The 56,285-nt window shown below is 41.7% G+C and carries 64 protein-coding genes and 1 tRNA gene (1 of these 65 running past the window's edge); 22 read left to right on the forward strand and 43 right to left on the reverse strand.

The features are described from left to right. Positions 1-157: helix-turn-helix domain-containing protein (locus tag EDX97_RS11190; protein ID WP_128521241.1), on the reverse strand; the 157-nt coding region annotated here is incomplete at its 3' end. A 166-nt stretch (positions 158-323) separates the two neighbouring features. Between EDX97_RS11190 and EDX97_RS11195 the strand changes: the two genes are divergently transcribed. The 10 genes from EDX97_RS11195 to EDX97_RS11235 all read left to right on the forward strand — a co-directional run bounded on the left by EDX97_RS11195 (position 324) and on the right by EDX97_RS11235 (position 7,827). Continuing rightward, positions 324-399: transfer RNA gene (locus EDX97_RS11195), tRNA-Lys, on the forward strand. Between the two features lie 205 nt (positions 400-604). Further along, on the forward strand, positions 605-1,159 hold the full coding sequence (gene infC / locus EDX97_RS11200; protein WP_128521242.1) for a translation initiation factor IF-3: 555 nt from the start codon (positions 605-607) through the stop codon (positions 1,157-1,159). Positions 1,160-1,172: 13 nt separating this feature from the next. Then, positions 1,173-1,367 (forward strand): 50S ribosomal protein L35, encoded by a 195-nt coding sequence (rpmI, locus tag EDX97_RS11205; protein ID WP_128521243.1) that lies wholly within the window; start codon positions 1,173-1,175, stop codon positions 1,365-1,367. Positions 1,368-1,391: 24 nt separating this feature from the next. Next, a complete protein-coding gene (gene rplT / locus EDX97_RS11210; protein ID WP_128521244.1) occupies positions 1,392-1,748 on the forward strand; it encodes a 50S ribosomal protein L20 in 357 nt (118 codons plus the stop codon). Between the two features lie 154 nt (positions 1,749-1,902). Then, entirely contained in the window at positions 1,903-2,112 is a 210-nt protein-coding gene (locus EDX97_RS11215) for a FeoA family protein (protein WP_128521245.1), read from the forward strand. A gap of 12 nt (positions 2,113-2,124) precedes the next feature. Further along, positions 2,125-2,343, forward strand: a complete 219-nt coding sequence (locus tag EDX97_RS11220) for a FeoA family protein (RefSeq protein WP_128521246.1) — start codon at positions 2,125-2,127, stop codon at positions 2,341-2,343. Positions 2,344-2,357: 14 nt separating this feature from the next. After that, positions 2,358-4,475, forward strand: coding sequence for a ferrous iron transport protein B (gene feoB, locus EDX97_RS11225; RefSeq protein WP_128521247.1), 2,118 nt, complete (start codon positions 2,358-2,360; stop codon positions 4,473-4,475). 17 nt (positions 4,476-4,492) lie between these two features. After that, on the forward strand, positions 4,493-4,630 hold the full coding sequence (locus EDX97_RS11775; protein ID WP_173447038.1) for a hypothetical protein: 138 nt from the start codon (positions 4,493-4,495) through the stop codon (positions 4,628-4,630). A 43-nt stretch (positions 4,631-4,673) separates the two neighbouring features. Continuing rightward, on the forward strand, positions 4,674-5,879 hold the full coding sequence (locus EDX97_RS11230) for an aminopeptidase (RefSeq protein WP_128521248.1): 1,206 nt from the start codon (positions 4,674-4,676) through the stop codon (positions 5,877-5,879). Positions 5,880-5,925: 46 nt separating this feature from the next. Further along, positions 5,926-7,827 (forward strand): DUF2812 domain-containing protein, encoded by a 1,902-nt coding sequence (locus EDX97_RS11235; RefSeq protein ID WP_128521249.1) that lies wholly within the window; start codon positions 5,926-5,928, stop codon positions 7,825-7,827. A 5-nt stretch (positions 7,828-7,832) separates the two neighbouring features. Here the strand turns inward: EDX97_RS11235 and EDX97_RS11240 are convergent, their stop codons facing one another. From EDX97_RS11240 to deoC, 4 genes are read right to left on the reverse strand one after another with little or no spacing between them, the layout of a single operon-like run. Continuing rightward, positions 7,833-8,249 carry a C-GCAxxG-C-C family (seleno)protein gene (locus tag EDX97_RS11240; RefSeq protein ID WP_128521250.1) on the reverse strand — a complete coding sequence of 139 codons (417 nt, stop codon included), beginning with the start codon at positions 8,247-8,249 and terminating at the stop codon, positions 7,833-7,835. Beyond that, positions 8,246-9,118, reverse strand: coding sequence for an SDR family oxidoreductase (locus EDX97_RS11245; protein WP_128521251.1), 873 nt, complete (start codon positions 9,116-9,118; stop codon positions 8,246-8,248). Before EDX97_RS11245 ends, EDX97_RS11240 begins: the two co-directional genes overlap by 4 nt. Before the next feature lie 4 nt (positions 9,119-9,122). Next, complete coding sequence (locus tag EDX97_RS11250) at positions 9,123-10,043, reverse strand: type I phosphomannose isomerase catalytic subunit (RefSeq protein WP_128521252.1); 921 nt, start codon at positions 10,041-10,043, stop codon at positions 9,123-9,125. After that, a complete protein-coding gene (deoC, locus tag EDX97_RS11255) occupies positions 10,040-10,723 on the reverse strand; it encodes a deoxyribose-phosphate aldolase (protein WP_128521253.1) in 684 nt (227 codons plus the stop codon). Before deoC ends, EDX97_RS11250 begins: the two co-directional genes overlap by 4 nt. A gap of 47 nt (positions 10,724-10,770) precedes the next feature. On the opposite strand from deoC, the gene EDX97_RS11260 reads away from it, so the two are divergent. The 10 genes from EDX97_RS11260 to EDX97_RS11780 all read left to right on the forward strand — a co-directional run bounded on the left by EDX97_RS11260 (position 10,771) and on the right by EDX97_RS11780 (position 19,537). Next, positions 10,771-11,361 (forward strand): GNAT family N-acetyltransferase, encoded by a 591-nt coding sequence (locus EDX97_RS11260; protein ID WP_128521254.1) that lies wholly within the window; start codon positions 10,771-10,773, stop codon positions 11,359-11,361. A gap of 115 nt (positions 11,362-11,476) precedes the next feature. Further along, positions 11,477-11,926, forward strand: coding sequence for a MarR family winged helix-turn-helix transcriptional regulator (locus EDX97_RS11265; protein ID WP_128521255.1), 450 nt, complete (start codon positions 11,477-11,479; stop codon positions 11,924-11,926). Between the two features lie 108 nt (positions 11,927-12,034). Then, positions 12,035-13,957, forward strand: a complete 1,923-nt coding sequence (htpG, locus tag EDX97_RS11270) for a molecular chaperone HtpG (protein ID WP_128521256.1) — start codon at positions 12,035-12,037, stop codon at positions 13,955-13,957. Between the two features lie 63 nt (positions 13,958-14,020). Continuing rightward, the gene (rlmD, locus tag EDX97_RS11275; RefSeq protein WP_245978064.1) at positions 14,021-15,109 is read left to right on the forward strand and encodes a 23S rRNA (uracil(1939)-C(5))-methyltransferase RlmD; all 1,089 of its coding nucleotides are present in this window, start codon (positions 14,021-14,023) and stop codon (positions 15,107-15,109) included. A gap of 248 nt (positions 15,110-15,357) precedes the next feature. Beyond that, the gene (locus EDX97_RS11280; RefSeq protein ID WP_128521258.1) at positions 15,358-16,044 is read left to right on the forward strand and encodes a hypothetical protein; all 687 of its coding nucleotides are present in this window, start codon (positions 15,358-15,360) and stop codon (positions 16,042-16,044) included. After that, the gene (locus tag EDX97_RS11285; protein WP_128521259.1) at positions 16,025-16,759 is read left to right on the forward strand and encodes a class I SAM-dependent methyltransferase; all 735 of its coding nucleotides are present in this window, start codon (positions 16,025-16,027) and stop codon (positions 16,757-16,759) included. Before EDX97_RS11280 ends, EDX97_RS11285 begins: the two co-directional genes overlap by 20 nt. 32 nt (positions 16,760-16,791) lie before the next feature. Further along, complete coding sequence (locus EDX97_RS11290; RefSeq protein WP_001255866.1) at positions 16,792-17,700, forward strand: aminoglycoside nucleotidyltransferase ANT(6)-Ia; 909 nt, start codon at positions 16,792-16,794, stop codon at positions 17,698-17,700. After that, the gene (gene sat4, locus EDX97_RS11295; protein WP_000627290.1) at positions 17,697-18,239 is read left to right on the forward strand and encodes a streptothricin N-acetyltransferase Sat4; all 543 of its coding nucleotides are present in this window, start codon (positions 17,697-17,699) and stop codon (positions 18,237-18,239) included. The genes EDX97_RS11290 and sat4 overlap by 4 nt, the downstream gene beginning before the upstream one ends. 92 nt (positions 18,240-18,331) lie before the next feature. Then, the gene (gene aph(3')-IIIa / locus EDX97_RS11300; protein WP_001096887.1) at positions 18,332-19,126 is read left to right on the forward strand and encodes an aminoglycoside O-phosphotransferase APH(3')-IIIa; all 795 of its coding nucleotides are present in this window, start codon (positions 18,332-18,334) and stop codon (positions 19,124-19,126) included. A 162-nt stretch (positions 19,127-19,288) separates the two neighbouring features. Beyond that, a complete protein-coding gene (locus EDX97_RS11780) occupies positions 19,289-19,537 on the forward strand; it encodes a hypothetical protein (RefSeq protein WP_128521260.1) in 249 nt (82 codons plus the stop codon). Between the two features lie 53 nt (positions 19,538-19,590). On the opposite strand, the gene EDX97_RS11310 is transcribed toward EDX97_RS11780, so the two are convergent. From EDX97_RS11310 to EDX97_RS11490, 38 genes are all read right to left on the reverse strand, one after another. Further along, positions 19,591-21,156, reverse strand: coding sequence for a recombinase family protein (locus tag EDX97_RS11310; protein WP_128521261.1), 1,566 nt, complete (start codon positions 21,154-21,156; stop codon positions 19,591-19,593). After that, positions 21,156-21,572 carry a serine integrase family protein gene (locus EDX97_RS11315; RefSeq protein ID WP_128521262.1) on the reverse strand — a complete coding sequence of 139 codons (417 nt, stop codon included), beginning with the start codon at positions 21,570-21,572 and terminating at the stop codon, positions 21,156-21,158. The genes EDX97_RS11310 and EDX97_RS11315 overlap by 1 nt, the downstream gene beginning before the upstream one ends. Next, a complete protein-coding gene (locus EDX97_RS11320; RefSeq protein WP_128521263.1) occupies positions 21,572-23,131 on the reverse strand; it encodes a recombinase family protein in 1,560 nt (519 codons plus the stop codon). Before EDX97_RS11320 ends, EDX97_RS11315 begins: the two co-directional genes overlap by 1 nt. A 53-nt stretch (positions 23,132-23,184) precedes the next feature. Then, on the reverse strand, positions 23,185-23,427 hold the full coding sequence (locus EDX97_RS11325; protein ID WP_245978066.1) for an SHOCT domain-containing protein: 243 nt from the start codon (positions 23,425-23,427) through the stop codon (positions 23,185-23,187). 227 nt (positions 23,428-23,654) lie between these two features. Further along, positions 23,655-24,599: an SPOR domain-containing protein gene (locus tag EDX97_RS11330; protein ID WP_128521264.1), complete on the reverse strand. Its 945-nt coding sequence runs from the start codon at positions 24,597-24,599 to the stop codon at positions 23,655-23,657. 2 nt (positions 24,600-24,601) lie between these two features. Beyond that, positions 24,602-25,015, reverse strand: a complete 414-nt coding sequence (locus EDX97_RS11335) for a phage holin family protein (protein WP_128521265.1) — start codon at positions 25,013-25,015, stop codon at positions 24,602-24,604. 72 nt (positions 25,016-25,087) lie between these two features. Further along, entirely contained in the window at positions 25,088-26,944 is a 1,857-nt protein-coding gene (locus EDX97_RS11340; protein WP_128521266.1) for a DUF859 family phage minor structural protein, read from the reverse strand. Positions 26,945-26,966: 22 nt separating this feature from the next. Beyond that, a complete protein-coding gene (locus EDX97_RS11345) occupies positions 26,967-27,524 on the reverse strand; it encodes a hypothetical protein (protein ID WP_008978756.1) in 558 nt (185 codons plus the stop codon). Positions 27,525-27,539: 15 nt separating this feature from the next. Then, positions 27,540-29,354, reverse strand: coding sequence for an autotransporter outer membrane beta-barrel domain-containing protein (locus tag EDX97_RS11350; protein ID WP_128521267.1), 1,815 nt, complete (start codon positions 29,352-29,354; stop codon positions 27,540-27,542). Positions 29,355-29,365: 11 nt separating this feature from the next. Continuing rightward, positions 29,366-30,823 carry a phage tail protein gene (locus EDX97_RS11355; protein ID WP_128521268.1) on the reverse strand — a complete coding sequence of 486 codons (1,458 nt, stop codon included), beginning with the start codon at positions 30,821-30,823 and terminating at the stop codon, positions 29,366-29,368. Continuing rightward, positions 30,820-31,470 (reverse strand): hypothetical protein, encoded by a 651-nt coding sequence (locus EDX97_RS11360; RefSeq protein WP_128521269.1) that lies wholly within the window; start codon positions 31,468-31,470, stop codon positions 30,820-30,822. Before EDX97_RS11360 ends, EDX97_RS11355 begins: the two co-directional genes overlap by 4 nt. Further along, entirely contained in the window at positions 31,467-34,652 is a 3,186-nt protein-coding gene (locus EDX97_RS11365; protein WP_128521270.1) for a phage tail tape measure protein, read from the reverse strand. The genes EDX97_RS11360 and EDX97_RS11365 overlap by 4 nt, the downstream gene beginning before the upstream one ends. A 15-nt stretch (positions 34,653-34,667) precedes the next feature. Beyond that, positions 34,668-34,832: a hypothetical protein gene (locus EDX97_RS11785; protein ID WP_008978751.1), complete on the reverse strand. Its 165-nt coding sequence runs from the start codon at positions 34,830-34,832 to the stop codon at positions 34,668-34,670. Next, complete coding sequence (locus EDX97_RS11370; protein WP_128521271.1) at positions 34,829-35,203, reverse strand: hypothetical protein; 375 nt, start codon at positions 35,201-35,203, stop codon at positions 34,829-34,831. The genes EDX97_RS11785 and EDX97_RS11370 overlap by 4 nt, the downstream gene beginning before the upstream one ends. Before the next feature lie 11 nt (positions 35,204-35,214). Continuing rightward, entirely contained in the window at positions 35,215-35,790 is a 576-nt protein-coding gene (locus tag EDX97_RS11375; RefSeq protein ID WP_008978749.1) for a major tail protein, read from the reverse strand. A gap of 3 nt (positions 35,791-35,793) precedes the next feature. Next, positions 35,794-36,111, reverse strand: a complete 318-nt coding sequence (locus EDX97_RS11380; RefSeq protein WP_128521272.1) for a hypothetical protein — start codon at positions 36,109-36,111, stop codon at positions 35,794-35,796. Then, a complete protein-coding gene (locus tag EDX97_RS11385) occupies positions 36,104-36,526 on the reverse strand; it encodes an HK97 gp10 family phage protein (protein WP_245978068.1) in 423 nt (140 codons plus the stop codon). Before EDX97_RS11385 ends, EDX97_RS11380 begins: the two co-directional genes overlap by 8 nt. Next, positions 36,490-36,822: a phage head closure protein gene (locus EDX97_RS11390; protein WP_128521273.1), complete on the reverse strand. Its 333-nt coding sequence runs from the start codon at positions 36,820-36,822 to the stop codon at positions 36,490-36,492. Before EDX97_RS11390 ends, EDX97_RS11385 begins: the two co-directional genes overlap by 37 nt. After that, positions 36,822-37,097 carry a head-tail connector protein gene (locus EDX97_RS11395; protein ID WP_128521274.1) on the reverse strand — a complete coding sequence of 92 codons (276 nt, stop codon included), beginning with the start codon at positions 37,095-37,097 and terminating at the stop codon, positions 36,822-36,824. The genes EDX97_RS11390 and EDX97_RS11395 overlap by 1 nt, the downstream gene beginning before the upstream one ends. A 67-nt stretch (positions 37,098-37,164) precedes the next feature. Further along, positions 37,165-38,346 (reverse strand): phage major capsid protein, encoded by a 1,182-nt coding sequence (locus EDX97_RS11400; protein ID WP_008978744.1) that lies wholly within the window; start codon positions 38,344-38,346, stop codon positions 37,165-37,167. 15 nt (positions 38,347-38,361) lie between these two features. Further along, positions 38,362-39,117 (reverse strand): head maturation protease, ClpP-related, encoded by a 756-nt coding sequence (locus tag EDX97_RS11405; RefSeq protein ID WP_128521275.1) that lies wholly within the window; start codon positions 39,115-39,117, stop codon positions 38,362-38,364. Then, positions 39,002-40,372 (reverse strand): phage portal protein, encoded by a 1,371-nt coding sequence (locus EDX97_RS11410; RefSeq protein ID WP_128521276.1) that lies wholly within the window; start codon positions 40,370-40,372, stop codon positions 39,002-39,004. The genes EDX97_RS11405 and EDX97_RS11410 overlap by 116 nt, the downstream gene beginning before the upstream one ends. A gap of 18 nt (positions 40,373-40,390) precedes the next feature. Then, entirely contained in the window at positions 40,391-41,992 is a 1,602-nt protein-coding gene (locus tag EDX97_RS11415; protein WP_183164353.1) for a terminase large subunit, read from the reverse strand. Positions 41,993-42,098: 106 nt separating this feature from the next. After that, the gene (locus EDX97_RS11420) at positions 42,099-42,341 is read right to left on the reverse strand and encodes a DUF7678 domain-containing protein (protein WP_008978740.1); all 243 of its coding nucleotides are present in this window, start codon (positions 42,339-42,341) and stop codon (positions 42,099-42,101) included. Positions 42,342-42,354: 13 nt separating this feature from the next. After that, positions 42,355-42,717: a DUF7698 family protein gene (locus EDX97_RS11425; protein WP_128521277.1), complete on the reverse strand. Its 363-nt coding sequence runs from the start codon at positions 42,715-42,717 to the stop codon at positions 42,355-42,357. Positions 42,718-42,839: 122 nt separating this feature from the next. Continuing rightward, positions 42,840-43,058: a DUF4314 domain-containing protein gene (locus EDX97_RS11430; protein ID WP_042670387.1), complete on the reverse strand. Its 219-nt coding sequence runs from the start codon at positions 43,056-43,058 to the stop codon at positions 42,840-42,842. Next, positions 43,045-43,479 (reverse strand): hypothetical protein, encoded by a 435-nt coding sequence (locus EDX97_RS11435; protein WP_020991014.1) that lies wholly within the window; start codon positions 43,477-43,479, stop codon positions 43,045-43,047. The genes EDX97_RS11430 and EDX97_RS11435 overlap by 14 nt, the downstream gene beginning before the upstream one ends. 109 nt (positions 43,480-43,588) lie before the next feature. Beyond that, a complete protein-coding gene (locus tag EDX97_RS11440; protein WP_128521278.1) occupies positions 43,589-44,836 on the reverse strand; it encodes a site-specific DNA-methyltransferase in 1,248 nt (415 codons plus the stop codon). 11 nt (positions 44,837-44,847) lie between these two features. Further along, a complete protein-coding gene (locus EDX97_RS11445) occupies positions 44,848-45,630 on the reverse strand; it encodes an S-adenosylmethionine synthetase N-terminal domain-containing protein (RefSeq protein WP_128521279.1) in 783 nt (260 codons plus the stop codon). A 2-nt stretch (positions 45,631-45,632) separates the two neighbouring features. Next, positions 45,633-46,187 carry a P27 family phage terminase small subunit gene (locus EDX97_RS11450; RefSeq protein WP_128521280.1) on the reverse strand — a complete coding sequence of 185 codons (555 nt, stop codon included), beginning with the start codon at positions 46,185-46,187 and terminating at the stop codon, positions 45,633-45,635. 111 nt (positions 46,188-46,298) lie between these two features. Then, positions 46,299-46,658 carry an HNH endonuclease gene (locus EDX97_RS11455; RefSeq protein ID WP_128521281.1) on the reverse strand — a complete coding sequence of 120 codons (360 nt, stop codon included), beginning with the start codon at positions 46,656-46,658 and terminating at the stop codon, positions 46,299-46,301. A 121-nt stretch (positions 46,659-46,779) separates the two neighbouring features. Continuing rightward, positions 46,780-47,199, reverse strand: coding sequence for a DUF1492 domain-containing protein (locus EDX97_RS11460; RefSeq protein ID WP_128521282.1), 420 nt, complete (start codon positions 47,197-47,199; stop codon positions 46,780-46,782). 47 nt (positions 47,200-47,246) lie between these two features. Further along, complete coding sequence (locus tag EDX97_RS11465; RefSeq protein ID WP_128521283.1) at positions 47,247-48,590, reverse strand: DEAD/DEAH box helicase; 1,344 nt, start codon at positions 48,588-48,590, stop codon at positions 47,247-47,249. Further along, on the reverse strand, positions 48,571-48,852 hold the full coding sequence (locus EDX97_RS11470; RefSeq protein ID WP_128521284.1) for a VRR-NUC domain-containing protein: 282 nt from the start codon (positions 48,850-48,852) through the stop codon (positions 48,571-48,573). Before EDX97_RS11470 ends, EDX97_RS11465 begins: the two co-directional genes overlap by 20 nt. A 140-nt stretch (positions 48,853-48,992) precedes the next feature. Further along, positions 48,993-51,266, reverse strand: coding sequence for a phage/plasmid primase, P4 family (locus tag EDX97_RS11475; RefSeq protein ID WP_128521285.1), 2,274 nt, complete (start codon positions 51,264-51,266; stop codon positions 48,993-48,995). After that, positions 51,266-51,598: a hypothetical protein gene (locus EDX97_RS11480; protein ID WP_128521286.1), complete on the reverse strand. Its 333-nt coding sequence runs from the start codon at positions 51,596-51,598 to the stop codon at positions 51,266-51,268. Before EDX97_RS11480 ends, EDX97_RS11475 begins: the two co-directional genes overlap by 1 nt. Before the next feature lie 4 nt (positions 51,599-51,602). Continuing rightward, the gene (locus EDX97_RS11485) at positions 51,603-51,935 is read right to left on the reverse strand and encodes a DUF7768 domain-containing protein (RefSeq protein WP_243163667.1); all 333 of its coding nucleotides are present in this window, start codon (positions 51,933-51,935) and stop codon (positions 51,603-51,605) included. A gap of 88 nt (positions 51,936-52,023) precedes the next feature. Further along, entirely contained in the window at positions 52,024-52,692 is a 669-nt protein-coding gene (locus EDX97_RS11490) for a DNA polymerase family A protein (RefSeq protein ID WP_245978069.1), read from the reverse strand. On the opposite strand from EDX97_RS11490, the gene EDX97_RS11495 reads away from it, so the two are divergent. Further along, a complete protein-coding gene (locus tag EDX97_RS11495) occupies positions 52,651-53,493 on the forward strand; it encodes a hypothetical protein (protein WP_221175953.1) in 843 nt (280 codons plus the stop codon). The two genes, EDX97_RS11490 and EDX97_RS11495, sit on opposite strands and share 42 nt — an antisense overlap. 16 nt (positions 53,494-53,509) lie before the next feature. Next, positions 53,510-56,285 carry the 5' portion of an AAA family ATPase gene (locus EDX97_RS11500; RefSeq protein ID WP_128521288.1) on the forward strand. It continues 59 nt past the right edge of the window, so 2,776 of the gene's 2,835 nt are visible here — the first part of the coding sequence; the start codon lies at positions 53,510-53,512; the stop codon falls past the right edge of the window.

Raw genomic sequence — 56,285 nt, forward strand, 5'->3', positions numbered from 1 at the left:
GGGAATCTCGTTCATTTGTTTGGTTTCGTTTCAATTCTCTGGAAATCGTACTCGGACTTCTTCCAAGTTGCTTCGCTATTTCACGAATCGATACGTCAGAAGAAGCAAGTAAAGATATGACTGTTCTCTCATTTATGCTAAGATGGTTGTAGTTCATGGGATTCTCCTTGATAAATGTTTGTTTTGTCACTCACATCTTATCACTTGGGTCCATGGACTTTTTTTATTCTTATAGGCTGTTGCACTTATTATGATAATTTATCAAAACGAAAAAAAATTTGCATGAAGCGAGAAATCATGTTAATATACCTAAGCAATCACATGGATCCTTAGCTCAGCTGGCAGAGCAACTGACTCTTAATCAGTGGGTCTGGGGTTCGAATCCCCAAGGATCCACCATTGCGAATAAGCTCGAATTTCGAGCTTTTTTTCTTTACATGGGGTTGGTTCTTGTGGTATTATCTTCAAGTAAGAAATGGAAAGATAGAAGGTACCTCTTCTCACCTGATGTATTTGGATACATGGGTTTAAGCCAATTCAAGAAATTGCTTAAGTTAGAATGGGTACGTTTATCGTACCCATTTTTTTATGAAATAGAAGGTAGGTGTCGGATATCCGTAATCGTAAAGTAGCCCCAAATAATGTGAATCATGATTTATTTAATGACAAGATTCCATTCAAAGAAGTTCGTGTCATTGGTGCTGATGGTGAACAATTGGGCGTCATGTCTAAAAGAAAAGCACAAAGTATTGCAACGAGTCAAAATTTAGATTTGTTATGTGTGGCGCCAAAAGCTAAGCCGCCTGTTTGCAAGATATTGGACTATGGTCGATATCATTTTGAGCAACAGAAAAAGGAAAAAGAAGCAAAACGTAAACAACATGTTGTGGAAATTAAATCATTGCGTTTATCACCAGTCGTGGAAGAGCATGATTTTCAAACGAAGTTACGTCATGCGAGAAAATGGCTTGAAGCGGGGATGAAAGTAAAGATTGATATGCGATTCCGCGGAAGAATGATTACGCGTCAGGAAACTGGACGTAATACCATGGATAAATTCATGGAGGCGTGTTCGGATATTACCAACGTAGAAAAGCGTCCTAAGTTGGAAGGAAATACAATGTCAGTCACTTTATCGCCTAAGAAGACGCAGAAGTAAGGAGGAGCAAATTATGCCTAAGATGAAAACTCATAGAGGACTTGCCAAACGAGTAAAGAAGACAGGTTCAGGAAAATTAAAGAGATCACATGCCTATACATCTCACCGTTTCCACGGTAAAACAAAGAAACAAAGACGTCATTTAGCAAAACCTACAACGGTACATGCTACTGACTACAAACGTATTAAAAATATGTTACAAAAGTAATTTTAAATAGAGGAGGACAATAGAATGGCTAGAGTTAAAGGTGGAACTGTTACTCGTGCTCGTAGAAAGCGCGTATTGAAACTTGCCAAAGGATATTTTGGTTCAAAGCATACATTATACAAAACAGCAAATGAACAAGTAATGCATTCTTTCAAATATGCATTTAACGATCGTCGTAAGTTAAAAGGAAACATGCGTAAGATCTGGATTGCTCGTATCAATGCAGCTGCTCGTATGAATGGTTTATCTTATTCTCGTTTAATGCATGGTTTGAAATTAGCCAATATCGAAATCAATCGTAAGATGTTAAGCGAAATGGCTATCCATGATGCAGAAAGCTTCACAAAGATTTGTGAAGAAGCAAAAGCTGCTTTAAACTAAGGAATTGACACTCACAAGTTTGTGAGTGTTTTTTTTATGAATGAGATTAGAAACAAGTAATGAAATTAGTTGTGTCTAAAAAGGGTTTGACTAACTATTAAAGTTATAATACACAAACTATGTTAGAAATAGAGAACATCTATGGAGGTGGAGTATGCCATTATCACTTGCCGATATGAATACGGTATATGTAGTCAAGCGTGTTACGGGAAATGATCAAATTCGTAAGCATCTAGCTACTTTAGGATTTGTTGAAGGAGCCGAGGTACAAGTCGTACAAAGTATTGATGGAAATTTGATTGTCGAAGTAAAAAATGTTCGTGTTGCCATAGATGAATCACTTGCACGTCGAGTGATGGTCTAGGAAGGGAGATATATGACATTAAATAAAGTACCAGTAGGATCTACTGTAACAGTCAAAAAGATCACCGGAAAAGGAGCAACGAAGCGTCGCATCATGGATATGGGTATCGTTAAAGGTGTAGAAATTTATGTACGTAAAGTGGCTCCACTTGGTGATCCAATTGAGTTAACCATTCGTGGATATGAATTATCAATTCGTAAATCCGAAGCCGAATGGATCGAAGTAGAATAGGAAGGGAATAGATTATGAAGATAGCTTTAGCAGGTAACCCAAATAGTGGGAAGACAACCCTGTTTAATGATTTAACGGGAAGCAGTCAGTATGTAGGTAACTGGCCTGGTGTAACGGTTGAAAAAAAGGAAGGTAGACTTCGTGATCATGAAGATGTGACCATTCAAGATTTACCTGGTATTTATTCATTATCACCATATAGTATGGAAGAAGTTGTTGCTCGACAATATCTTGTGAATGAACGACCCGATGCATTGATCAATATTGTGGATGGAACAAATATTGAGCGTAACTTATATCTAACCACACAATTATTGGAATTGGATATTCCTATGGTTTTAGCCATTAATATGATTGATTTGGTCAAGAAAAATGGCGATGTAATCGATATAAAAGCATTGGAAAAAGAACTGGGATGTAAAGTAATGCCTTTGTCAGCTTTACATAGTGAAGGATCGATGGAAGTCGCTGAAGCAGCGATACAACTTGCGAAAATGCGTCCTTCCATCAAAAATCCTCATGTATTTACCGGATCGGTAGAACATGCAATTGCGCATATTGAAGAATCGATTGAACCAACGGTTGGTCATGCAGGTCTTCGTTGGGCAGCCGTCAAAGTCTTCGAACGTGATGAAAGAGCGATTCAAGAAATGCACTTGGATTCTTCTGTTTTGGATCATGTAGAAGGACACATTGTTGATTGTGAAAAAGAGATGGACGATGATGCAGAAAGTATCATTACGGGTCAACGATATGATTATATTGCCAAGGTTATTCAAACTTGTGTAAAGAAAAAACGTCAAAAAGGGGAATTGAGCGTTTCCGATAAGATTGATAAGATCGTAACCAATCGTATCTTAGCTTTGCCTATCTTTGCCATCATCATGTGGTTTGTTTATTACATTTCTGTTACTACATTAGGTACATGGATGACAGACTGGACAAACGATGTTTTGTTTGGTGATATTGTACCAAATGCAGTAACTAACTTTTTAACTTCGATTGGTGTAGCTGCTTGGCTACAACACTTGATTGTTGATGGTATTATCGGTGGTGTTGGAACTGTATTGGGATTCGTACCACAAATCTTATTGATCTTCTTCTTCCTAGCTATTTTGGAAGATTGTGGATATATGTCACGTATTGCCTTCGTTATGGACCGTATCTTCCGTCGTTTCGGTTTATCCGGTAAAAGTTTCATTCCTATGTTGATTGGTTCCGGATGTGGTGTTCCAGCTATCATGGCTACTCGTACGATTGAAAATGAAAAAGATCGTCGTATGACCATTATGTTGTGTACATTTATTCCTTGTTCCGCAAAGACTGAAATCATTGGTATGGTAAGTAGTGTCTTCTTCCGTGGTAATCCATACATTGCCGTTGGTATGTTGTTCTTATCTTGGGCCATCATTATTTGTTCAGGTATTGCTTTGAAGAAAACCGCACGATTTGCGGGTGATACAGCTCCATTCGTTATGGAATTGCCTGCTTATCACTGGCCACAACCAAAAACAGTTTTGTTGCGTGTCGTAGATCGTGGTAAACACTTTATTGTTAAAGCCGGAACGATTATCTTTGCGGTATCCGTTATCGTTTGGTTCTTGATGTCGTATAGTTGGTCTCTACAATACTTGGATCCAGAATCAATGGATTTGTCGCGTTCCATCTTGCGTAGCATTGGCCAGTTTATTTCACCAATCTTTGCGCCTCTTGGATTTGGTAACTGGGAAGGTGGCGTATCTGTCTTGGTTGCTTTATCTGCGAAAGAATTGGCAGCAAGTACGATCGTCGTATTGGCTGGAGGCCAAGCAAAAGTAGCTGGTTTGTTTACTGCTATGGGTGCTTTCAGTTACATGTTGTTGAACTTGTTCAATCCTCCATGCATCGCTGCTATGAGTACAATGATGCGTGAAATGGGATCAAAAGCCTGGGGTTGGTATTGTATTTGTTTCCAACTTGTCTTAGGATGGGTTGTTGCTTTAATTGGTTATCAATTGGGTAACTGGTTATTCTTTGGTGGACAATTTGGATTCTGGACAGGTGTAGCTCTTGTTTTATTAGCTATTTGCATTTACTTAGTTGTTCGTCCTGAACCAAAACCAAAAGAAAATACCGCTGTTGAAAACGCGTAGTTAAGGAGGAATATTAAATGTCAACGATTATTGTTGCAGCTATTCTTGGTATTCTCGTTTACTTAGCAATTCGTCATGTAAAAAACACCGGACCTGGATGTTGTGATACCCACGATTCCAGCACTTCGGGTTCTTGTCCAAATTGCAAAAAATAAAGAAAGCGTGCCTAAGCGCGCTTTTTTCATGTAAGATAGAAGTATGTTAGAAAACTACGCAAAATGTTTAATTCAAGTCGGTTTACATGTAAAACCAAACCAAGTCGTTGTGATCCAAGCCCCGGTGGAAGTCTATCCCTTTGTTCAATTACTATCTAAAGAAGCTTATTTGACAGGCGCTCGTGATGTGATCGTTCGTTATAGTGATGAGATTCTTTCACATGATCGATATTTATATGCCAAAGATATTGATAAGGTTCCTTCCCATGTAGTGGATTTTTATAATCAGACAGCCCAAGAAGAGGCATGTTACTTATTTTTGGTTGGTGATGATTCCAATTTAATGAAGGATGTGGATCCAAAAAAGATCACAAACTATCGAAAAGCCTTTCGAAAAGCGACGGCTTTTTATCGGGATCAATTGGATTTTATGCATTGTCAATGGTGTATCGCAGCAGTTGCGACCAAAGCCTGGTCAAAACAGATTTATGGCCATGAAGATACACATCGTTTATGGCAGGATATTTTTCAAGTATGTTATATCGATAACCAGGATCCTGTTGTGACATGGGAAAAACGAAAAGAACAATTTGAAAAACGAGTTTCTTGGATCAATCAATTGGATATTCATACGTTACATTATTCAAATGCATTGGGAACGAATCTTTTGGTAGAATTGCCTGAACAGTATCAATTTAGTGGTGGTAGCAGTACCCTTGTGGATGGTACTTCTTATTTTGCTAATTTACCAACTGAAGAGATCTTTGCAGCACCATTGAAAAAGGGAATCCAAGGAAAGTTGGTTGCTTCAATGCCGTTATCCTATCAAGGCACATTGATCAAAGATTTTTGGTTTCAATTTAAAGATGGTAAAGTGATTGATTTTGATGCGAAAGAAGGAAAATCAGTTTTATCTGAAATTTTAGCAACGGATGAAGGATCAACTTATATTGGTGAAATCGCTTTGGTACCATATGATTCACCGATTTCGAATCTACATCAAACGTTCTATGAAACCTTAATTGATGAAAATGCTTCTTGTCATTTTGCCCTTGGACAATCGTATCCGGAATGTATTGAAAATGGATTATCCATGACAAAGGAAGAATTAGCCCATCATGGATTGAATCAATCCAGTATTCATGTGGATTTTATGGTAGGAACAAAAGATCTACAAATTGATGCAACAACGCGGAAAGGAAAAAAAATTTCCATCTTTCAGAAGGGAAACTTTCCATGGTTTGACTAACTAGGTATTAATTAGTAAAATAATAAAGTCAAGAAGGTGACGTAGTATGGCCGAAGAATCAAAACAAAAAAATAAAAAAAGTGCCCTCGAAGAATTAAAGCGAATTCAAGAAGCGGATCATGCGGCGGGCATTCATTATAATGAACCAGAATTGAAGCATTTTGATGCCCAAAGTGTGTTTAATGTAGATGATAAAAAAACAGAGAAAAAGCCGGAACGAAAGAGTGCATTCCATCTTGGAAAACGAGCAAATCGCAACAAAACGACGCGAGTACAAGTGCATTCACAAGCTTTTGAAAATACTTCTATGGAAATTGAAGATGTGACTTTGGCACCAAGAGAAAAGCCAAGACGTCATCAAGCACCTATGAATCCAGCAGAAGAAGTCAGAGCGCGTCAGGTCCAACAGATGAAGGAATCGTTGGCACATGAAAAAGATGTAGCGGATGAAAAAGTCAAGGTTTGGAAGCCGAAAGAAAAACGGGATGAGGAATTAGAATCTACACCTGTTGATCAGGCAGAGCCAGTAAAAGAAGTAGAACCAGTACCTGTTGTTGAACCAGAGGCAGCACCTGTTCAGGAAGAAGCTGAACCGGCACCGGTAGAAGAACCAGAACCAACAACACAAATCGAAGAAGCACATCCAGAAAGTGAAGAAGTTTCTGAAAAACCAGAAGAAGTGGCACAACCACAAGAAATAGAAGAAGCTTCTGAAGATGAATTGATCGAAGAATTGGCTGTGGTTGATAAAACCGAAGAGGAAGAAGAAAAACCAGTCAATGTGGATGAAAAAGAAATTGAATCGTTGATTCAGAAATCGGAAGCCACACCAGATCATGATGATATAAAATTAGTAAAAGTCGAAGAAGAAAAACCAAAGAAACCACAAAAGGAAAAATTAGAAATTTCTTTGGATGAAGTCCTTCAAGTTGTGGATGCATCCAAATCGAAAAATGTAGATATTGATACATCCAATGGAAAAGTCATGGACTTAGATGAAGATGATGATATTGATGTAGTCGATGTTGAGGATACAGATGATGCAACGAAAGACGAAGTGGAAGATGAAATGGATATTCCGGTCATGGATATGGATGAAGAAGAAAATCAACCGGAACCATCCGAAAAAACTAGCGAAGATACAGAAGAAAGAAAAATGCCGGAAGAGATTGATCCAAGTCAAGCGGCTATATCAGTGGAACCAGAAGATGAAGACATTGAAGTAGTAGATTTGGACGATGAGGAAGTATACGAAGAAGAAGACTTGGAGCCAGAAGCCATTCCAGAAGGAGATCTCTACGAAGAAAAGAAACGTTTCTTATTATCTGAATATGTCAAAGAAGAAGATTATTTAGAACGGCAATCGCAGCGTGGATATCATTATGTTCGTCGCGATGGAAAACGATTTGTGTTCGTTAAAGGGGATCCAAAAGATTATTACTATCTTTTGAATTACTATGAAAACGAGCCATCGGCACAAATGAAATCACAATGGAAACGCGATGGTTGGAAATTATTATCGGTATCGCCATCCAAAGATAAGAAAGCGGCTGGTTGGTTTGTATTACGAAATGAAGAACAACCAGGTGAATATCGCAAGACCATTGATAATGAACAAGAAAAATATGAATTCTTCCGAAAGTATCGAAATTCGGTTCGTTCTACATTGTTCTTTATCTTTATCTGTATGGCATGTTGCGTTGTCACAGGCGTTCTACAAGTCATGGCACAAGGTTTCTTATTTGGTATCGCCTGTTGTGTAGTTCTCTTTATCGTTGCTTTGATCGCATTTATTACCTATTCACGCATGCTTCGTGGAGCTACGAAACAAGCCAATTTGTTGAATGCTCGTTTACGTTTGCGTAAAAGAGAAGATGCCATCGATGAAGATAAACAAGAATCGGATGAACAATTAGATTCCGAATGGGAAAAAGTTGAAGAGGAGTAGAAAATTTACTCCTCTTCTTTTTTTATTTCTTCTAATGTTTTTTCTAATGCTTGACCTGCCATTAAACAAGTAGGCAAACAACGTTTCGCAGTGGTATTGTATTTTGGTTTCAATTCCACACATTGCGTAGCTCCTAAGATTTGTTTGAAATTTCTTTGATAGGCTTGAATCAAAGGACGAATGGTATCCAATTCTTCATGGGCTTTGTTGTGAATGACCATCTTGGATAGAGCAGCAATGCATCCGACCATGGCACCACATGTACTACCAACAAACATACCGCCACCAAAACCAGCCATCATTTTCATATCGGCTTCTGAAATTTGTAAATCATAGTATTCATTGGCTGCATGCAACAGGGTTTCGGCACAATTATAGTTTTGATTGACATAATATTTTTCAATAACTTCTGATAATGTCATACTAACCACCCGAAGTCCGTCAAGACTTCTTTTACATTCTCTTCAAACGTACCAAAATGAATGCCATGGGATTCTAATTTTGATGCATCCAATCGATAATCACGGAAACGATCACTGTACCGTTGGGTATTTGGCAAAATATATGTTTCAATGGCTTCTGGTGTAGCTCCTAGTTGTTGGGCGACATATACAGCTGCTTCATAGGTTGTCATTGTATTTTGTGCAGCCACATGATAGGTATCTGGTTCTAGTTGGGTAATTTGCTCAAATTGATCGGCTAAATGTTTCGCATAGGTCATGCAGCGTTTTTCGTTACAAGTAAATTTTGTTGGCGTTTGCGTCAACAAGGCATGCATGACATTTTTAATAATGGATGGACTGGCTTTGATACCATCACTGGACAATCCCATTTGCCAAGAATATCGCAAAATGATGGATTTGGACCATTGTGCATGAATGAGATCTTCACATTCGTTTTTATTTTGTCCATAAATGGTCACGGCTTTGGTGGGTTCTTCTTCTTTGAAAGGCCCATGTTCTTCTTTGCCGTTAAAACATTGTTCCGAACTCGAAAAAATCAATAAAGCATCTTTTTCTTTACATGCATCAATGATTTTTTGCGTAGATTCGACATTGATCGTATGAGCCAATTCGGGGTGTTCATTACACCAAGCCGTTGTGGCATTCGCAGCTGTATGGAAACAAATATCAAAAGATTGGCTTTTTAAAAAGGTAGCAACAGCATCTGGGTCCGATAAATCAGCGTCTTTTCGTGTCATGCGGATCCAATTGAATTTGTCTTGATTGGTTTTGAATATCAAAGATGCCAAATAGCCATTGGCACCAGTGACTAAAATGGTTTTTTTCATTGTATCATCCTTTCTTTGGACGACTTACCAATACATGACCAGTATGTAAAGTCAGTTCTTCGGCACTATAAGGCACAAATAAACTGTCATAGGCTGGTAATGTTTGGGTGTCTTCCTTCCATGTGTATAGTATATCAGAATCCGTTACATTCGTAATGATACAGAAGGCAGGTCCACACATGATCTTTTGATTGTTTGTCACATAGATATCATCAACGATAAAAGGATCTTCACACAATCGACAAGATGTGTCGTGTACAGGAATAAAGCCAATGGTATTTTCAAAATGAGCAACGTTAAAACTATCTTCGATTTGTAGTGGGCGTTTCTTTCCTTGTGTATCTACTCGATCATAATCATAGAAACGATAGGTCGTGTCACTGTTTGTACCAATTTCTAATGCCAAAATACCACTGCCCAAAGCATGTAACGTGCCATTGGGAATGATGAAGTAATCTCCTGTATGTACAGGCCATTGTTTTAAATACGGTTTGATTTCACCAGAAAGTAATTCCTTTTTAATGATGTTCGCATCGGTTGTCGTGGTACCACCAACCAGTGTAGCTCCAGGTTTCGCATCCAGAATGTACCAGGTTTCAAATTTTCCATTGTCATGTGCATGGGTTTGCGCATAAGCATCATCAGGATGAACTTGAATACTGAGATTGTCTTTGGCATCTAAGTAGACACATTGAATAAAATCGGTCGTATTCAATCCAGGTCCTAAAAGGTCTTTGGGATTGGCTTTGATCAAATCTTTTAAATACGGTTGATTTTCTAGGTTTTGAATGGTAGATGGTACATGATCATGAATGGATACATCCCAAAAGGTGCCGATGGGAATGTCATAGCCACGCTTTTTGGCAAGCAAATCATTAGCCCAGATGGATCGGGTGGGATAGCCTTTACAAAGCAGGGGCTTCATTGTTCGGCTTCCTCAAATTCTTTTAGGATTTGTACAGCTGAAGAGGTGCCAATTCTAGATGCACCTGCTTCAATCATCGCTTTACAAGTTTCCCAGGAACGAATGCCACCGGCAGCTTTTACTTTGACAGTACTACCCTTAACAGTTTTTGCCATGAGAGCGACATCTTCTACAGTTGCACCACCTGTACCAAATCCAGTCGATGTTTTGATATAGTCTGGTTTTACGATCGTTGCGATTTCAGCGAGTTTTTTGATTTCTGCTTTTTCTAAATAACAATTTTCAAAAATGACTTTGATGAGCACATCATGCTTTCGACAAAGGTGGACCATCTCTTCCATTTCTTCTTGGATATATGTCCAATCATGCATTTTGGCACGGCCAATATTGATAACATAATCAATTTCATCAGCGCCATCATCAATCGCATTTTGGCATTCATTTAGTTTTGATTTTCGACTGGTTTGACCAAGTGGAAAACTAATGGCAGCACCGACATGAACATCGGTACCAGCTAGTTCTTGTTTACAGAAGGTGACCCATTCGGGATTGATGGCGACCATGGCTGTATTCATTTCTTTGGCTTCATTACATAATTTGCGAAGGTCATCTTCGGTGGCATAGGCTTTTAAAAAGGTGTGATCAAAATATTTTGCGAGTGATTGTTTTGTGAGTTTCATAATAAAAATCCTCCTAATTCCATGATATACTAAATTTGGTGATAAAAATGACAATTGTCGATCAAAATGTAGAATATCGACCTTTATTGATGATCATTGGACGAAAAGTCTGCACACATGAAGTGCCATTGGATCCTGCCTATCAATATGTGGCATATCAACCTGCCTTTGAAACTGCATGGGCCCAACTGCAATATGATTTGGGTGTCTTTGATACATTAGATAAAGCGAAACAAACGATTCATGAAATGGCTTCAAAACCAATGTTTAAGGAAAATTTCCTTTTTGTTTGTGATCAAAATGGTCATTTGGTTGGTAGTGCTGGCTTATGGCCAGGACATCATTATGGTATGGAACGTTTGCGGATTCATTATGTGGCTGTATCACAAGCTCATCAACATCATAAAATTGGGTCGAGCATGGTTTCTAAATTGGTCATGAAATATGATGCGACACCAGGAAAATATCCATTATATCTAGCTACGCAAACCAATAGTTATGGTGCAATCGCAATGTATTCTCATTTGGGATTTACTGCGTATTTGGGTGCTTATGAAGGGTGTACTAAGAAACAATCGGAAGCAAATTGGACATTGGCCACACAAATCTTGCGTGAAAAGAGTGCATCCTCATTCTAGTATAATGAATTTTATTGTTTGATTCAGTGAATAGAATAGGAAAGAAAATGATCTTCTTATTTGGGAAACCAATGCATTGGGGGTGTTTTAATTTGGAAAGTATGAGGAAAAACAAATGGAAAATACGGAAGTAGAGCGGAAAGCTTTTGAAACGATCAAATTATATTTTGAGTTGCAAGATACATATTTTTTTCAAAGTTTAAGACGAATGAAACATATGACGTTACGAGATTATATGATCTTTCATTATATCTATGCAGAAAATCCGATGCATCAAGTACAACCATCAAAATTGGCTACTTATTTGGAAATTAGTCCATCCGCTGTGAGTCAATTGATTGCGAATTATGAAAAACGAAATTGGGTAAAACGGGTACATTCCGACACGGATCGTCGTAATGTATATATCAGTTTGACCGATGAAGCTCATGAACTTGTGAAGAAGCATTTTCCATTGGAAGAAGATTTGATTCGAAAAGCCATTTGCGATTGTTCGCCTGAAGATCTATCTGCCTTTGTGCGTGTTCTTTCAAGGATCAATCAACAAATACCTATTGACGAGTAAAGAGTGGATATTCCACTCCTTTTTTTATCACTCATTCCTTGACAGTGCTAATAATACGTTGTATGATTAGCAGGTAGATGCAAGGAGTGCTAAAAAGGAGTGGTGAGTATGCCAAGAAAAAAACAGTTTAAATCAGAATCAAAACGTCTTTTGGATTTGATGATCAATTCGATTTACACACATAAAGAAATCTTTTTACGTGAGTTGATTTCCAATGCGAGTGATGCGATCGATAAATATTATTTTAAACATGCGGGTCATGTGGATGCGTCAAAATTTGAGATTCGCTTAGATCCAGATAAAGAAAATCGTACATTGACCATTTCCGATAATGGAATTGGTATGGATGCCGATGAATTGGAAGAAAACTTGGGTACGATCGCAAAATCGGGTTCTTTGGCTTTTAAAGAACAGATGGAAAAGAAAGAAGACAATACCGATGCCGATGTAGATATCATTGGTCAATTTGGTGTTGGTTTTTATTCGGCCTTTATGGTTGCAAAATCGGTAACGGTCGTTTCGAAAAAGGATGGAGCAGATACCGCTTATAAATGGGTCAGCCAAGGAGATGATGGATACTACATTACCGAAAGTGATAAGGAAGAACGAGGCACAACCATCATTTTAGCTTTAAAAGAAGATACCGATGATGAAGATTATTCTCAATATTTGGAAACATATACATTGGAAAATCTAGTCAAGAAGTATTCGGATTATATTCGTTATCCAATCAAGATGGAAGTGGAGACACAAAAGGTCAAAGAGGAAACGAAAGATCAAGAAAAGCCGGAATATGAAACGGTTGTAGAAGATAAAACATTGAATTCGATGATTCCTTTGTGGAAGCGTCAAAAATCGCAGATCAAAAGGGAGGAATATGATCAATTTTATAAGGATCATTTCCAAGATTTCCAAGATCCACAACGGGTCATTCATTTTAGTGTAGAGGGAAATGTCAGCTTTACAGCTTTGTTGTATATACCAGGTCGTGTACCGATGGGCTTCTATCAACAAGATTATAAAAAAGGTTTACAACTGTATAGTCGTGGCGTATTCATCATGGATCATGCGGAAGAATTATTACCAGATTATTTACGCTTTGTGAAAGGATTGGTTGACAGTCAAGATCTTTCTTTGAATATTTCTCGTGAAATGTTGCAACATGATAATCAATTGAAATTGATTGCCAAACGAATTGAGAAAAAAGTTTTATCGGAATTGAATACAATGATGACCAAAGAACGTGAGGAATATGAAAAGTTCTGGAATAACTTTGGTTTGAATATTAAGTTTGGTGTGTACAACAATTGGGGCATGGACAAAGATAAGCTTGAAAACTTATTGATGTTCTATACCAGTCATGAGCAAAAATTAGCAACTTTGAATGAATACGTTGATCGCATGAAGGAAGATCAGAAATCGATTTATTATGTTTCTGGTTCGGATATGACTTTGATTGATAAAATGCCAATTGTACAGACATTGAAAAAGAAGGGATATGAAGTCATTTATTTGTTGGATGATGTTGATGAATTCGTCATGCAGACGTTACAGAACTTCCGTGAAAAAACATTTAAGAATGCGAGTCAAGGTGATCTGGATCTGGATTCGGAAGATGAAAAGAAGGAATTGGAACAAACGACAAAAGACAATCAAGAATTGTTGGATTTCATGAAAGAAAGTCTGAAAGATAAAGTAGTAGACGTCAAAGTATCCAATAAATTGAGTGAAGATCCGGTTTGTTTGAGTGCCGGTGAAGGTGTTTCTTTTGAAATGGAAAAAGTGTTTGCGAATGCTCCAGAGGGCAGTGGCCCAATGGGCGGCATGAAGGCCGAACGTATTTTGGAATTAAATCCAAACCATCCCATCTTTACCACGTTAAAACATTTATATGAAACGGATAAAGATAAGGTCAAAGAAGTTGCTGATGTTTTATTTGATCAAGCCTCGTTGATTGAAGGATTCCCAATTGATGATCCAATTGCTTATAGTCGTAAGATTTGTGAATTGTTGGTAGATTCGAATCAATAAATGAAGACAGTCGATGCAAATCGACTGTTTTTTTGTTAGAGTTATATAGAAATGGAGAATACTATGAATCTAGAACAAAAACAAGCTATGGTCGAAGAATTGATCAATAAAAATCATTTGCCTATTAAAGTAGGCCCCATCCATTCGGCAGCCTTAGATAAACATTATCGCAATAAAGTGATTGTAGCCTTTGCGAAACATAAAGGTCGGGTGTATGCAGGTCAATATGCACCTCATAGTCATCGTGTGATCAAAGATGGTGGCAAATCGTTACAACCAAAGATCATTAATGATATCATTGATACCATTACCGAATTGGTCCAATCCATGAAAATCTATTTATACAATGAACAAACAGGAACCGGTGTATTGCGGCATGTTTTGATTCGTTGGGGGCATGCCACCAATGAAGTGATGGTCGTTTTTGTGACCGGAACCAATATGTTTCCTTCTCGAAAGAATATGGTCCATGCACTCAGAAATAAACATCCAGAAATTAAAACGATTCTGCAAGAGGTCAATGGACGGAAAACAAGTGTAGTCATGGAAAATAAGCCCATGGTTTTATATGGAAAAGGAACGATTGATGATATCTTATGTGGAAAACGAATTACGATTCCAGCCACAGCTTTTTATCAAATTCATTCCCAACAATGTGAAGTTTTGTATGGATTAGCCAAAGAAAAATTACAATTAACAGGAAAAGAAACAATATTGGATACGTATTGTGGCTTGGGTACAATTGGTTTATCCTTAGCGGATGCTTGTAAAAGCGTGATGGGAGTCGAAATCAATAAAGAGGCTATTCATTATGCTAAGATCAATGCAAGACAAAACCATATCAAAAATATGCAATTTGTGGATATGGATGCTACCGCATTTATGATGGAAGCCAAACGCTATCATCATCCGTATGATGTGATTGTATTGGATCCACCAAGAGCAGGTACGACACAGCAATTTATTTATGCCTCTACTTCTTTAGCACCAAAGAAGATCTTATATATTTCTTGTGATCCAAGAACATTAGTACGAGATTTGAAACAATTTAGACGAGCTGGATATGTCACAGATCGATTAGATCTTGTTGATATGTTTCCAAGAACCGAACATGTGGAGACGGTAGTATTGATGTCACGAATCACCCCATAAGCAGCGAAAAAGTGCCGTATTTCCGGGCTTTTCCGGCATTTGACTATCAGAGGACAACGGCGGATACAGCTTCGAAATTAACTCCGTGGGAATATATCAACGCCAATATTCGGTAGGGTCGAGTAGCCGGTTTGGATGTCATGAAATTGAGTTAGTGATATGGATGTTTTGCGATAGGGTTGCGGCAGTGATTTGGATAACACAGGGTTGAGGCTGCGATTTAGATGTGGGAGGAAAAATTAGTTAGGATGCTTTTTGATTTAAGGACATGTGATTCCGCATACAGATTTGTTCTGGATTGTCTGAATGTGACGCCAGATGAGTTTATAACAGAATTCACGATAGAAAGTGAAGGCGATTTTGAACTTTTTTGGGAGAGAAACATCCAAAGAATACAGAACATCGATATTTCTCAACTTAGGATATTAGCTTTTCATGTTCTGGGTTCGTTGGACTGTTGTGAAGAAATTAAAAAGAACGGCCTTTGGAATCTTCAAATGGTACTGAGTGGAGATACTATATTATCAAGGATTCTGAAAGAACACGGCATCCGTTTTGATATCACAAATAAGTTACTTTATGCGGGGTCAAAAAAATATGATATAGATTATGAACATTATAGGGGCAGGCAATTTTTGACCGGAAATGAGGAAGTGCTTGATAGAATCGCGCATAGAGTATTTTATGATTATTGTGTTAATGGATTCCTTGTTAACGACAATGTTTTTAACTATGGCACGCGAATTCATGAAAGGCCAGAGTTCCTGATGTCATTAAGTGATCTTCTACCCGATGCGCAAAAAATTGAACAGTACTGGGAGACACATGCTGAGAGCTACAGGGTAGACTTTTTCGTTAAAGAAGTGAAAAAAATTGCAACGGAGATAAATAACTTTTTAAACGAGGGGAATTCAGATGAAAGAAAACAAATATGATGATAATATATTTTTTCAAAAATACAGTCAAATGAGTCGCTCACAGCAGGGACTAGCCGGTGCAGGAGAATGGGAAACATTGAGAAAGCTGCTGCCGGATTTTAAAGATAAGCGTGTGCTTGATTTAGGATGCGGCTATGGATGGCACTGTATTTATGCGATGGAACACGGTGCTTCTTCTGTTGTAGGTGTTGATATTTCTCATAAAATGCTCGAGGTAGCCAAAGAAAAAACACATTTTCCACAGGTTGAATATAAATGCTGTGCTATAGAAGATGTGGATTTCCCAGAGGAGAGCTTTGATGTAATACTAAGTTCGCTTGCGTTTCATTATGTAGCAGACTATGAGAATTTAATAAAAAAGATATATAGGATGCTGAAGGCTGGTGGCAATTTAGTTTTTACAGTTGAACATCCTGTTTTTACTGCTCATGGAACACAAGACTGGTATTATAACGAAAAAGGAGAAATACTGCATTTCCCGGTGGACAATTATTATTATGAGGGCAAACGGACAGCTATGTTTTTGGAAGAAAAGGTTACAAAATATCATAGAACACTGACCACATATCTAAATACACTGCTTTCAAATAGTTTTATAATAAATCAGATTGTGGAGCCACAGCCGCCAGAGAACATGATGGATATTCCGGGGATGGCGGATGAAATGCGACGCCCAATGATGCTGATTGTATCGGCAAAAAAGAAGATGTAATAATATAGAAAAAATAAACGAGGAGTATGTAAATGAGATCAGAAAAAGAAATGATGGATTTAGTACTTTCTTTAGCAGAACAGGATGAACGTATTCGAATTGTGACCCTTGAGGGGTCACGCGCAAATATTAATATACCTAAAGATGAATTTCAGGATTATGATATTACATATTTTGTAAGTGATATAGAACCGTTTATATCTAATGATGACTGGCTTAATCAATTTGGGAATATAATAATGATGCAAAAGCCGGAGGATATGGAATTATTCCCACCTGAAGAAAAGGGATTTTCCTATCTTATGCTATTTGATGATTACAATAAAATTGATCTTACCTTATTGCCCTTGGAAGAGTTAGATAATTACCTAAAGGGCGATAAATTAATAAAGGTTCTAATTGATAAAGATTGTAGAATTAAAAGGGACATAGTTCCGACTGATATAGATTATCATGTAAGAAAGCCAAGCGCAAGGGAGTATGATGATTGCTGCAATGAATTTTGGAATGTAACACCTTATGTTATTAAAGGATTGTGCCGTAAGGAAATTTTATTTGCTATTGATCATTTTAATCAGATTGTTCGCCATGAGCTGCTGAGAATGATATCATGGAAGGTCGGCATCGAAACAGGCTTTAAATTAAGTGTAGGCAAGAACTATAAGTTTATTGAAAGGTATATATCCGAGGATTTGTGGGAGAAACTTTTGTCCACCTACCGGATGGATTCCTATGAAAACATATGGGAAGCATTATTTCTATGCCATCAATTGTTCAGGGCGGTATCCGGTGAGGTGGCGGAAAGGCTTCATTATGCCTATCCGGAGTATGATAGGAATATAACAAAATATACCAGGGACATGTATAAAAAATACACTGGTAAAACCGGCTGCCTGGATAGCACATATGCCGCTGATATAGAAGAGAGGCGGGAACAGTGATTACAGAAATGAAAGCAGGGCACCTGAAAGATATCGATAAACCCAGCGAACCATTTGAGGTGATAGGTAAGATTATACCGAGGTATGAAAACGAGAATTGGACCTTTACAGAATTACTCTATGAAGCGCCATATTTAAAAAGCTACCAAGACGAAGAGGATGAAGAGGATGAGGAGGCAGATTGCCTTGAATATATTGACAATACTGATAAGATAATATATCTTTACTACCAAGACGATAAATGCGTCGGAAAAGTTAAACTGCGAAAAAATTGGAACCGGTACGCTTATATAGAAGATATCGCCGTATGTAAGGATTTCAGGGGGCAAGGCATAGGCAGCGCGCTTATCAATATATCTATAGAATGGGCAAAGCATAAAAACTTGCATGGACTAATGCTTGAAACCCAGGACAATAACCTTATAGCTTGTAAATTCTATCATAATTGTGGTTTCAAAATCGGCTCCGTCGATACTATGTTATACGCCAACTTTGAAAACAACTTTGAAAAAGCTGTTTTCTGGTATTTAAGGTTTTAGAATGCAAGGAACAGTGAATTGGAGTTCGTCTTGTTATAATTAGCTTCTTGGGGTATCTTTAAATACTGTAGAAAAGAGGAAGGAAATAATAAATGGCTAAAATGAGAATATCACCGGAATTGAAAAAACTGATCGAAAAATACCGCTGCGTAAAAGATACGGAAGGAATGTCTCCTGCTAAGGTATATAAGCTGGTGGGAGAAAATGAAAACCTATATTTAAAAATGACGGACAGCCGGTATAAAGGGACCACCTATGATGTGGAACGGGAAAAGGACATGATGCTATGGCTGGAAGGAAAGCTGCCTGTTCCAAAGGTCCTGCACTTTGAACGGCATGATGGCTGGAGCAATCTGCTCATGAGTGAGGCCGATGGCGTCCTTTGCTCGGAAGAGTATGAAGATGAACAAAGCCCTGAAAAGATTATCGAGCTGTATGCGGAGTGCATCAGGCTCTTTCACTCCATCGACATATCGGATTGTCCCTATACGAATAGCTTAGACAGCCGCTTAGCCGAATTGGATTACTTACTGAATAACGATCTGGCCGATGTGGATTGCGAAAACTGGGAAGAAGACACTCCATTTAAAGATCCGCGCGAGCTGTATGATTTTTTAAAGACGGAAAAGCCCGAAGAGGAACTTGTCTTTTCCCACGGCGACCTGGGAGACAGCAACATCTTTGTGAAAGATGGCAAAGTAAGTGGCTTTATTGATCTTGGGAGAAGCGGCAGGGCGGACAAGTGGTATGACATTGCCTTCTGCGTCCGATCGATCAGGGAGGATATCGGGGAAGAACAGTATGTCGAGCTATTTTTTGACTTACTGGGGATCAAGCCTGATTGGGAGAAAATAAAATATTATATTTTACTGGATGAATTGTTTTAGTACCTAGATTTAGATGTCTAAAAAGCTTTAACTACAAGCTTTTTAGACATCTAATCTTTTCTGAAGTACATCCGCAACTGTCCATACTCTGATGTTTTATATCTTTTCTAAAAGTTCGCTAGTCATAATTCTCTTCAGTATAATGTTGACCGTTTTGCGAACGTGAGAAATGATGGTAAAATATGCTTTGCTCATAACGGACAGATTGGTGGGTTTAAAAGCCAAAGTGTTATAGATAAGGTTTCACAATATGGTTGTGGGCTTCAAATTGTAAATACTAAAATAAAAATCGGCGAGCTTGATTGTAATAGCCTTTTATATCTTGATGCACCTGATGTTGCAAATTATATGTACAATTTGATTGAGTATGCACTCTTAAGAGAAGAAGTTAGAACAGACAGTAGAAATTAAAACAACCCTCCCGGCTAATCATGGTCGAGAGGGTTTCGTGTATCTTGGGGGCCTTATCCTTCAATATCAATTGTAAGTCCGGACTTGAGCTCCACTGTGAAGTGGTCCTCGAATACGGTAATCTGTTTGAGCCAGCGTTTTACCAAGGCTTCGTCGAACTCGGTGAGGGTGGCATCTTGGTCTTTGATGTAATCCTGCAATTCATTGATGCGTCCAATCTGTGCATCTCTGGCAGCAGTATCGACGGTGTTTTGCTGACGCTGTTCACGGAGCTTGAAAATTTCATCGGCAATCTCATCGTAGGCTTCCTTGTTATTGGCCTTTTTGAGCAGTTCCTTCTGAAGCTCCTGCAAGCGTTCGTCAATGCCATCAGCGGTTGTTTGCTGCGCTTCCCGGATGACCTTGGCGATGTTTTGCTGCAGCTGTGCTTGGTACGTAGACTTATCTCCAAGGAGCTTGTTTATCGCCTGAACTACTACATCTTCTAATATCGTCTCATTGACGGTTCTGGCATGGCATTCAAGGCCGGGTTCCAGTCTGCTGATGCAGCGCCAGACGATAGATTTGCAGCCTCGGTTGTTCCAGTGAATTCTGCGGAACATCTCACCGCAGTCTCCGCAAACTACAATCTGAGCGAAGCAGTGGTTGCAGCTGTAGGAGCGCTTCTTGCCATTGGCACTGGTTTTGACAACGCGCCTGCGTACCAGTTCCTCCTGTACCTGCAGGTAGATGTCCTTTGGAATGATGGCTTCGTGGTTTCCTTCAACGTAGTATTGCGGAACGATGCCATTGTTCTTGACTCTGGTTTTGTTTAAGAAGTCTGTGGTGTAGGTCTTTTGTAGAAGGGCATCACCGATGTATTTCTCATTGGTGAGGATTTTCTTTACTGTGCTGGCCCACCACTTGGTTTTGCCTGCACCAGTCAGAATACCATCTTTTTCAAGTCCGGCAGCAATTTTATCCATTGAGGAGCCTTCAAGGTACTCTCGGTAGATGCGCTTTACAACTTCAGCCTGTTCCGGGTCGATGATAAGGTTCCCATCAGCGTCTTTGGTATATCCCAGAAAGTGATTGTGATTGACCTGCACTTGGCCATTTTGGTAGCGGAACTGAAGTCCCAACTTTACGTTCTGGCTAAGGGATTGTGATTCCTGTTGGGCCAGCGATGCCATAATTGTAATCAGGACCTCGCCCTTGGCATCCATTGTGTTGATGGCTTCCTTTTCGAAGAATACCGGGATGTTCTTTTCTTTAAGCTGCCGGATGTATTTCAGGCAGTCCAGTGTATTTCTGGCAAATCGGCTGATGGACTTTGTAATAATCATATCGATGTTTCCAGCTTCACATTCCTCAATCATGCGGTTGAATTCATCACGGTTCTTGGTGTTAGTGCCGGAGATACCATCATCCGCATAAATGCCCGCAAATTCCCATTCCGGGTTCTTTTGAATAAATTCTGTGTAGTGCTCAACCTGAGCTTCATAACTTGTAGCCTGCTCATCGCTGTCGGTACTAACGCGACAGTATGCTGCGACTCTAAGCTTTGGCTTTTCATTATCCCGCATTCTGGCAGTGTTTCCGACTTGCCTTTTTGCAGGAATAACCATAACATTTCCCATCAAATAACCTCGCTTTCTATCAGACTGTACAAGTATTCTGCTTGCCTGATTTCATTGTCATAGTTTTGCGTAATGTCACCTAAGCGAAATGCAGTAGGTGGCTTTTTGGTGATTGGTGCTTGGTACTTATCATCGCGTCCAAGGTGAGCGGAGCGTTTGGCAATTTCAGCTTCTGCTGCATCGAATGTTTCTTTATTGATGATGGCAGGATAGAAGTCATCGCCAAGATAGTGCTTGTTGCGCATGATTCGTTTTGCACCGGCGTGGAAGAGGTCAAGGCCAGCTTCCTTTGCTGCATTGGTAAGTGAGAGCCCATTTAAATAATTCTTGTAAATGGCTCGTACCTGTGCAGCAGCTTCCTCGTCAATGACCGCCTTGCCATCCACGATTTTGTATCCGAGTGGTGTATGTCCCATTAAATCATCTCCTTCAGCGTCAGACCGCATTTCATCACAAAGCCGATTTCATTTCTGGAATAGACTTCAATGTGGTCGACGAATATTTCAAATAAGTTCTCATCGTATTCCTTCAGCATATCTTCGTGCTCACAGAAGTGAAGCAAGCGTTCTGTCTCATAAATCCTTGTGCTGGAGCCGGACATAAATTGATTAAGGACTTCAATATCCTGACGGTAGCCATCGGCCTGAGATAGCAGTGCATTGTTTTCCTGCGTGTAAAGAATCTGGTCAATATAGCCTTGTCCCATCAGCTTATGCAAGGTTTCTCGTTGCTCGGCATTCTGTTCCAGTAAGCTTTCCAGCTGCTGGATACGGAGAATGTTGGCGTCGTTTGAATTGTGCTTGCTGGCTTGAAGATAAGGTTTCAACACGAGGTTGTGACCGTAGATTAGCTTATTAAGAACTGTGGCAAAGGCGACCTTGATATCCTCATCTCTGATGAAGAGCATGGAACATTTATTTGTATCTTCTATGTGGGTATTGCAGCACCAAGCAGCGTATTTACCATAGGTGCTTGAGTGGATTCTTCTGCGAAAGGTATTCCCACACTCGTGGCAGATAATCTTTCCAGAAAATGCGTAGCGCTGTTGGTATTTGGGATTTCCCTTATCAATACCTTTTTCTGCAGCACGCTGTTCAATCAGGGCGGCAGCTGCTTCAAAGTCCTCATGGCTAATAATTGCTTCATGGTGGTTGGCCATATAATACTGGTCCAGAACACCATCATTGGTATGGCGATTAAAGTTGTCGTCGGTGTAGGTCTTTTGGAAGATGCAATCTCCAGTGTATTTCTCGTTTGCGATAATGCCTCGGATGGTTGCCGGAGACCAGTGATTGCCTTTGCGTGCCGGGATATGCTCAGCATTAAGTTCTTTTGCGATAGCGTCAGTACCTTTGCCACCAAGCAAGGACGAAAAGATGCGCTTCACAACCTTGGCTTCTTCCGGGATGATTTCTAGAATTCCATCGGTGACACTGTAGCCATAAGGAACACATCCTAGCTTGTAGGTTCCGTTTTCAAATCGCTTCTTGATGGACCATTTATTGTTTTCAGCAATGGATGCTGATTCTCCCTCAGCCATTGAGCTTAAGATGGAAAGGAATAATTCACTCTCCATTGAGCCGGTGTTGATATTTTCCTTTTCGAAGAATACGGGAATGTTCAGGTTTAGAAGCGTTCTAACAAGCTCCAAACAATCTGTAGTATTTCTGGAAAAGCGGCTGATGGATTTGGTAATCACGAAGTCAATTTTCTTTGCCTTACAGTCTGCAATCATCTGCATGAGCATTGGTCGTTTATCTGCCTTGGTACCGGTGATGCCTTCATCAAAGTAAAGGCCGGCAAACTCCCAATCTTCACGAGATTGAATGTAGCTTTCATAGTGGCTTTTCTGTGTTTCCAAGCTTTCCAGCTGGGCATCAGATGCGGTCGATACTCGGCAGTAGGCTGCAACGCGTATCTTCTTTTTGACAGCTTTTGAAGGATGGTTATTTTCAATTTTTGTGACCTTCTTCATGGTAGTTCACCTCCTTTGTCAGTGTATATACATCACTCTAAACACTGTAATTATCAAGTAATTTTGGGCATAATCTCGGCCAAGAATGGGGAGAATGTGTCGCGGTTTATCTGCGTTAATTTGTTGAATTCCGACAAGGAAATAAGTCCATCAGAGAGCATCTTTTCTGCCACTTTCTGTGCCATGAAGTAATCATAATCCTGCTGAATATCTTTATTCGTGATAGGCTTTGGCGAAGCCTTTAGATGTTCTGCAATATCCGTCATTTGCAATACGGTTTTTGTTTCTGCCTGCATAAGGGCACCTCCAGTTCTAAAAAGTTCTTCACTTTCCACTGGAGATGAGGAGCCATTTTGAGCGGATAAATTTTTTAAATGACAAGGTGTATCAAGGTGTATATATAAACTTTCCTATAGGCAATAAAAATATAGATATATAAAAGTTAGGAAAATACCATTGATACACCTTGCAGGCAAAAAGAAAAAGGGCCTACAAGGACGTAAATCCTCATAGACCCTGATGGTTATCCAAGTAATGCATTGACTCTTGCCTGTACGGCCTCGTAATCATATCCGGCAGCAGTAAGGCGGTCCTTTCTGTCGGCACCATTGCCCCAGTCACCACGGATGACCTCACGCGCGATTTCATCAATGGATTTCTTTGTCGGAGCAGAAGATGCAGCAGTTCCTGACTTGGTTGTGACGAATGCATCAAAACTAGCACTCTTAAGTTTTGCCATCATGCTATCGGCATTGGCTTTCTGGCGGTATGCACCGACCTGTATCTTATACATTCCATCAACCTGAACCATATAAGTATCAAAGCCTGCTGCCTTCACGCGATTAAGCTGTGCTTCGGCATTGGCCTTATTCTTATAAGCACCGACCTGCACACGGTAAAGATTGTCTGCAGTAGGAGAAGTGCTGCCACCAAGATTTGCAGTAACCTTTGTAGCCAAGTCTCCAAGACGAGCATAGAGCCAGTTTCCGGGACAGGATTTATTGGAAAACCATCTGTGCACGGTGATAATCATTTCATCTGCAGCAGGATTGTAATTTAAGGACTTGTCCTTATCAGCAAACCATAAGAGTTTCTTCTTGCCATAACGCTTGCAGATGTCAGTGCAAAGATTGATGAGTGAAGCATAGACTTTGTCATTCATTGCGTATGGTTCTGTTGTATCAGATGCGCATTCGATGGTGATAGCACGCTGGTCGTTAGCATTAGAAGAAGAGCACCAAGAACGGTTCTTTTCCTCGACGCAAAGAGAGATGCGTCCATCCGTGCCAATACCATAATTGCAGCTGGCTTCCCTTGATGGGCTGGTAAAGCAGCCACAGATGCTTTCGCAGGAAAGCTGACCTACAACGCAGTGTGGCGTAATACGGTCAATGCTGTGCGTTCTCTGCCCGGAATGGTTTGGGCTAAGCTGTGTGTAAGAGATTAAAGAGCTGTTTGTATATCCCATATTTATTCATCCTCACTTTCTGAGCGGTCATGTAACTGCTCTAATACGATTTTGATTTTCTCCGGAACTGGTAGTCCGAGATGTGCTGCATTTTCCAAAAGGGATACACCTTCATTGGAAATGTAGAAGAAGATGACAGCGGTACGAAGAATGCTTCCGGTACCGATAACCTGTACATCCAGAATGTTGGCAATACCCACCAGTAAGAAGATGAGTACCTTGCGGCAGATGCCTTTGAATCCGACTTCGCTGGATAAGGTGTGGTCGGCAATGGCACACATGACACCTGTGATGTAGTCGATAACGACAAAGGCTAAGAGCGCATAAAGCAGGCCATCACAGCCGCCTAAGAAGTAGCCGAGCCAGCCTCCGATGCCAGCAAATAGAACTTGAATTGTGTTCCAAAATTCCTTCATGATAAATTCCTCCGTTTCTAAAAATTTGTATGAAAAAAGCACCTCCGAAGAGATGCTTGATTCCAAATTGATTTATGCGGTACGTTTCCACATGTATACAACAAGGTAAGGTGGCATGTTGTTATGAGCAGAACCACTACCTTTCGCAGAAGTTAAATATGCCCATTCATTTCCTTCTGCAGTGTTTGTTTGGTTTATCCACCACATTTCCATAGTGGATGTTTGGCCGGTATCTTTAAGAGCTTGGCTAGCAGTAACGCCTTTACCAAATACACCAATAAAGTCAGATTTCATTTCACCGTTATTTGTCATGTTGTTAAAAAATGGCGTATCGTGTGCATGGCTGGGCATTTCAGCAACCGATAATTTATGAGTTGCTGCACCACCAGTTGCTCCTGACGAGTATGTTGAACCAGCACCCAATAAAAATCTGTCTTTTAATTGTGTCCACGAACCGCCGAACAACGTGGCTGGGCTAGTCGAATTCACGCTTAGATAGATGCTGCCAATAGGATAGATATAATCGATTAGCTTCTTTCCATGTACTTCAAGTTCCCATGAATCCGCTATTTCAAGAGTTTTGTCTTTTTCTGACACTTTACCAATTGCGATACCTTTTCCCCCAGCTTTAAAGTCCATCAAAACTGAGGCGGTTGAAACCATATCGATAATAGTGACAGTAGTGAAGGCATCAGTGATGGTATATTTGACATCATAGGAGCTTTCTGTTGAAATTGCGCCGCCACCAAAAGTGAATGCTGTTCCAGAAGAAAAGCTCTTATTGGCATTAGTCCATGAAGTTGCTGAGGATTTTTTGTAGTACGTTGCACAGGTTATCGTATTTTTACTACTGCATGTAGCGTAGCTAAATGAGATAAGTCCTCGGATATACGTGCCATCATCATTTATGACACCGGCGCTGGTTGCTCTTTGTGATATATAACTTGAAAAGGATGGTGCAGAATATGCAACAACACTTATGCTGACGGTTTTTGCATCGGATACTCGTCCTCTGGAATCTGTAACTTTCGCAGTAAAAGTGATTGTTCCAGAAGCTGCAAGTAAACCCGTTGTAAAGCTGGACGCAGTACTTGAATATCCGCCACCGCTGATTGAGTAGGAAGATATCGTTGAACCATATGCACCAGCTGCACCATTAATAGTTACGGTTGCTTTTGATTTGTTTTGAACATAGATGGCCCATGCTGTCGGAACATCACCATCAACACGTGTAGCAGTAACACTTGTCATCGTGGGCTTTACCGAAGCTGGTACTGTCAAGGTTAGAGTGCATGTCTTGGAGCCAATCTTAGTAGAACCATTGTATGTATCACAGGTGATAGTGCAGGTTCCTGATACTGCATTTGGAATCTGATTTGCAAGTGTAAGAGCAGGCGTCCACGAAACGGATGTTGACGTTGTCTTTGAAACGATAGTTCCTGTGGTGCTTCCAAAGGAATATGTCAAAGTATGTGTAAATGACGACGATGCCCTTGTAATAGTAATCGTTGAGGCAGAGTTTAAATTTGTATTGGTAGCAGATACGGTTGATGCTCTTGGAATCGTATCAAGGGTATGTGTACCACTGGCAGTAACGCTGACTGCGTAAGTGTAAACACCTGCTTCAATACTCAAACTAAAAGACTTTGTTCCGTCTGCGTTATGTGTGATTTTAGTTGTACCTGATGCTACAGACGTACCATTGTATAACTGTATTCTTGTATCTGTTGAAGTTGAATAAACGGTTGTTCCGTTAATGACAGCCTTAAAGCCACCAGTCATAACCCAGCCGCTGGCAGAACCTGCACCAGTAATAGACCAAGATAATGTAGACTGATTGTTTTCTACACTTTGACTTGATAATGACCAAGATAATTTCACGGAACGACCGTGACTTTCATTTGTTGTTATGCTTCCGCTTTTAGCCATGAATCATTCCTCCCATTCCTCCTTAAGATGCAGGGTCTCGCCATTTGATGGAGAGATTGCCATTTGCTCTTGGAATAAAGTCAAACCAGCCTCTGGTCTCATTTCCAAGAGATAATTTGTTTCGTATTTCTGCATTGGTAATAACCAAGCTGTTATTTGAGATAAAAGCGATTTTCTGGCCGTTTTCCTTGAAGGCAAGCTCCTCATTGGATAGCTCGGCAGTGAAGGCATTTCCAACTCTGCCAAGCTCAATAAGGGCACCTTTGAAACGGATGTATTCTTCTAATAGCTGTTGGTTGTAAGCTACGTTTCCTTTTATCTCATCAGTAATAGCAGTAAAGTCCATGCGGATTTCGCTGCTGTTTTGAGTAATGCTAGACTGGAAATCTTTCTGAATGGTTTCTAACTGAGTCTTTTCAATGTAGGTATCATGAACGGTACTGGTAATTTCATCTGCAGTTTTCGCAATTTCTGAGTAGCAGTCATGCACCTGAATCTTCAGGATTTCTACATCATCTAAAGCATCCTCATAAGCCACCACGCTTTGGAAGGTGTGCTGGCATGAAGTTAATAGCGCCATTCATTACACCTCCCATCAGTTAGAAACATCACACTGTAAAGTAAGCAAGCTATCAATATCAGCTGCGGAAAGATAGATAACTTTTCCGGTCTTTGTGAATGTAACTTCCTTGCCGTCCTTATCCTGTGCGTACCAAGTGTAAGTAAGGCTTTGCTTTTCTGTGGCGTTGGCCCATGCAGAACCACTATATTTCATAAGCGTTACGGACTTAGCGCTATGGTCAATCTTGTACCAGAAATCACCGGACTTCGGACTTGAAGGTGCAGTTTCACTGATGATGCCAAGAAGGGCATCTACTTCCTGCTGGTTAGTTCTGACGATGATATATGGAACAAGACCGCCAAGATTGTTCTTAACAGTAAATCCACCGATGGAAAGCATCTCCGATACATAGGGGTCAGATTTATCTTCCACGGTGATAACATCAACATAGTTCTTGCTGGAATATGTCATCGTGCAGCGGTAAGACTGGATGTTGATAATATCTGCACCTGAGACTTCCAAGGTGGAACCAGTAGCACCGCTGATATTTGTCCATGTACCATTCACATATTTTGCCCACTGATAGGTACCAGTTGTGATAGCGGTAGTGCCGTTATATGCAGAGGTTGCCAGAGTAAGCTTTCCGGATTGATTCTGTACGATGGTTCCATTAGGTGCGTATACAGAGAAAACAACTGCTGAAGTACCATTGCTTCCTGCTTTGGATTTCGTCCAAGTAAACACCTTAGTGGCTGTCTTTCCTGAAATAGTAAATGTCAAAGTGATATTACCTGTAAGTACCGCAGTTCCACCAAGGTCAGAAGATGCTGCAACGGATAATTCAATCAAGCCTGCAGCTGTAGCAGTCGCAGCTGTATTTGTTTTAAGTGTGATACCTGTAGGAAAGGTTCCAACAGCACAAGTACAAGTTGTCTGTGTGATACCAACATATCCGGTAAACGGAATAGAGATAGTTGATGCAGCAGATGTTTTACCGGCTGATGTACAAGCGATAGACTGCGTTTCGTTTCCTAAAACAATGGAGATACCGCCGCTTCCTGCAGAACCTGTAGCACCTTTATCACCCTTGGCACCGTCATAAATCTTTGTGATGGTTACAGTATCAAATACATCAGAATCACTTGTCACAAGCTTGATTTGAGCCACATTATCTACGAATACTGCATGCGTAGGTTTAACCATCAGAGTTCCGCCGGTGATGCTCGTGTTATCAGATGTGGTAGGATAATCTGCCCAGTTTCCAGAGCTGTTCTTATACTGCCATTTGCTAATAGTCACACCCTGAACCTGCGCGGTAAGCGTGGCCTGAGAAGCACCTACTAAGGTCGAAGAGGTGTCGTACTTGAATACATAGGTATCAGCAGTTACATAAGCAAGTCTTGCGTTTGTTGCATTTTTTACCAAGGTATAAGTAATATCAGCAGAGATATTGACGGTGTTCTTTGTTTCAGAATCGTAGTAGCTGATATAGCAGATGTAAGTAATCATGCCGGAATCAGAAGCAGCTAGCTTGTTTGTATTAACTGTAAGAACACCCTTGTTGACAGATTCTCCAGATGTAAGTGATGTCTCAGCAGCAACGCCATCTTTACGCTTCCATGAGATTGTTACACCGGTAGCGGTCAAAGAGATGTTTGTCTGGTCAAGAAAGATAACCGGAGTCAATACAAGATTAGTCGTGGCCCAGCTAGGTGCATATTCATGTGGTAGTGTATTCGGGTCTTCACTCTGCGTCTTAGGAAGATTTGAAGTAATATATGCCGACAGCTTTCTTTGGTCAGTAATATCCACAAAGGTCTGCTGGCTGGATGTCAAAATTGTAGCCATGAAATAACCTCCTATAAAATGATTTCACAATAGAAGGAAGCATTATCCTGAACATCCTCTGTTGTGATTATGATTGTTTTTATGCCGCGATGAGCTTTATCCCACTCAGCATCAGCAGCCTCATCAGAGGACTTTCTATGCCATATAAAGCTTTCTGCTTCAAGGGAATCGGTGATATCTTTATCCCAAGAGAATACCTTGCAGTGCATTCGGCTTTTCTGGCCTTTATCCTTGAAAATGCTGACACCATCAACCACAAGCTCTGTGTGATACATTTTCTGTGAATTGATGGTATCGACTTTTCCGGATATAGATTCTATTTTTGAAGTTTGCCCAAGAATGTCATCTTCAAGGGCAGCGATATTTTTATTCTGTTTTGCAGAAGCAGCAGTAAGTGTTACACCGCTTGCTCCAATGGTGATGGTGTTACCAGAAGGATTTAAGTAATCTCTGGTTCGGCTGACACAAAGATAAGTACCATGAATGCCATGTGGCTTTGATATGCATTCCACATACATACGGGCACGAATATCACCAATATCAGCACCGGTATCTGATTCATCCACGATTGTTAGTTCTATGCTGGTGATGCCTTTAACCAAATCTGATAATCTGGCTTTTGCTTTTCTAAGCAGATTTCCGGGAAGCGTTACATCATCCCAGATTTCAGAAGTCCAAATCCAGCCGATTTCTTTGATTGCTTTTTCATCACAAACGTAGTTCTTTCCATCGTTGACAGAGGTGATATCGATACGTTCATCTGTTTCTGTCTCGGTTCCTTCTTCGTCAGTTTCTTTCTTTTTCGCACCAAGAGGGATAAGCGCAGTCACACGCTCGGTATGGTCTTTTGTAATTTTGACATTCAAAAGATTTTTACCGAATTCAACGGTCTGCACTGATTTGGTAGTGAAGTCTTCAAGGTAATCCAGATACTTACCATTTGTTGTGTAGCGCACCTGAAGATAACCGCCATGCGTATTTATCAGCTTGTTTTTGATGGCATCCATTGTGCAGGAATATTCGGAATTGCTGTAGGAAATATAATCGTTATCATCTTTGACCGTTACATTTCCAAGAGTGAAGCGTTTCTGTTCCTCCACATTTTTGTTATGGATAGAAATGAAGTATTCCAGCAATCCTTTGAGCGTTCCTTTATATGAAAAAGGTGGCTGGATTGTATCTTTTAGATAAGCAAGGCAGGATTCACAAGTCCAAGAATGGGTATTGTAAAAATCACTGCCATCATCTAAGGCACGGCCTTCAAATACGACATCATTACCTTTTTTGCAGACAATCACTGAGGCCATTGGTTTAATAGAAGTCAGGTAGGGATGATTAAACGGAGCGGATAGCTTAAGACTATCGATATTTTCTGCATCTTCCTGAATTTGCGCTTCTGTAATTGCTAACTTTGAAAGATTCGGATGATAAAAAAGAGAACCGTCCACATATACTTTGAATAAACTCATAGGCGGCCCTCCCTATATCTGAATGTAGTTGTTCCAGTGCTGTTTACCTTCACAGAGTTGTTTCCATAGGCAAGTTGCAGTTCAGGGATTTCCCAAGTGCCTGCGCTGATTGTTTTGGAAAAAGAATCTGTACCGATTTTCCATTCAAGGGTAGTTTCAGCAGTTGTGGTGATTGTAGGCACAACAGGCATAAAATCATTTGTTAGCGAAACGGTTTTAGTTCCGGCTACCTGAACAACGGTTTCGTCGGTGTGATAACGGTAAGCATCACCATCAGTGCAGTTAAGAGTGAGCTGTCCTTTGTTGGAAATAGGGTCATACACTGGAGAGGCTTCAATGGTTCCGATACAGTAGAGTGTTGGTTCTTCAGAACAGATTACTTGTACAAGTATTCCAGCAAAGTGATTTATTATCTCAGTCACTCTGTTATTGAAATCGCTTCGTGTTCCAAGCATTGACAAAACTATAGTAAAGGCCCTTGGCTGGAATGATACCGAGCCAAGAGCCTCTGTGAATCTGATTGGAGAATTGCGACCGGGAACAACGACGGTTTCACTCTGAGATTGTGGTGTTGGAAAGTCGATACTTTCTCTAAGCCAGCCCATCTGAAAAAGTGAGATGTTATTGATTAATATATCTGGTCTCATAGTGCAAGCCTCCTTGATAATTTCTGTTGTTTTCCAAGGCCATTATCAATTGCAGGAAGAAGGTGACCAACAAGGGTTCCATCTTCCAAGTAAATGCCCTTAGAACTGTTGTCTGCGATGATTGCAAGATATCTTTCCATGCCAGCAGTATTCATTTTGCTATCAAGCATTGCTTCAAGCTGTTTATAGAATCCGCTCAGTGGCAGGATTGCTTCTTGTCCTGCTTCACCGCCAGCCATCAGTGAGCTACCATTCATACCAAAGATAGTAGGGCGATTCATGATACCACCGTTTTTGTACCAGTCGATTGAAAGATGAGGTACGCTTGGCGGTGCGATAGAAAGAGAGCCTGTTACCTTGAAGTGCGGTAATTTGATGTGAGGTAAAGAAATCTTCATTCCGGAGAAGAAGCCCTTAATCGCATCAACAACAGATTTTACTTTGTTCTTTGCAGCTTCAATTGGTGTTGTGATAGCCGACTTGATACCGTTCCATACAGAAGTGGCAGTGGATTTGATTCCGTTAAACACAGAAGATACCGTGCTTTTTACAGAATTGAATACTGTGGATACTTTGCTCTTAATACCGTCAACGACAGTAGTGATAGCTGTTTTGATGCCATTCCATACGGTAGTAGCAACACTCTTTATAGCGTTGAATACTGTGGTGACGACGGTTTTTACTGCATTTACAACAGTTGTTACGTGCGTCTTGATTGCATTCCAAACGGTTGTGAAAACTGTTTTTATGGCGTTAAGCACTGTACCGATAACAGTAGATATCGCATTGATTGCTCCGGATACTTTTTCTTTGATAGCATCCCAGACTGCAATAATAATTTCTTTACAGTTCTCCCATATGAATCTAAATGGAAGGGTGATGATATTAAAGGATGCTTCCAGAATTGCTGCAATAAACATAATGGCGGTTTGAACCGTATTTTTGATGCCTTCCCACAGACCGGTGAAGAATTCGACGATTCCAGTCCATAGATTTACAAAGAAATCTCTGATACCAGTCCATACTTCATTCCAGCTTGTACCGAACCAACCAAGTACAACATCAGCAACATTACGAATGATATTCATATAGTTGGTAAATGTATTCTTGATAAAGTCCCATACAGAGCCGAATATTTCTTTGACACCTTCCCATACCTGAGACCAGTTACCGGTGAATATACCGATAAAGACGTTAAGTAATCCGGTGATAACACCAAGAACGCCTTCAAGGATATTTGCAATCTGTGTGAACACGCCCTCAAAAAGAGGTGCTAAGAAATTGCATAATCCTTCCCAGATGGCAGATACTACTTCGCTGAAGTTCTCGAAATCAAAGCCAAGTGCACTAAGTCTATCAGTAATACCCTGTGCGAATCCTGCAAAGATACCTTTGATACGCTCCCAGATGGCAGTAATCTTATTTCGGAATTCCTCATTGGTATTCCAAAGATGAACGAAAGCTCCAACCAAAACAGCAATAGCAGCAACGACTGCAATTACAACTGGATTGATACTCATGATTGCTGTACCGACTTTGCTCATCACTCCAGATAAACCGCCAGCCTTCGATACCAGACTTGTAATTTTCAGTCCAAACTTACTGAAGGCCTGCATCGCGACACCGACTTTTGATATCACGGTTCCTAGAATCACTAGCGCTGGCCCAAGCGCTGCAACAAATAATCCAATCTTTACAATGACTTGTTTTGTGCCATCATCCAGATTATTTAGCCAAGTTACAAATCCTTGAATCTTAGAAACGATATTTTTCACCATCGGCATCAGAGCTTCACCAATTGAGATAGCAAGACCCTCTAATGCAGATTTCAAGATTGTAAGCTGACCGGATAAATTATCAAGCTGTGTATCAGCCATCTGCTGGGCAGCACCGGCGCTGTTTGTAATGGAATTTTGTAAGCTATCCCATGTCTCACCTGTATTTGCAAGAAGGGCATTTACTGATGAGAGGTCGGTCTTGTTGAAGATGGAACTGATGATATTTGTTTTCTCCGCAGAAGTCATGCCTTCCATGCTGGTATTTAAGTCACCAAGGATATCGTTCAAAGAACGCATATTTCCCTGTGAGTCATAAACATCAACACCGAGCTGTTCCATGCAGGCAGCAGCTTTGTCAGTAGGATTCTGCAATGAAAGAATGACGTTACGAAGATGAGTACCACCTTCAGCGCCCTTGATACCATTGTTTGCAAGGATACCTAGAGCAGTATTTAATTCAGCTGTACCGCCTTTGATGGATTTTGCAGTCGCACCAATTGTAAGAATACCTTCGCCTAACTGTGATACAGAGGTGTTGGTGCTAGATGCAGTTTTAGCCATCTGGTCAACCATTGTATCTGCCTCAGATGTTTCCATTCCAAGAGCAGACATGGCATCAGTGACCATATCCGATGCGGAAGCAAGGTCGATATTACCGGCAGCGGCTAAGTTAAGTACTGTTGGCAATGTATCGACCATTTCTTGCGTATCATAACCAGCAAGGGCCAGATAGTTCAGTGCTTCGGCACATTCACTTGCAGAGAAGGCCGTCTCAGAACCCATCTGCTTCGCAAGGTCAGAAAGGGCCTCCATAGTATTGACACTTTCACCATTGACATTGGACATGGAATCTTTGGTGATTCCCATTGTCGCCTGCACCTGACTCATTGAGCTTTCAAAGTCAGCAGCGGTTTTTACAGAAGCGATGCCCATGCCGGTTACTGCGGCAGATACAACAGATACCTTCTTACCAACATTTGTAATACCATTACCGACAGTTTCAAGCTTGGAACCTACATCACCAATTTTTGTAAGGGTAGCATTGGTTGTTGATGCCTGCTGTTCTAATCGTTTTAATTCAGCCTCGGTCTCGACGATTTCTCTTTGGAGAGCATCATACTGCTCCTGTGTTATTTCGCCTTTTTGTAGCTGTTCATTTGCCTGTTCAGCAGCAGTCTTAAGTGTGGCTAGCTTTTCTTTGGTTTCTCCAATTGCCTGTGTCAGTAATTTTTGCTTTTGAGAAAGCAGTTCTGTATTATGAGGGTCAAGTTTAAGCAGCTTTTCTACATCTCGTAGGGCAGATTGCGTATTCTTAATTTGACCGTTTACACCTTTTAAGGCGGTTTGTAGTTTAGTGGTATCGCCGCCAATTTCAACGGTAATACCTTTGATTCTATTTGCCATTGGCGGTTACCTCCTTTAGAATTTGTCAAAATCCTCCTGCGTTGCAAGATTGTCATAAGTAGCTCCGTCATTGCCTTTTTCCGTCCAGATATCCATCACCATACCGATGGTAAGAAGGTCAAGCTCAGCAATGGAGATACCTATTTCTACGCAGCGCAGAAGGAAGAGTGCGGTTGTCATTTCGCGATTACTGCGTTTAAGTTTTTTTTAGACTCCACGTCTGTAATCAGATTTGTACCCCAGAGTTCAAGAATTTCTGGAAGCACCTCATAGATAGAGAACATTTCAAACTGGTCAAGCCAATCATCGATATCCTCTGGAATGTTGTGGTCAGCATGATAAGCCATGATGTAGGCCACATTTTCAAATATCTCCAAGTCCTCGATGGCAAAAGAAGAACCTGCCTCGCTGTTACCTTTATAAGAGGATTCCAGTTTAGACAGGTCTTTGAAGATGTCTCTTTTGAACTTTGCACGATAGAGTCTTGGGATAGTAGCAGAAGAGCGGAAGGCGACTTCTTTATCGCCGACCTTGATAGTTTTACTAAGCATACGATTCCTCCTTAACCGGCAGTGGTAGGCTCAACAGGAATATAGACCTGCTTGTACCAATCGTTATAAGTTGCTTCGCTAGTGGAATCACCAGTTCTACTCTTAACAAGGCCATCTTCACGAGGGTCAGCAGTAAGAGAAAGCTTTTCTGTTCCCGGCTCGATAGTATCTTCCTTGGTTTCAGACTCGATAGAAGGACGAGAAGCTGTGCAGTTATAAAGAACATGACGGATGCAGCGAACATCGCCATCAAATTCAAATAACAGTGCAAATTTTTCCATCTCAGTAACCTTAGAGCTTTCGATAAGAACACCATTCTTGTCTAAGGTTTCCTTCAAGATATCTGTGCGGAACCATTCAGGAATCAATGCGATTTCAAGGTCACCGCTATAACCATTGTTTGCAGTAGAACGGAAATATACGATACCGTCTGCATAGAACGGACTGGAATCACCCTCAGCATCAAGACTGATACTTACTGCACCCGGAATAGGCTGAGGTGTAGCGTAGGTGTACTTACCGTCTTCTGTTTTTGTAAGCTTTGCAGCATGAACATTTTTAAGATTGTATTTTACTTTATTGCCCATGATTTATACCTCCATTTCAAATGTATATAGGACTTCATAGAGCTTTTCGCTCTCAATCCAGACTTCGGATTTGTTATAGAAAATGCTGTGGTTATCAAGCACAGCTTCGACGCTGTTTTCGAGTGCAGGATTTTTGCAGTCGGTATACAGCTCGATATGAAATTCATTTATCCTTACGTAGACTTTTCCATCAGCAGCAAAGTTATCACTGCCGGGAATCAGGTAGCAGATAAATGGTGGTTCAGGAGATTCACCTTCAGCAAAATGGTCGTATGCAAAAGGAAGCTCTATCTCCTGTAAAATAGCAAGAATTCTATCCATTTCTTAAGCTCCTTTCGATGGCCTGTTCAAACGATTCAATACCAGCCTGTTCTGCAGCAGCAATATGCGGTCTGGCTGCAACACGACCGCCGCCACGCTTGGCATGACCAAATTCCAACAGGTGTGCAAGCTGATATCTGTTTCTTGAATAAACAGTCACTTCCATACCGTTAGAGGATTCTTTAGTTGTCTTCACAGACCAGCTTTTGCTGTATTTGCCGCTGGCTTTTGGCGCAGTAGATTGAATCTGTTTTCTGACTTCGTTGCCGGTTTTCTTAACAGCTGCTTTCAAATCATCAGTGGCGAGGTCAGCGTATTCTTTTAGGCCATCCATGATGGCAGATGCCATCTGGTCAATGGATACTTTAGTAGCTATAATTATCGCCTCACTTTCTGACAGGATAATTTGATGCATTTGCGCTTGTAGTTCATGTGGTCAACGGCCTTGATGTCATAAAGCTCACCACCAAATTCAACACGATAATGTGTGGAATCAAGTGCTGCAGCTTTCTTGCACCAGCGGATAGTAAAGTCGATTTTAGAATCATCAACGATAGTGCCTGCATCGGTTTCCTCTTTACCAGCTTCACCACTGACTGTGGCATAGCAGGTGTAAAAGGGCACCCATTCATTTTTGTGGTTCCCGATAGCATCTGTGGTTACTACATTCTTTGAAATCGTAATTCGAACATTCAATAAACCAATATCCATCAGAAGACCTCCTTACGTGAACCAAACAAAAGTGAACGAAGCGTAATGGTCAAAGCATGGTGGTCAGCTTCTTCTCGGTGCTCATATAGATATGCAACGCTGTACATGATGGCAGGCTTTGCATTCTCAATATCGAAAAGAAGTGATTCATCATCCACTCTGAGAATATCCATACAGATGCGCTTAGCAGAAGCTATAAGCGTTTCGATTAAGCTATCATCATCTTCATAATCCACGCGCAGATAATTCTTCATTTCTTCCAGTGTTACAAGCATTGCTCATCGCCTCCAATCATGAAATCAGCGATGCCACTCTAAATGAATGACACCGCTGTTCGTTTTCTTAAGATTTAGCAGTAGTGCTGCCAATCTTCAAAATCTGTACTGCTTCAGGAAGGATAAGCTTACCATCAACACGTTCCTTTGCTACAAAGCCAATCATACCGTTACCGGCAAAAAGCTCAGTAAGCTGTTTGAAGGAACGAGTACCACGGTCACCGATGTTGTAGTAGCTGTAATCACCGAAGGAAATCGCATCTTCAGGTGCAAAAGGAGAAGTGTAAACAGGATATCCAAGAAGCTTATCCGGTTCTCCAGCCTGATAAGAAGGCTGCCACATATATGCACCATTGCCATCCTTGAAAGTACGGATAGTAGCGATAATCTGGTCATTCATAATGAATGCAGAGTTCTTTCTGTAAGGACGCTTAAGCGCATATACAAGATTCATAATGTCGTCTGCAGTAAGCTTTGTTACAGTCTTATAAACAGTTCCACCGCCAGTTGCAGCGAAAAGTCCAAGAGGCTGTCCTACACCGGTACCGTTAAGGAATGCATCTTCCTCAGCGTTAGAAAGTGCCTTACCAAATTCCTCAATGATGTAGTTTTCAAGGTTGAAAGCATTGTCATAAAGCAACTCTTCGGTTACCTTGATGGCTACATGAAGCTTGTGGGCATCCAGTAAAATCTGTGCAAACTTAGCATCAGAGAACTGAAGTGCGCCACCTTCCTCAATCCATGCTGCTGCAGGCTCTGTAGAAGCAATGTTGATTTTGTGGTCGCCAGAAGTAGTAATCTTGTGGCCAAGCTTACGCATGATGTTTTCACCTTCAAGTACACGGATTAAGCGGCTGTCGTACTCTTCAGGTACAAGGTAACCACCATCGGCATCGACACCTTCCTGTAAGACATTAGATACCTGACGGAAGTTTGTACGAAGGGCAGTAAGCATACCGTCCTTATAGGCATCAGATGCACGACCAGTCTTCTTGTCGTGTGCCATATTTCCGGAAGGCTTAGAAGTAAGCGGAGTATTGATAGGCATACTCATTTCAGCTTCACGCTGTTCCTGACGTTCAAGTCTGTGGATTTCATTTGTAAGAGCATCAATATCTGCTTCCATCTTTGTGTAAGTAGCATCGTCCTCGACAGAAAGAACACCCTTGTCGGTACGATGAGATTCAAGGAATGCTTTAGCTGCATCCAAAGCTTTATTACGCTTTTCGCGAAGTTCCATAATAGTCATGGTTATTTACCTCCATTAAATGTATTTCTTGATTGTGTTAAGGTGCTCCATAAGTTCATCAACAGAGCGACCAGTAGGTTCTGACTCGACTTTTTTCGAGTCAATGTGACATTTTGCAGCGAGCTTCTCCATAAGAGAATTTGTGACTGCAACACGAGAGTAGGTTGCTGCTACAGCAGGCTGAGGGATGTCGTTATCTGCTTCCTCACGCTTCATGACTTCATCAGCAAATCCAAGTTCAACTGCCATATTTGCATTCATCCAAGTTTCCGCATCCATGAGATGAGATAACTTAGCGTGGCTAAGACCGGTTTTGATTTCATAGGCGTTGATAATGGATTCTTTGACTTCATCAAGCATTGCGATAGCTTTTTCCATCTCGCCGGTATTACCAAAAGCAACAGTCATCGGATTGTGAATCATCATCATGGATACCGGAGAGACCAGCACCTTTGTACCTGCCATTGCAATGACAGATGCAGCAGATGCCGCAATACCATCGATTTTGACTGTGACATTGCCTTTGTAATCCATCAGCATGTTGTAAATCTGGGCAGCTGCGACGCAATCACCACCGGGAGAATTAATCCAAACGGTGATATCACCGCTGCCTGAAAGCAGCTCATCCTTAAAAAGCTGCGGTGTGACGTCATCATCAAACCAGCTTTCCTCGGCGATTGTTCCGTTTAGAAACAGAGTTCTCTCCATCGTCTGTTCCTGAGTCTCCTGATTTGTCGTCATCTGATTTTTCCACTTCCAAAACTTCTTCATCGGAATCTTCCTCCTTTCCAGCAGCAGTGGTCGCTGCAAAAATACCTGCATCCTCCAGCTTGGTCATGTTTCCATTGATGAGATATAAGTCACCACCAAGTTCCGGTGGAATACGGTCTAGGTTTTCAAGTTCGCGAATGTCATTAGCCGACATCCAGCCATTCTGCCTTGCGGTGGCATAACCGTTCATTCGGCTCTGATAATCACCACGCAGCAAGCCATCGACATTGAACTTGACAAAATAAGCAGCCTTCTCTGAATCTGTAAGAAGGGCACGGTTCAAGGATTGTTCCCAACGAACTATCCAAGGCTCCAATGTGTACTTCACGAACTCCAGTGATTGCTGCTCAATATTAGAAAAGCTCGATTTCTCTAAGTCGCCGACCATATGTGGTGGCACTCTAAAGATTCGAGCTATTTCATCAATCTGAAATTTTCTTGTTTCCAGAAACTGTGCTTGTTCTGGAGAAATAGAAATCGGTGTGTAGTGCATACCTTCTTCCAAGATTGCAACTTTATGAGAGTTGCTGCCGGAGAAGCCTTTGTTCCAGCTTTCTCTAATAGCATCAGGATTTTTTACAGTACCCGGATACTCTAAAAGACCTCCCGGTGTAGCTCCATTAGCGAAGAACTTAGCACCATATTCCTCTGTAGCAATGGAAAGACCGATTGCATTCTTAGCCATAGCGATGGGAGAGTATCCAACTAAACCATCAAAGCCAAGTCCGGGTATATGAAGCACATCTGATGGCTTCAAGGTTACAGTTCCTGTTTTACCTGTATTAGCATCAGAATCCTGCATTTGATATTGGTAGTAGAGCTGGCCTTTATCATCTCTATCAACCGACATTCGATTCGGCATCAAAGGATACAAGCCAACGACCTGACCTTTACCATTGCGGATGATTTGCGCATAAGCATTACCCCACAATAGAAGGTGCGTCATGAGTGTTTCCCTGAATACAAATGATGTCATTTCAGGATTCGGCTCATCATGAAGCAAGGTGTAAAGCGGATGGTCGATAGCTTTTGCTTTAGAACCACCATCTTTGTACTGATAAAGATGAACTGGTAATCCAGCAATAGACTCTGAAAGAATGCGGACGCAGGCATAAACTGCAGTCATCTGCATGGCAGAACGCTCATTGACTGATTTGCCAGAGGTGCTTCCACCAAACAAGAAGCGGTAGCTGCTTCCGTTAATACTATTTGTGGGCTTATCTCTTGAACGAAATAAACCAGAAATAAAGCTCATATATCATCACCAGCCTTTCTAAATAAACAAAATGCCTCTGTTATCATAGACAGAAGCACCGGTATCATTTCCACAGCGGATTGCACGGTCAAGGCCCATAATCGTTGCAATGGCACCGTCAATCTTCTCTGTAGATTTCTCTTTATCTGCTTTAATATTTCCAGCCGGGTCAGTGCGGATATAAATGTTATCCATCATCCAGCGCAGTACTGGATGACCACCGTGGGCCAGTTTCTCTTCAAGTGTTAGTTTCATAAGCTCCTTAGTAGGTGGCGACATATCTTTGAAGCCCTGACCAAATGGAACAACAGTGAATCCCATGTTCTCAAGGTTCTGTACCATCTGGACAGCACCCCAACGGTCAAAGGCGATTTCTCTAATGTTGAATCGCTCACCAAGTTGCTCTATGAATTTTTCAATATAACCATAGTGAACAACGTTACCTTCGGTTGTCTGCAGGAAGCCTTGCCGTTCCCACACATCATAAGGAACATGGTCTCGTCTGACTCGCAGGTCTAGCGTATCTTCTGGTACCCAGAAGTATGGAAGAATAGCATACTTATCATCTTCATCTGCAGGTGGGAACACCAATACAAATGCAGTGATATCTGTAGTGGACGACAAGTCTAGTCCGCCATAACAAACACGACCTTCAAGGTCATCTTCGTTAACGCGGAAGGAGCAGTTGTCCCATTTTTCCATTGGCATCCATCTAACTGCCTGTTTTACCCATTGATTCAAACGAAGTTGTCTGAAGGAGTTCTCTTCACCGGGATTCTGCTTGGCAGATTCACATGCAGCTTTAACTTTATCAATGCCAACAGTGATACCGAGGGAAGGGTTCGCTTTCTTCCAGACCTTCGGGTCAGTCCAATCATCTGATTCATCAGCACCATAAATAACCGGGTAGAAGGTTGGGTCGATTTTTCTTCCCTCAAGAATATCCTTAGCTTTCTGGTGTGTTTCATAACAGATGCTATTGGTATCTGTACCTGCAGTTGTGATAAGGAAGTAGAGCGGCTGCATACGAGCATCGCCGGAACCCTTAGTCATAACATCAAACAGTTTTCTGTTCGGCTGCGTATGAAGCTCATCAAAGACAACGCCATGAATATTGAAACCATGCTTTGAATAGGCTTCTGCAGAAAGCACTTGATAGAAACTGTTGGTAGGTTGATACACGATACGTTTCTGGGAAGCTAATATCTTCACTCTTTTATTAAGCGCCGGACACATACGCACCATATCTGCAGCAACATCAAATACGATAGTTGCCTGCTGGCGGTCAGCGGCGCAGCCATATACTTCAGCTCGTTCTTCACCATCACCACAAGTAAGCAGTAGGGCGACAGCTGCAGCAAGTTCTGATTTTCCCATCTTCTTAGGAATTTCCACATAAGCTGTATTGAATTGTCGATATCCATTCGGTTTCAATGTACCGAAGATATCTCTGATAATCTGTTCCTGCCAATCAATCAGTTCAAAAGGTTTACCTGCCCATGTTCCTTTGGTGTGACACAAGCATTCGATAAAATTCACTGCGTAATCAGCAGCCTCCTCATCGTAATGAGAATCCTTAGCTTTGAATTTTGTCGGCTTATATTTTTTCAGTTTTCTCAAGTTCTCACCTCCAAAAGGGCATAAAAAATAGCCGCATCATTGCGACCGACATAACGAGATACAGGGCCTTTCGGCTCTGCATCCGGGGATTTATATTTCCGGGTTCTTAGTTGTAATTCTGTAAGAGAATGCAGTAGGCAATCTGTGTTGCTTCATCATCCTCAGCAGGTTCGATGTCCCAGCCTCTGTCGTAGTTGGCTGTAATCTTACCGGCTATCTTAATGGTCAGCTTAGATATGCGACCGTTGTTGATTCCGTACTCGCTTCCTTCTTCGTAAGCCTTGACCCAGTAGTGGGCGATGGTGTACTTATCGCCTTTTGGAATTCCGATGGTTCCTTCGTGCCACATCCTTGTCGCCTCCTTACTCTGCAATGCTCATCTTGAATGCTGGAATGCGCTCTTTCTTACCTGTTTTCCAGTCGTCGTAGCGGCTGTTGATTTCTGTAAGTCCGTCAAGTGTGCATCCTTTTTTCTGAAGCTCTGCAATCGTTGTGATAAGGCTTGAAAAGGTTGAGCTGATGGTAAACTCACTGATTCCAAGGCGCTTGCAGTTTTCAAGGATTGGGTCGATGTCGTAATCCCAGATAACTTCGGCGAAGTTGATAAGTTCGTTGCCTGCGTCAATGCTGTAGAAGTAGGCTGCACCGAAGGTTGGGTTGATGTCGATGTCCTTGAAGCGTGTTCCGTTTTCTGCTGCTTTGTCTAATAATTCAATTCTTGTCATGGTAGGTTCCTCCTAAATGTGTATTTCCTTTTGGTAGTACTATATATCACTCTAAAAGCACATAATAGCAAGCTAATTAGAGCTATATATGTGACAAATATCAGCAGCAAAAAGTGTGTAATTTACAGCTTTTTTACGCGGTCAATTCCATACACAACATTGAGTCCGGAACCGTTATCCCAGCTCACCATCAAGCTGCCTGTATCATCAACACCAAGTACTGTTCCTTGTGTTCCGATTGGTGGAGCCTGTACATCATCCATCTCCAAGAGTTCAACACGAGTACCGGCAGGATATTGATTTCTTAATCGTTCAACGATTGCTGCATTAGGAAATCGCATCTTCATGCACCTCCTTTGCAGGTGAACCGTTCCTGAAAGCGGAACTTCCGGTTAAATTCTTGAGTAAGATTTTTCTTGTTGCCTTATGTGCATCACCAATAAATCCAAGGCGAAGCAGGAAGCAGCGGAATGCGTACTTCTCATTGTCTGTAGGTTTCTCAGCAGAGTTGATTCGTTTCTGTTTGATGCTCATCTGGCAAAGGGCTGCGATAAAAGCAGTGTAGGCAGTGCATTCCTCGGCAGCAGGCATCTCTTCAAACCAAGGAAATGAAATAACATCTTCCTCGATAATGATTGGAAGTTCTGCAATACCAAGAGCCTTTTTAATAAGTGTTCCTTTTGCATCCAGAAGATTGGTAAGGTTGCCAACTGCGACCTTATCCAGTGGAATGGAAATGGTAAGTCCAGTAGTTTCTGACATAATGAAATCCTCCTTTTGATTTGGTAGTACATTAATCACTCTAAAGGCACATAATAGCAAGCTATATATCCAACAAATATGTGCCTTTAGAAAGTGTGGTTTTTGTCTATCAATCAGCGTCGGATTCTTCTTCGATAGCCACCTCATCATAGGAATAAGTAAGGCCATCACGGATAACAGAAACGCCATCGGAAGTACCTACCTGTTCAATGTAGCGCTTCACGATGACGTCTGCGTATTTTTCATCTAATTCAATTGTATGGCAGATACGACCGGTCTGTTCGCAAGCGATAAGTGTGCTGCCGGAACCGCCAAACGGGTCAAGTACGATGCAGTTGCTCATGCTGGAATTCATAATCGGATATGCAATTAATGCAATCGGCTTCATCGTAGGATGGTCGGCATTTTTCTTAGGCTTTTCAAATTCCCAGATAGTAGTTTCTTTTCTACCGGAATACCACTGATGCTTGCCGGACTTCTTCCAACCAAACAGGCAAGGTTCATGCTGCCACTGATATGGAGAACGACCAAGCACAAGAGAAGGTTTCTTCCAGATACAGCAACCGGACAAATAGAAGCCTGCATCAGCGAATGCTTTTCTAAAGTTCAAGCCTTCCGTATCAGCGTGGAAGACGTAAATCGAAGCATCCTCGGCCATAGCCTGTTCCATATTGGTAAAGGCGTCCAGCAAGAACTGATAGAAGGAATCATTATCCATGTTATCGTTCTGAATCTTACCGGCTGTGCCTTCGTAGTTCACATTGTACGGAGGGTCGGTTACCACCAGATTTGATTTCTTGCCAGCCATCAGCATTTCATAGGATTCAGCCTTAGTGCTGTCTCCGCAGAATAGACGGTGTGAGCCAAGGCACCAAAGGTCACCAGCCTTGGTGATGGTAGGCTTCTGTAATTCTGCAGCTACATCAAAGTCATCTTCCTTGATATTATCCTTCGTGGAATCCTTGAATAAATCATCAAGCTCTGCAGGTTCAAAACCTGTAAGAGATACATCGAAGTCAGCACCCTGAAGGTCTGCAATCAATAAAGCTAATTTATCGTTATCCCATTCACCGCTGATTTTGTTTAGTGCGACATTTAATGCTTTTTCATGTTCGACATCAAGTTCAACAACTACGCAGTCAACCTCTGTCATACCCATATCCTGAAGCACTTTTAATCGCTGGTGGCCACCAACCACACAGCCAGTAGTGGCATTCCAGATAACAGGTTCCACATAACCAAACTGCTCAATCGAGCGTTTTAGCTTTTCATATTCAGGGTCGCCGGGTTTCAAATCCTTACGAGGGTTGTAATCCGCAGGAAGAAGTTCTGCGACATTTTTCTTTTCAATCTGCATAGGCGACCTCCTTAAAACAATCCCCATTCAGCGAACTTTTCAAATCCGCCAACGGATGAAATATATTCTGCTGCAATATCTACGAGTTCTTGATATGGATGTCCATCAATGGTGTCATCACCAATAGCGCAGGCAATCTGTACTGGCTTACCTGTTTCCTGTGCTTTTAGGAATGCGTAGATATTAAGAGTGACATCAGCCTTAGATAAGTCTTTGCCATGAAGGCCACCACCAGTAACAGAGTCAGCCATATCACTTCCCAGCTTTCTGTTTGTAGCGCCAGTATCAACGTCTGTACCCCCAGTCCAATCACCGAGCGGATTGACTTCAGCAGGAGGGTACATATTTGAAAGCTCAGCAGTGGAAGCATTGCTCTGACAGATGATAAGTCTTGCTTCCTCAATAATGTACTTTCCGTCATATGGATAATGTGTGTAAATATCATGTGCAATTACAGATAGAGCTTTCTGCTCCTCTGTAAGAGGCATTCCCTTGAAGATACCATTATCACCACAACGAATACCGGCTGACTGGTTATCAGATAAGTGCTTATCCTGTGGAACAATATCGATATCTGCCCATACAGCACCGGCGATTCTGTGAATTGCATCTTCAACATCTAAAGGATTAATAGCAGCAGTAGTTTCAATAATTACATGACATTTACCATGCCCGATAAGGACTTCAACTGCAATCTTTGGAACAGCTTCTGTTTTATAAGCTAAGTCAACAATTGCACCAGCAATTCTATCTGCCACCTTATCCGGATGACTTGGATTTACTTTTTCAATCATAGTTAGTTTCCTTTCCTTGCGCGAAGCAGGCGCTCCATAGCATCATCCATTGGAGTGGCACCGCTGTATTCACTAGCGCAATTTTCCTTTACAATTTGATAGATTTCCATCCAGAGCCTGTTGGTCTGGCTCATAAAGTTCTGGCTCATTGCCACATAGGGTGATTGGATTGCATTACCAGTAGTAGGGTGCTTTGCAAGGAAACCAAAATCAGATATAGCTTCTTCGCATTGAATCCATCTGGCAACGCTCATCGCATAGCGTTCAAGTAGCTGGGGAGAAACGAGTGTTGCACACTTGCGTTCTGCCAGCCACTCCCATGTCGCAATATAAACTTCTTCAGCCACCAGCGGTTTTCCGTCCTTCTGAGTGGCGGATAACAGCTTGGATGGTTTGGGCATTTGCTGACCTTCTAAATCGACCGCTTTATTATCGAAGTCGATGACAGTCAACATTCTCTTGCCCGGATTACCCTCAGCGATTTTGTCAGCTAAGGGCTTCTTTTTGGCTCCGGCACCGATGCGAGCGCCACCACGGTTTGTACCGTCCTTAGCCATAATTCATGCACCTCCTTATATACCCTGTTTGAAACCGCGACTTTGCGCGTGTGACCCCACGCCCGTTCCACGGAAGGTTTGCTGTAGAGATTTTGACCGCCCCTACGGGTCCTACTGGTTGTGCCAGCGGTCACCGTGCTCAGCATGTATTCTTGCATGACATGCTTTGCAAAGAGCCATCAAGTTATCTCTGTCGTGGGTGCCTCCTTGTGACAGTGGTTTGATGTGATGTATCTCCTCGGTTGGTGTGTAAACACCTTTCTCAAGGCAGACCTCACAAAGCGGATGGGCAGCAGCGTAGCTGTCACGGATTCGTTTCCAAGCTCTACCATAGCGGCGCTTGGTAGCTGGGTCACGGTCGTAACGTTCGTATCTCTTGGCCTCAAGCTTTGCGTGTTCCTCACAGAAACGTCCGTCAGTCAGGTTCGGGCAGCCGGGATAGGAGCAGGGCCTTTTAGGTTTTCTTGGCATCTGTTTCACCTCCGTTCGGGCATAAGAAAAGCCCCGTAGGAGTTTGTCCCACAAGGCCTCTTGTAACTTTCTTTTTTGCTATTGTAATAATATCATAGGTCGATACTCTCAATCTATCACATTAACTCTCATCATGGTCTGGCACCACGATTTCTTTTAATGCGCTGCTGTGCATACGGTGAAGATGCTGCATGGAGTAGTTCATGTCCACGGCTATCTGTTCCCAGTTAAGAAAGCAGAGATAGCGTTTCTCCAGAAGCGTCTGGTATTCCACGTTTGGCACAGCTTTGATGACCGACATGATTTCGCTCTTAAGGTCCACCAGCTTTTCGATGTCCTTCTTCAGGCTGTCCTCCAAATCGATAATCTTCAGGATGCATTCTTCCAGCCTTGAACCACCGCGATTCGGATTTCTTGGCATATCGGAAAAGGTACTGGTGCATCTGGTAGCTAAGTCATTCAAGGAAGCAATCTGCTGCGTCTTAGAAGTGATGCGCTCATCAAGAAAACGTGCTTGTAATAAGTATTCTTTTGCATTCATGCTAATACCTCCGGATGTTTTGATTTCCCTTGGATTGGCATTCTTTGTCATAGATTTGCTTTGACCGCATCAATTAATGCGTTTTGTGATACTTCCTTCAGTGACAGCGCCTTTAAGATGCGCTCATCAATGGTTCCTTTGGTAACGATGTGTTCAATCACCACGGTACCGGAAGTCTGGCCTTGTCTCCAGAGTCGGGCGTTGGTCTGCTGGTATAATTCCAAAGACCATGTCAGCCCAAACCAGATAAGAGTGGAACCGCCAGCCTGCAGGTTAAGACCATGACCGGCAGAAGCAGGATGGATAACAGCAACAGGAATATCTCCATTATTCCAATCGTTGATGTCCTTGCTGGTTTTGATTTCTCTGACATCAAAGCGCTTCTTGATTCTTTGCAGGTCATGCTTGAACCAATAAGCCACCAGCAGTGGTTTGCCATTTGCCGATTCGATAATATCCTCCAGCGCATCCAGCTTTCTATCGTGTATCTCGATAATATTGCCTTCATCGTCATAGATGGCACCATTGGCAAGCTGGGATAGCTTCCCAGTAAGGGATGCAGCATTGGCAGCGGTGACTTCGCCTTCAGGAAGTTCCAAGATAAAGTCTGCTTTTAGTTCTTCATAGCGCTCAGATTCTTCCTCGGATAATTCCACTTCATATTGCGAAGTAATGAGCTCCGGCATCTGCAAGTGGTCGGTTGATTTCATAGAAATCGTAATATCCGATATCTTTCGATAAATGTCATCTTCTGCATAAGGCATTGGTTTGTAGGAGTAGATGATTTCACCATTTCGCTTATCCGGAACGAAGTAATCATTCCTGTAGTGGGTGATGAAGCGTCCGAGGCGTTCTCCTAAGTCCAGCAGTTTGAACTCAGCCCACAAATCCATAAGTCCGTTAGAAGAAGGAGTGCCGGTAAGACCGATAATTCTTTTGACTTTTGGTCTGACCTTCATCAAGGATTGGAACCTTTTTGATTTATGGTTCTTGAAGGATGAGAGCTCATCGATAATGACCATATCGTAATCAAAAGGAAATCCGCTACTATCGATAAGCCATCCTAAGTTCTCACGATTGATAATGGTGATATCAGCGCCTTCCATCAAAGCTGCTCTTCGTTCTTTGACGGTTCCAACAGCCACGGCGTAGGTAAGTCCTTTTAGATGCTCCCATTTTTTGATTTCTGCAGGCCATGTATCACGGGCCACACGAAGTGGTGCAATAACCAAGATGTGATGTGCTTCAAAGCTGTCAAACAACAGGTCTGCGATGGCAGTCAGGGAAATGACCGTCTTACCAAGGCCCATATCGAGGAGTACTGCAGCTACGGGATGACTTTCAATGTAGTCGATGGCATATCGCTGATAATCATGGGGTACAAAGTTCATGAAGCATTCCTCCAATCTGTTCAATGCCATCAATCACATAGACGCGGTAGCCAAGTGAACGAAGCATTTTGTGTCTTGCTACTTGAAGAGGGCGTGGCTTTTTGCCGGGAGCCTTCAGTTCTACGAAGGCGCACACCCCATCAGGTAATAAGACTAAGCGGTCGGGCATTCCTGCAAAACTTGGAGACACGAACTTTAGTGCAATCCCACCAGCCTTTTTAACCGACCTTGTTAACATGTTCTCTATCTGTTTTTCTAACATTTCTAAGCCTCCATCAGAGTGTAAATTTCTATAAGTGCAAGGTGTATCAATGGTATTTACATAACTTTTATATATATGATTTTTTATAGCCTATAGAAAAGTTTATAAATATACCTTGATACACCTTGTCATTAGGTCTATTAGTCTAAGAATTCCTCGTCAAAATCGTCCTCGGTACGGATACGCAGACCCTTAAAATAACGCTTTCGATTCTGAGTGATACGCTCATATCCGGCATTCTCCAAAGCAAAGTAGAAGTCAGCGGTACTGCGCACGTACTCATTGGTATCGATGCAGTAATTGCGATAAGCCTGATAAAGAGAAGAAGAACTCTCCTTGTAATCAGCACCCACCACGCATTTATCTTCGAGAAAGTGGGCAAACCAGTCATTCTGGCTACGGTATTCATTGATGGCCTCTTGCACACAAGCAGGAACCGGAATCTGATAATCCAGCTCGATAACTTTTCTGCTGCCTTCAATCACCCAAGAGAGAATGGCTCCGGCAGCGTGGTCATACAGATATTCGCTGTAGTTCTTAATATCGCTGGAACCGGTAATCTTGGCATTGAAGGGGATGACAATCAAACGTCTCCAGATACCATCATCGGATGCAGAGACACGAGGCAGATGGTTGGTGTAAAGTACGAGGGTATGGCAAGGCTTGAAGGAGAACGGGTCCTTGTACTTCTTTTCCGCAAATACATCATCGGTGGAACAGAGCTGTTTGACGGTGGAATCATTGAGACGAGCACCTTCCTGCATCTCGGCAGCAATTAAAAGACGTTTCCCTTTGACCTCGGCCATTTCCGGTTTGATGTTTCTGCGGCAGCCTACGGTTAAGGTATCTGCAGAGATATTGCCGGAGTAGAGCCCAAGCACACGGGAGATGACATTCCAGAAGGTGGACTTGCCATTTCGACCATCGCCATAAGCAATAATCAAAGCTTCTACATACACCTTGCCAATGGCAGCAAGGCCACAAATCATCTGTACATAATCGATGAGCTCCTGATTATTCTGGAAAATGGTATTCAAGCAATCAAGCCAGACATCTACTTCCTTCTGATTAGGTGATACGCTGGTAATCTTGGTAATAAAGTCCTCTGGAGAATGTTCACGTGCTCCAGCCAGTCCTTTGCGAAGGTCGTAGGTTGCTTCTGGGGTACAAAGCGCAAATGGGTCCGCATCCAAATCTCTCGGAGAAATTTCAAGCATTGGATGGGATTCTTTCAAAGTTGATGTGACATTCTTGGAATCACGTCTTTTGATGGCAAAGTTCTGATATGCTTTTGCAGCCAGAAACTCCTGATAGACCTTTTGCTGTTCCTCGTTCATCAGCTGTTCTGCCTTTGACTTGGATGTACTATCAAGGATGTTTTGGGCGCCACAGTTTTTCATCTTATCGAGTGCTTCCATCAAATCGTTGTTGGCTTCCTTTAATTGTCTGCGTGTGAGCTCATGTGCAACAGCCTGTGCGCCCGGTTCGCTTTCCTGCCAATAATGGTCGGAGTAGCGGATAAAGTGCGTAGCAGGAGAGTAGCGCAGTTCATTTGAGAAGTATTTTGCCAACACCTCAGCCTGTCCCACGTCAGAATAATCCTCCGGCTTATAGCAAGAAGGGTCGTTATATACTTCCGGTGCCACATAGCCATCCTGCGAAGAAACTCTTGCATAGAAACGCTGCGCACTGTGCCAGATGGTTGCAAGTTCCGATGTATCAAGAGGAGGCGTGCATTTTGCAGCTTCTTCCATAAATGCTTCATAGGCCTTTTCACTGTCACCATATTTCTTGATGACCTTACCAGCAAAACGGGACATGGTTGCATTACGACTGCCTTCTGGGATAGAAGAACCATCATATTGACCTTCTGCCATATCTTCATCGAAAATGTCCTCGTCGAGATATTCTGTCAGATTCATACGACCGGGATATAAAGCCACATCTGCGGATGCAGTTCCAAAAAAGAAACGAGCTGCATCAAGTGCCTGTGTATCAAAATATGGAAAGATAGAATTGACCAGCTTCTTCATATCGCTATAAAGGGAGGCGTCGGTCACATACTCGATGGGAAATAAGACATGGAACTTCGGTCTTGCCGGTTTTCCATTCTTGACTTTGTTATTGAAACGACTGTAGTGGACCGCAAAGGTCACACCCGGAAATGCCTGCATGACATCATCTGGGGTAATCCAATCTTCTGGATTTTCACTGTGGTCGTTATCACAATCAACAGGCAGACAATCGCTGCCGATGAAGTTGTCGTTGTTACGGTAGCTGTTTTTATATTCTGCACATACATAGTCGTGGCAGATGGTAGCTTTCAAGCTATCCTCGTCGAGAATTACCTGCTTGTGAGGGTAGGAGCAGTTACCGGGATTGCCAGTAACATCAGCGCTGTAAAGGGTAAGCATCAGTCATACACCTCCTCAGATTCTTCCTCCAGTACCTTGGTGATGAACTTTAATGCACGAATCATGGTTTCCAGTTCACAATCGCCACCAAGGACAACCTCGAAGCCTTCTGCATCGCCATAGCGGTCACGAATCACATTGATGTCAATATCCGTGGAACCGGCATCTTTGATGGAGAAGTAGGTACGTCCGCCATGACCAGTATCGCCGCCCATAAAACCAGTGGTTCCAGCTTCGACTTCGAGAATATTGGCACTGTAAACATCACGCGCATAAGTAGTGATTTCCGTTCCGTCATTTAATTTGCGTCTGTTTTCTTTAATTTCATACATAGTGTTAAACCTCCTGACATTTGTCTGTGAAATAGCGCAAGCGATAATTGTTCTGCTTGGCAAGATTGATTTCTGCTTCCATTCCCGATGAGATATGTTTGCCAAATACCCAGACTTCAGAACACTTCTCGATGATGGCTTTGCCAAACTCTAAACCGAGTTCACGTTCTTTGGGATTGGTATCATCCAGAAACTGCGGAAACAATAAATGTGGTGCCATCGGGATATATCCGCTATCCGCAGCAAAGCGGCAGTAGCGTCTGGCATTTTCTACATTTGCTTTAATGTCGCCTGCATAAGGAGAGCAGATATACACGATTAGTTTCTTGATGCTCATATGCGAGTCCTCCTTTCCGGGCAGACATAGAAAAACGTCCACCTCTAGTTTCCACTGGAGATGAACGTCCTTTTTGAGCGGATAAATTTTAATCTTTTTTATAAAATGGTGTTTCATAGCCATCTGCACGAAGTAATAAACCTTTCGCCCAAGGTGGAGTTCTACCCATCTGTTCACAGACTGCCTTTAATGACATACGAGGGTCGGCTTCGATAACCAGCTCATCGTGAATATGCATGACGACAGAGCAATTGCGAAACGTTTGCATGGCATAGCACAAAATGTCACGAGCAGTTGCCTGCACGATGTTCTCCACAAACTTCGGACCATAAGATTCGAGACGTTCCCATTTCTTGGTGCTGCCGATACCTTCATAGGTGATGCAGGTACCACCAAACTTATTAGTGCCAAGCTTCGGTTTAACATACGCAAGGTTTCTGCCAGAAGGTAAGGTGATAAAGAGCATCCCACTGCGGCAAGAGAAGGTTAAGCCATAATCAGTAGTCGTATGTTTATATCGCACCGCTTCTGTGACAGCACGGTCCACAGCCCACCAGAATTCCACAATACGCGGATTGGATTGTCGCCAAGCATCTACAAGGGCAGGAAGCTCGTCTTCAGTAAGTCCCATATCAAGAGCGCCCATTGCCTTTAATGCACCAACGGAGCCACCATAGCCAAGCGCTAACTCTGCAATCTTGCCTTTTTGACGGAGATGGCCATTGATACCGTGTTTTTCAACTGGCACCTTAAACATCTGGGATGCAGAGGCACAATAGATGCTGTATATGATTTGGAAGCAAAGATTGATGCATATGCTATCTTGGACCCAGCAGATATTGAGGCTGCAAATGAAATCCTTTATGCACAGAAAGTAACCGGAAAGCAGAAACAAAGACTCACATTCTTCCTGCAAAAGAGCAAGAAGCTTTTAGAAAACTATGAGTACAACACTCAAAAAGAATGTGTATCAGTTATGCGTAGCTTTGTCCGCTTTTATGAATTTTTGTTGCAGGTATCAAGCTTTGAAGATACAGACCTTCACAAGAAGTATAACTTCATCGCTTATTTGCTTTCATACATCAACATCAAGCATCCGGGCGGCGGATTTAATCTTGATGGAAAAATCAAAGCGACAAACTTTGTACAGAAGAAGGGTGACGAACATAAAAAGTCAGACCTTGTTGCAAAGCCTGTGATGAAGCTTCCGACAGCTGAGCATTTTGGGCTTACTGAAGATAAAGAAAAGAGACTATCAGAAATTATCGATGAGATTAACAGCAGAACCGGTAAGAACTATGACAATGATGTAGTGGTTAAGGCAATGCTGCAGATTAGAGATATTCTTATGAAGTCTGATAAGTTAAAAACCAGTGCGAAGAATAATACCCAGAAAGATTTTGAGTTCTCTTATTTTGATGATATCGACGATGCATTGATTGAGGGATTATCTCAGAATCAGGACTTCTTCTCATTGCTATTATCGAATGAGGAAATGAAGCGTCAGGTTCTTGGTATTTTCTCTGATGAAATATATAAAAGTTTGCGTAATGCATAAATAAGGCGGTGGAAAAATGTTTGATAGATTCAGATTGAAGGCCGCATTGGTTGAATACAAGAAACGTTTTGTAGGAACTCAGTGGCCAGATGAAAAGTACAAATGGGAAGCAGTGCAATGCTTCCAAGTGAACTGGGACGTCAATGCTGATGACTTTGCCGGAATGCTTACCAAGGCACTGTCTCAGACTTCTAATCTTCTTGCTTCGGTGAATAACTTTCCAGCAAGAATGATTACAAAGTTTGCTGAGATTGCCGGAGAAGAAGTCCGTGCTATGTTCATTGACTTGTATGACGAGAGTAAGGATGTCTGCGAACGTATCGAGAACTTCAAGCAGAAATCAAATAGCTTACTTGAAAGATATGGTAACGGTGCAGGACAGCATTATCAGTATGAGAATGCAATTTCTACATACCTTTGGTTACGCTATCCGGATAAGTACTACATTTACAAGTTAAGTGAAGTAAAGGCAGTTTCGAATGAACTGGAGAGCGACTATACCTTCAAAAAAGGTGCCTATGCTAATAACATCCGCAACTTCTTAGCTTTTTATAACGAAATCTGCGCAGAACTTCAGCAGGATGAAGAACTCAAAAATATGCTCGCTGCACAGATTACAGGTACCTGTTACCCAGACCCTGAATTAAGAACACTCACCATTGATGTTGGCTTCTTTATCAGCAGATATTTTAATAAAGACGACGCGGCTCAATCATCAGATGAGTGGTGGCCATCAGATTATACGCCAGCTTTATCTGCTGATGATTGGGAAGCTTTGCTAAACGACAATGAGGTATTCACCGATAGCAGTCTAGAAATCATGAAGCGTATGGTCGATTACGGTGGTAAGGCTACTTGTACACAGTTGGCCATCAAATACGGTGAAAGCAAGAATTTTTATAATGCTGGTTCTTCTGCTTTGGCAAAGAGGGTCGTTCAAAAGACTGGATGTCCGGTATTCCCACGTGACAATGAAAATAGCAAGTGGTGGCCGGTTCTCTATGTAGGCAAAAACGCTAAAAAGGACGAAGAAGGTTCTTATATTTGGAAACTGCGAGATGAACTTGCTGAAGCATTGGAAAGAGTGGATTTATCAAAGGTAAAACTATATGCAAATTTGGCCCCGAACTTCTGGAAGATAAGCCACGGTAATGACTGTATCACTGATGCAGAAGTGACCGCTTTTGAAAAGAGAAGAGTGGTTGTTGTTCATAAGGATACTGCCGCAAAGGGTAAAACAAAAGTATCCCAAGGCGAGGATTTCGTGGCAACTATGAAGAAGGGCGACTTCTTTTATCTGTGCAGAGGCAACAGCATCCGCTTATTGGGTAGAATTGATTCTGATGAGGTTGAGGAAAATTCTGAAAAACAGGATGGCTGGTGCGAGAGAAGTTATACTGTTATTGCAGAGTCGAAAGATACCAGTCCATATACTGGTGAAAAAAAGTGGTGGACGCCAAACGATAACTCGACGTGCATTGCTGTGCCTGAAGGTGAAATGCAGCAGTTTGAAAATTATATTTTGAAGCCATACTTTGATATTACCAAAGAGGAACTCTTGAAAAATGACGCTTCGGGCATTCATTACTGGTTCTTAAATGCAAATCCAAAGATGTGGAGCATGGCCAGCATGCCAGTTGGCGATGTTCAGGATTATACACTTTACAATGACAATGGAAATAAGCGCAGAGTGTTCCAGAACTTCTTGGATGCGAAAGCTGGAGACATGGTGATTGGCTATGAGTCAACGCCTGTTAAGCAGATTGTAGCTTTGATGCGTATTAGCGCAGAGCAGGATGGCGAGAAGATTTACTTTGAAAAATTAGAAGGCCTATCTTCGCCTATTGACTATGCGACATTGAAGGAGTGCTCTGAACTTGAAAAGATGGAGTATTTCATCAATCCGCAGGGTAGCTTATTCAAACTGACAAAGGGCGAATATGAATTCATTCTTGATATGATTCGAGATGAAAATCCTGCTCCATCCAAAAAGGATAAAGATAAATACACAAAGGAAGATTTCCTGAAAGATGTTTATATTACGGAAGCCAAGTATGACAGACTGGTGTCTGTACTGAAAAAGAAAAAGAACATCATTATGCAGGGTGCTCCGGGTGTAGGTAAGACATTTGCTGCTAAGCGTTTAGCATATTCCATCATGGGAGAAATAGATGAAGACCGCATAGAGTTCGTTCAGTTCCATCAGAACTATTCCTATGAAGATTTTGTCATGGGATATAAGCCGGTTGGCGACGGATTTGAATTGAAATATGGTATCTTCTATAAATTCTGTCAGAAGGCAGCAAACCATCCTGACAAGGATTACTTCTTTATCATTGATGAGATTAACCGTGGAAACATGAGTAAAATCTTCGGTGAGCTTTTGATGTTGATTGAAGCAGATTACCGTGATAAGAGAGCAACACTTGCTTATAATGGATTGAGCTTTTCTGTTCCAAAGAGACTGCATATTATCGGTATGATGAATACAGCCGATAGAAGTCTGGCAATGATTGATTATGCTCTTAGAAGACGATTCAGCTTCTTTGACATGGAACCGGGCTTTGATTCCGAAGGATTCATAAATTACCAGAAAGGATTTGCAAACGATACTTTCAACACTTTGATTGAGCGCATAAAAGACCTCAATAGAGAAATCATGCAAGACAAGTCACTTGGAAAGGGATTCTGTATTGGACACAGCTACTTCTGCAATGCAGATGAATGTACCGATGAGTGGATGAAAGACGTCGTGGATTACGATATTTTACCAATGCTAAGTGAATACTGGT

This window comes from Absicoccus porci, assembly GCF_003725415.1.
Classification (GTDB): domain Bacteria; phylum Bacillota_I; class Bacilli_A; order Erysipelotrichales; family Erysipelotrichaceae; genus Absicoccus; species Absicoccus porci.

What these genes read in the sequence shown, in the direction of transcription:
- EDX97_RS11475 (WP_128521285.1), bottom strand. Translation starts at nt 51,266, where the DNA reads ATGCTTACCCTTTACAGCGCTGATGTTACTGGCAATCCCGGTAACTGC.
- EDX97_RS11350 (WP_128521267.1), bottom strand. Translation starts at nt 29,354, where the DNA reads ATGGCTACAATTTTGACATCCAGCCAGCAGACCTTTGTGGATATTACT.
- EDX97_RS11260 (WP_128521254.1), top strand. Translation starts at nt 10,771, where the DNA reads ATGACAATTGTCGATCAAAATGTAGAATATCGACCTTTATTGATGATC.
- EDX97_RS11465 (WP_128521283.1), bottom strand. Translation starts at nt 48,590, where the DNA reads ATGAACTTTGTACCCCATGATTATCAGCGATATGCCATCGACTACATT.
- EDX97_RS11470 (WP_128521284.1), bottom strand. Translation starts at nt 48,852, where the DNA reads ATGTTAGAAAAACAGATAGAGAACATGTTAACAAGGTCGGTTAAAAAG.
- EDX97_RS11315 (WP_128521262.1), bottom strand. Translation starts at nt 21,572, where the DNA reads ATGGGACATACACCACTCGGATACAAAATCGTGGATGGCAAGGCGGTC.
- EDX97_RS11375 (WP_008978749.1), bottom strand. Translation starts at nt 35,790, where the DNA reads ATGGGCAATAAAGTAAAATACAATCTTAAAAATGTTCATGCTGCAAAG.
- EDX97_RS11290 (WP_001255866.1), top strand. Translation starts at nt 16,792, where the DNA reads ATGAGATCAGAAAAAGAAATGATGGATTTAGTACTTTCTTTAGCAGAA.
- EDX97_RS11485 (WP_243163667.1), bottom strand. Translation starts at nt 51,935, where the DNA reads ATGAGCATCAAGAAACTAATCGTGTATATCTGCTCTCCTTATGCAGGC.
- EDX97_RS11430 (WP_042670387.1), bottom strand. Translation starts at nt 43,058, where the DNA reads ATGCGATTTCCTAATGCAGCAATCGTTGAACGATTAAGAAATCAATAT.
- EDX97_RS11495 (WP_221175953.1), top strand. Translation starts at nt 52,651, where the DNA reads ATGGCCATTGATACCGTGTTTTTCAACTGGCACCTTAAACATCTGGGA.
- EDX97_RS11285 (WP_128521259.1), top strand. Translation starts at nt 16,025, where the DNA reads ATGAAAGAAAACAAATATGATGATAATATATTTTTTCAAAAATACAGT.
- EDX97_RS11450 (WP_128521280.1), bottom strand. Translation starts at nt 46,187, where the DNA reads ATGGCTAAGGACGGTACAAACCGTGGTGGCGCTCGCATCGGTGCCGGA.
- EDX97_RS11460 (WP_128521282.1), bottom strand. Translation starts at nt 47,199, where the DNA reads ATGAATGCAAAAGAATACTTATTACAAGCACGTTTTCTTGATGAGCGC.
- EDX97_RS11345 (WP_008978756.1), bottom strand. Translation starts at nt 27,524, where the DNA reads ATGGCGCTATTAACTTCATGCCAGCACACCTTCCAAAGCGTGGTGGCT.
- EDX97_RS11490 (WP_245978069.1), bottom strand. Translation starts at nt 52,692, where the DNA reads ATGTTTAAGGTGCCAGTTGAAAAACACGGTATCAATGGCCATCTCCGT.
- EDX97_RS11410 (WP_128521276.1), bottom strand. Translation starts at nt 40,372, where the DNA reads ATGAGCTTTATTTCTGGTTTATTTCGTTCAAGAGATAAGCCCACAAAT.
- EDX97_RS11320 (WP_128521263.1), bottom strand. Translation starts at nt 23,131, where the DNA reads ATGAAGAAGGTCACAAAAATTGAAAATAACCATCCTTCAAAAGCTGTC.
- deoC (WP_128521253.1), bottom strand. Translation starts at nt 10,723, where the DNA reads ATGAAACTCACAAAACAATCACTCGCAAAATATTTTGATCACACCTTT.
- EDX97_RS11425 (WP_128521277.1), bottom strand. Translation starts at nt 42,717, where the DNA reads ATGACAAGAATTGAATTATTAGACAAAGCAGCAGAAAACGGAACACGC.
- EDX97_RS11365 (WP_128521270.1), bottom strand. Translation starts at nt 34,652, where the DNA reads ATGGCAAATAGAATCAAAGGTATTACCGTTGAAATTGGCGGCGATACC.
- rplT (WP_128521244.1), top strand. Translation starts at nt 1,392, where the DNA reads ATGGCTAGAGTTAAAGGTGGAACTGTTACTCGTGCTCGTAGAAAGCGC.
- EDX97_RS11250 (WP_128521252.1), bottom strand. Translation starts at nt 10,043, where the DNA reads ATGAAGCCCCTGCTTTGTAAAGGCTATCCCACCCGATCCATCTGGGCT.
- EDX97_RS11405 (WP_128521275.1), bottom strand. Translation starts at nt 39,117, where the DNA reads ATGAAGAAGTTTTGGAAGTGGAAAAATCAGATGACGACAAATCAGGAG.
- EDX97_RS11340 (WP_128521266.1), bottom strand. Translation starts at nt 26,944, where the DNA reads ATGGCTAAAAGCGGAAGCATAACAACAAATGAAAGTCACGGTCGTTCC.
- EDX97_RS11240 (WP_128521250.1), bottom strand. Translation starts at nt 8,249, where the DNA reads ATGACATTATCAGAAGTTATTGAAAAATATTATGTCAATCAAAACTAT.
- rlmD (WP_245978064.1), top strand. Translation starts at nt 14,021, where the DNA reads ATGAATCTAGAACAAAAACAAGCTATGGTCGAAGAATTGATCAATAAA.
- EDX97_RS11370 (WP_128521271.1), bottom strand. Translation starts at nt 35,203, where the DNA reads ATGCTTAGTAAAACTATCAAGGTCGGCGATAAAGAAGTCGCCTTCCGC.
- rpmI (WP_128521243.1), top strand. Translation starts at nt 1,173, where the DNA reads ATGCCTAAGATGAAAACTCATAGAGGACTTGCCAAACGAGTAAAGAAG.
- EDX97_RS11310 (WP_128521261.1), bottom strand. Translation starts at nt 21,156, where the DNA reads ATGGGAAATGTTATGGTTATTCCTGCAAAAAGGCAAGTCGGAAACACT.
- EDX97_RS11785 (WP_008978751.1), bottom strand. Translation starts at nt 34,832, where the DNA reads ATGACAACCGCACTCTTCCTTCTGCGCTGCGTAGAAATAGGTATCTCC.
- feoB (WP_128521247.1), top strand. Translation starts at nt 2,358, where the DNA reads ATGAAGATAGCTTTAGCAGGTAACCCAAATAGTGGGAAGACAACCCTG.
- EDX97_RS11360 (WP_128521269.1), bottom strand. Translation starts at nt 31,470, where the DNA reads ATGAGACCAGATATATTAATCAATAACATCTCACTTTTTCAGATGGGC.
- EDX97_RS11480 (WP_128521286.1), bottom strand. Translation starts at nt 51,598, where the DNA reads ATGTATGAAATTAAAGAAAACAGACGCAAATTAAATGACGGAACGGAA.
- EDX97_RS11245 (WP_128521251.1), bottom strand. Translation starts at nt 9,118, where the DNA reads ATGAAAAAAACCATTTTAGTCACTGGTGCCAATGGCTATTTGGCATCT.
- EDX97_RS11440 (WP_128521278.1), bottom strand. Translation starts at nt 44,836, where the DNA reads ATGCAGATTGAAAAGAAAAATGTCGCAGAACTTCTTCCTGCGGATTAC.
- EDX97_RS11335 (WP_128521265.1), bottom strand. Translation starts at nt 25,015, where the DNA reads ATGAAGGAATTTTGGAACACAATTCAAGTTCTATTTGCTGGCATCGGA.
- EDX97_RS11455 (WP_128521281.1), bottom strand. Translation starts at nt 46,658, where the DNA reads ATGCCAAGAAAACCTAAAAGGCCCTGCTCCTATCCCGGCTGCCCGAAC.
- EDX97_RS11390 (WP_128521273.1), bottom strand. Translation starts at nt 36,822, where the DNA reads ATGGATATTGGTTTATTGAATGTTCGAATTACGATTTCAAAGAATGTA.
- EDX97_RS11265 (WP_128521255.1), top strand. Translation starts at nt 11,477, where the DNA reads ATGGAAAATACGGAAGTAGAGCGGAAAGCTTTTGAAACGATCAAATTA.
- EDX97_RS11445 (WP_128521279.1), bottom strand. Translation starts at nt 45,630, where the DNA reads ATGATTGAAAAAGTAAATCCAAGTCATCCGGATAAGGTGGCAGATAGA.
- EDX97_RS11385 (WP_245978068.1), bottom strand. Translation starts at nt 36,526, where the DNA reads ATGCATCAAATTATCCTGTCAGAAAGTGAGGCGATAATTATAGCTACT.
- EDX97_RS11215 (WP_128521245.1), top strand. Translation starts at nt 1,903, where the DNA reads ATGCCATTATCACTTGCCGATATGAATACGGTATATGTAGTCAAGCGT.
- EDX97_RS11220 (WP_128521246.1), top strand. Translation starts at nt 2,125, where the DNA reads ATGACATTAAATAAAGTACCAGTAGGATCTACTGTAACAGTCAAAAAG.
- EDX97_RS11380 (WP_128521272.1), bottom strand. Translation starts at nt 36,111, where the DNA reads ATGGATAGAATTCTTGCTATTTTACAGGAGATAGAGCTTCCTTTTGCA.
- EDX97_RS11230 (WP_128521248.1), top strand. Translation starts at nt 4,674, where the DNA reads ATGTTAGAAAACTACGCAAAATGTTTAATTCAAGTCGGTTTACATGTA.
- EDX97_RS11435 (WP_020991014.1), bottom strand. Translation starts at nt 43,479, where the DNA reads ATGTCAGAAACTACTGGACTTACCATTTCCATTCCACTGGATAAGGTC.
- EDX97_RS11355 (WP_128521268.1), bottom strand. Translation starts at nt 30,823, where the DNA reads ATGAGTTTATTCAAAGTATATGTGGACGGTTCTCTTTTTTATCATCCG.
- EDX97_RS11400 (WP_008978744.1), bottom strand. Translation starts at nt 38,346, where the DNA reads ATGACTATTATGGAACTTCGCGAAAAGCGTAATAAAGCTTTGGATGCA.
- htpG (WP_128521256.1), top strand. Translation starts at nt 12,035, where the DNA reads ATGCCAAGAAAAAAACAGTTTAAATCAGAATCAAAACGTCTTTTGGAT.
- EDX97_RS11280 (WP_128521258.1), top strand. Translation starts at nt 15,358, where the DNA reads ATGCTTTTTGATTTAAGGACATGTGATTCCGCATACAGATTTGTTCTG.
- EDX97_RS11420 (WP_008978740.1), bottom strand. Translation starts at nt 42,341, where the DNA reads ATGTGGCACGAAGGAACCATCGGAATTCCAAAAGGCGATAAGTACACC.
- EDX97_RS11330 (WP_128521264.1), bottom strand. Translation starts at nt 24,599, where the DNA reads ATGGGATATACAAACAGCTCTTTAATCTCTTACACACAGCTTAGCCCA.
- EDX97_RS11775 (WP_173447038.1), top strand. Translation starts at nt 4,493, where the DNA reads ATGTCAACGATTATTGTTGCAGCTATTCTTGGTATTCTCGTTTACTTA.
- EDX97_RS11235 (WP_128521249.1), top strand. Translation starts at nt 5,926, where the DNA reads ATGGCCGAAGAATCAAAACAAAAAAATAAAAAAAGTGCCCTCGAAGAA.
- EDX97_RS11395 (WP_128521274.1), bottom strand. Translation starts at nt 37,097, where the DNA reads ATGCTTGTAACACTGGAAGAAATGAAGAATTATCTGCGCGTGGATTAT.
- EDX97_RS11325 (WP_245978066.1), bottom strand. Translation starts at nt 23,427, where the DNA reads ATGCAGGCAGAAACAAAAACCGTATTGCAAATGACGGATATTGCAGAA.